Origin of the sequence: Micromonospora sp. NPDC048063 (genome assembly GCF_043202855.1) — a bacterium.
Taxonomy (GTDB): Bacteria; Actinomycetota; Actinomycetes; order Mycobacteriales; family Micromonosporaceae; genus Micromonospora.
Map to the genome: position 1 here is coordinate 150,749 of NZ_JBIDBG010000002.1, position 56,978 is coordinate 207,726.

The following is a 56,978-nucleotide window of genomic DNA, read 5'->3' on the forward strand; positions in this document are numbered from 1 at the left end:
GCGGGGGGGGGCGCCTTTAAGCAGCGGGGGGGGGGGGGGGGCCCGGGGGGGGGGGGGGCCCCCCGGCGGGGGCCCCCCCCCGCGGGGGGGCCCCCCCGGGGGGGGCGGGGGGGGCCCGCCGCTCGGGCTGGGGCCGGGTCAGTCGCGATGGTGGCGGCCGGTCGACCGCAACGACCGCCGACCGTTCTCCTGCTCGGGTTCGTTGTCCGCGATCGGACCGCTCAGGCCGGCGACCCAGTCCACGTACTCCTCGTCCTGTGCCGTCAGCGGCTCGGACTCCCGGTCCGCCGGAGCGTCCTCGGCCCGGGGCCGGTTGCGCCGGAACAGCCCCAGCCGACCACGGTTCCGTCCCCCGGGCTGCTCGGCCGGGCCGGCCGACGCCGCGCCGTCGGCCGGCGTCCCGGGTCCCTCTGCGGCAGCGGTCCCGTTCCCCGACGCGGCGTCCACCGGCGTCGGCGCGGGGCCCCCGGGCCGCGCGGTGGCGAGGGCGTCCCAGTTCGCCGCCCGGGCCAGGTCGGGCAGCGGGGCCCGGTGTCGGGGCCGGGGCGCCGGCTCGGGCGTGGGCTCCGCGGCGGCCGGGCGGGGCGCGTCGAGGGCGTCGTCGGGCCCGACCCGGGGCGCTGCCGGCCACGCCGGTGCGGGTCGCCAGGCCGGCCGGGGCGCCGGGTCCGGCTCGCCGCCCGGACCAGCCGCCGGCTCGTCGCTGGGCAGGAGTGGCACCGCGCGCGGACCGCTGTCGTCCGGATCCGGCGCGTGGGAGCCGACCCCGGACGTCGTGCCGGACACGCCGGCGGCCGGGGCGGCCTTGTCGATCCGATCCGCTCCGGCGGCCGGACGGACTTCGGCGGTCGGACGGACTTGGGTGGTGGGAACTGCCTCGGCCGCGGGACCGACTTCGGCGGTCGGGCCTACCTCGGTGGTCGGGGCCGGTTCGGCGGCACTGCTCGCCGTCTGAGCGGTTGCGGTGGCCCCGGCCGGCCGTGTCCCTGCCGCAGCGGCGGTGGCCGGTGCCGTGGCCTGAGCGCCGGCACGCGGTGCCGCCGGTGGGGTCGCCGGATCGGCGGGGGAGTCGATGACCGCGGGCGTCCGGTCGGCGCTGTTCGCCGCCGCGGCCGCCGGCTGTTTCGTCGACCGGGGCTTGCGGGTGCGGCGGGGCTTGGGGGCGGCCGGGACGGCCGGCTGCGCGGGGGGCGCGGCGGCCTCGGCCGCAGCCGGTGGGTGCTCGGCCGCAGCCGGTGGTTGCTCGGCCGCAACCGGTGGTTGCTCGCCCGCAGCCGTAGTGGCCTGGGCGCCCTCGTCGGCGCGGTCCCGCCTGGCGGCGGGCACGGCCTCCACCGGGGGCGGCGATCCGGCCGCTCCCGTCGCGTCCGTAGCCGCCGGGACCGGCGATCCCGCCGCATCCGTTGCGGCTGGCGGCTCGGCCGATCGCGCCGCATCCGTCGCCGCCGACGGCGCGGCGGAAGCCGCCGCATCCGTTGTCGTCCGCGACCTGGCCGGTTGTGCCGTGTCGGCGACCGGCGGGGCCGGCGATCGTGGCGGCGGCGCCGTATCCGTTGCCGGGTGCGCCGCATCCGAAACCGGCGGGGGTGGCGATCCGGCAGACGCCGCCCCGTCTGTGACCGGTGCTGACTCGGCGGGTTGTGCCGCGTCCGTGACCGGTGGTGATTCGGCAGAGGCCGCCGCGTCTGTGACCGGTGGGGGTGGCGATCCGGCGGAGCGCGGGGCGTCCGTCGTCGCCGCTGACCCGACCGGGTGCGCCGCGTCCGTGACCGGCGGGGGCGACGATCCGGCAGAAGCCGCAGAGGCCGCCGCGTCCGTCGTCGCCGGTGCCCCGGCCGGGTGTGCCGCGCCCGTGACCGCCGGGGGCGGCGATCCCGCGGTCCGGCCCCGGGCCACGGACGTCGAGGCCGGAGCGGCGGCGGGTGTCGTCGGGACGGTGGTGCCGTCGGCCGGCCAGTCCCAGTGCGCCGGGACGGCCCGGGGCGGCGGGGCGTCGTCGCCGGCGGTCCCGCCGGGGTCCGTACCCCCGGGCCGGTCGGCGGCCACGCGCCCGGCGTCGGTCAGGTCGACCGTCGCCGGCTCGTCGGCGCCGGCGGCCGGCTCCGGGGCGTGCGGCAGCGCGGGACCGGTGGGCAGCGGGCGCAGGATGTCGGTCGGCTCGATGGCGCCGCCGGGGGCGGTGCGCGTGACGAGCGGCCAGCGCAGCAGCGCGGCGGCGGCCGAACCGAGCGCGCCGGCGGCCACCGCGAACAACGCTCCGTAGTACGGCGTGAGCTGGTAGCGGTCGGTCGCGTCGCCCGGACCGGCGGTCAGGTAGGCGAACGCCACCAGCACCGGACCTGCCACCCCGATCGCGCCGTTGACCAGCGGCGGGTGGCCGCGCCACCGGGCCAGCCCGCCGGTCGCCGCGCCGGCGAGCAGCGCCACCAGAGGCAGGAGCACCAGGGCCAGTCGCTGGGCCGCGCCGGCGTCGAGCCAGGCCGGCTCCAGCACCCCGAGTCGTACGCTGGGCAGCGGCCCGGTCGAGGCGACCGACGGCGCCGTCGACAGCAGCGCCAGCAGCCAGACCGCGCCCGCGACCGCCGCCATGTTCCATCCCACCGGCGGCCGGAGCAGGACGGCGAGTGCGGCGCCCGCGCCGGCCAGCGCGCCGAGGACGGCGCAGATGCCGACGGCCCAGACCGGGTCCATCGCGACGAGTTCGGCGGCCCGGGCGGGCTGCATGCAGAGCGGCGCGACGACGGTCGCGCCCAGCGCGGCGCCGCTGGCGACGGCGAGGTGGCGGCCGGTGCCGGCCACCATGCCGTCCCGGCGGGCGAGGCGTTCGGTGAGCACCGCGCCGACCACGGCGGCGTTGGCGGCGAACCAGCCCGCCCAGACGAGCTGGGCCGGCCACTGGTTGACGGTGGCGCCGGTGAAGGTGCCGGCGAGCCGGACGATGCCGAAGCCGAACGCGACGCCGAGCTGACCGGCCCCGGCCAGCAGGCTCACCCCGAGCGCCGTGAGCAGCAGTCTGCCCCAGGTCCGATAGGCCATGTCCGGCACGTTACGCACCTGTTGGGCAGGCCGCCACCGGCGCGCCGCGAGCGGGGTCGGCCCGCCCGGCCAGCGGTTACTTCAGCTCGACCAGCCGCGCCAGGTACGTCGTGTCGCCGACGTTGGTCAGCATGTGCACGGCGCCCGGGTCCCGGTAGACCACCCCACCGGTCGGCTCGTCGGCGTCGATCGTGGTCCCGTCGAGCTGCGTGTCGGTCATCGGGTGCCGTCCAGCCGGGGGAGCACCTCGGCTGCGATGAGCTCCAGGTGGTCGAGGTCCGCGACGTCGATCAGCCGCAGGTGCACCCGGGTGGCGCCGATCGCGGCGAACTCCCCGATCCGGTCGACGAGCTGCGCGGGCGAGCCGACCACCGGGTCCTCCGGCGGCAGCGCGCTCTTGACGTGCAGCGGGGCGGCCCGGCGCTGCGCCTCGGCGTCGGTACGGCCGATCGCGACCACGATCCCGGCGGAGAGCGTCAGCGGGCCGCGCCCGGACTCGGCCCGGCCGACCCGGTCGCAGGCCTCCCGCACCCGGTCGTACGCCTCGGCGGTCTCCTCGACGGTCTTGAACGGCATGTTGAACTCGTCGGCGTACCGGGCGGCGAGTTCGGGGGTGCGCTTCGGGCCGCGCCCGCCGACGATGACCGGCGGGCCGGGCACCTGCACCGGCTTCGGCAGGGCCGGGGCGTCGACCAGCCGGTAGTGGTCGCCGGTGAAGCTGTACGTCTCGCCCGGCGGGGTCCGCCACAGCCCGGTGATGACCTCCAGCTGCTCGGCCAGCCGGTCGAAGCGCTCGCCGACCCGGGGGAACGGGATGCCGTACGAGGTGTGCTCCCGCTCGTACCAGCCGGCGCCGATGCCCAGCTCGACCCGGCCGCCGCTCATCTGGTCGACCTGGGCCACCATCACCGCCAGCGGGCCGGGCAGCCGGAAGGTCGCCGAGGTGACCAGGGTGCCGAGCCGGATCCGGGTGGTCTCCCGGGCCAGCGCGGCCAGGGTCAGCCAGGCGTCGGTCGGGCCGGGCAGCCCCGGCTCGTCGCCCATCGCCTGGTAGTGGTCGGCGCGGAGGAAGCCCTCGAAGCCGCCGTCCTCGGCCAGCCGGGCGAAGCGGAGCTGGTCGTCGTAGGTGGCGCCCCGGTGCGGCTCCGTGAAGACGGAAACCCGCATGCTCATCGTCCCTCCGCGCCGGCCGGCGCCGGCAGGTCCCGTTCCATGAGGAGTTCGTGCAGGTCGGCGCTGACCCGGGCGACGTCCGCCAGGTGCGCGTTGCGGCCGAGGGTGCGCGGTCGGGGGATGTCCACGTCGACCACCTTGCGGATCCGGCCGGGCCGGGGGCTGAGTACGACCACCCGGTCGGCCAGCAGCACCGCCTCGTCGATCGAGTGGGTGACGAAGACGACGGTGGCCCCGGACGTCATGTGCACGCGTTGCAGCTCTCCGGAGAGTTCCTCGCGGGTGAGCGCGTCGAGCGCGGAGAACGGCTCGTCCATCAGCATCACCCGGGGCTCGCCGATCAGCGACCGGCACAGCGACACCCGCTGTTGCATGCCACCGGAGAGCTCGTGCGGCAGCCGCTTCTCGAAGCCGCCCAGCCCGGCGAGGTCCAGCAGCTCCCGGGCACGGTCGCGGTGCTTGGCCCGCTTCCAGCCGAACATCTCGACGGGGAGCAGGACGTTGTCCAGCACCGTGCGCCAGGGGAGCAGGGCCGGCCGCTGGAACAGCATGGCGATGTCGCGGCGGGGCTTGGTGATCGGCGTGCCGGCCACGGTGATCTCGCCGTCGGACACCGGCAGGAGGCCGGCGACCAGGCGCAGCAGTGTGGACTTGCCGCACCCGGAGCGGCCGAGGACCGCCACGAACTCGCCCTCGGCGACGTGCAGGTCGATGCCGCGCAGCGCCTCCACCCGGCCACCGCGGCCGTCGAAGGTGCGGGACACCCCGGACAGGCGGATCATCTCCGGCGGCCTCCCTGATTCGACGATCAGCAGTCGCGGCACAGGGTAGCCGGCCTGCCTCCGTGTCGCACCGTCCGGGGTGGATCACCTGACCAACCGCGGTGGATGACGGCGAGCCGTCACAGGTGGACACGAGTTGTGTCCGTACCGCAACCCGATACGGCTGGCACCGCAAAGGTTGTTTTCTCGTACGCTGTGCCCGCGATGGATCCCCTCACGACGGTGGAGCCGGCAACCCCTCCGCCGGCCCGCCAGACAACCCCCACCGGGCGGCGGCGAGCCGTACCGGTCGGAAAGGACATGGTGCACTGATGAGAAGGCTGACCCGTACGGTCGCCACAGCCGCGCTGGCCACCGCCCTCGCCCTGGTCTCCGCGTGCAGCGGCTCGGACTCCGGCGACGACGCCAAGGGCGGCAACGGCGGGGCGCTGGAGAAGGTGACCTACCTCACCTCGTTCGGCAACTTCGGCCGTGACTCCTACGCCTGGGTGGCGAAGGAGAAGGGCTTCTTCAAGGAGGCCGGGTTCGACGTCGAGATCAAGCCGGGGCAGGGCACCGGCATGGTGATCCAGACGATCGTCGGCGGGCAGGCCCACTTCGGCCCGATCGACCTCACCGGTGGGCTGCTCCAGTTCGGCAACGGCCAGGCCAAGGACTTCGTCGCGGTCGCCGCCATCCAGCAGCGCACCATGGCCGCCATCGCGACCGTCGAGGGCAAGGGCATCGCGTCGCCGAAGGACCTGGAGGGCAAGAAGCTCGCCGACACCCCCACCTCCGTCGTCCGCAACCTCTTCCCGACGTACGCCCGGATGGCCGGCGTGGACGCGAGCAAGGTCACCTGGGTCAACGGCGACGCGCAGACCCTGATGGGCACGCTCGCCTCCGGCGCGGTGGACGGCATCGGCCAGTTCGTCGTCGGCCAGCCGACCATCGAGACGGTGACCAAGAAGAAGGCCGTCCTGCTGCCCTACAGCAACGTGATGCAGGACCTCTACGGCAACGTGCTGATCACCTCCTCGAAGATCGCCAAAGAGAAGCCGGAGATGGTCAAGCGATTCACCGCGGCCCTGATGAAGGGCCTGGAGTACTCGCTGGCCAACCCGCAGGAGGCGGGCAACATTCTGAAGAAGAACGTCGACGCCGCCAACCCGGCCTCCGCCGCCGCCGAGCTGCAGCTGATGGCCGGCTACGTGCGGTCCAGCAACTCCGGCACCCAGCTCGGCACCCTGGACAGCGGCCGGGTGGCCAAGAGCATCGCGATCCTGCAGGGCGCCGGCCAGCTCAAGCAGAACATCACCCCCGACCAGATCATCGACTTCAGCCTCGCGCCGAAGGCCTGACCGACGCCGACCGTGCCGCGGGGGTGCGACCCACCGGGATGACCGGAGGGCGCACCCCCGCCGCGTGCCGGCCCCGGCCGGCAGGAGAGGAGGACCCGTGACGGAGACGACAGGTACCCGGTCCGGCCCCACCGAGGCGGGGCGCGAGTCCGCCGTCCCGGCCCCGGCGAGCGCGCCCGGGGTGGCGACGCCCACCACGCCGCCGGTTTCGGCGGCTGCCCGCCGGTCCGGCGTACGCCCGGCGGCCGTCGGTCTGCCGCTGCTCGGCGCGGTGATCGCGCTGATCGTCTGGTGGCTGGTCACGTCGGTGCTGGAGCTGGTGCACCCGGCGTCCCTGCCGCCGCCGCAGGCGGTGTGGAATTCGTTGACCGCGTCGGCCGACGTGCTGCTGCCGGCGCTGGGGGTGACCACCCTGCTGACGCTGGTCGGCTTCCTGCTCTCGGCGGTCGCCGGGGTGCTGATCGGGATGGCCCTGGCCGCGTCCCGCCGCGTCGAGCGGATGTTCGCGCCGCTGCTGGTGGCGGTCAACGCGGTGCCGAAGATCGCCCTCGGCCCGCTGCTGGTGGTCTCGGTCGGCTGGGGGGAGAAGCCCATCCTGACCATGGTGTTCCTGCTGTGCTTCTTCCCGATCGTGCTCTCCACCGCGACGGGTCTCACCACCACCCCGGCGGACCTGGCCGAGCTGGCCAGGTCGCTGAACGCGTCGTGGTGGCAGGCGTTCCGCAAGGTGCGCTTCCCGGCCGCGCTGCCGCAGGTCTTCGTCGGCCTCAAGGTGGCGATGCCGCTGGCGGCGATCGGCGCGGTGATCGGCGAGTTCTACTCGGACAAGCCGGGGCTTGGCTACCAGATCCTGCAGTACAACGGCATCGGCGACACCGCGACCGCCTGGGCGGCGATCGTGCTGATCGCGCTGATGAGCATCCTGCTCTACAGCGCCCTCTCCCTGGTCGAGCGGCTCGCGCTGCCCTGGGTCCGGGCCACCACGTCGGCCCGGTGACCGTCGTCAACGGGTGACCGGTGACCCGCGTCGACCGATGGCCCGCGTCGACGGATGGCCCGCTGGACAGCCAAGGTGTGGCCCGCCGTACCCGGCGCAGGGATCAAGCCTGACCGCCCGGAGCCGGGTACGGCGGGCCACACCGCCCAACCACCCTCACCCCGCGAGGCGCCACCGGCCGTTGCGGGCGACCAGGGTGGTCAGGGCCTGGGGCATCAGGCCGGAGTGGTTGTCCGGCGTCATCCGGATCGGGCCGGACAGGCCGTCCATCTGCGACGTCTCCAGCACGTCGCGGATGCCGTCGCGGTCGACCCGGCCGGGCTCGCCGCCGGCGCGCAGTTCGGCGTCGGCGATGAGCTGCACGGCGTCGGCCGCGAACGAGGACGAGCCGTTGTAGCCGCCGAACCGGGCGGTGTAGTCCTGGAACCACTGCCGGCGGGCCGCCTTCGCCGGGGTGGTGGCGATGACGTCGTCGATCACCATGGTCTGGGTGAAGACCATGGTCGCCCGCTCGGTCGCCCGGGCGGCGGCCCCGAGGAAGAGGTCGCCGGCGGCCGCCGCGTCGAAAAAGAGTGATCCCTTGAACTTGGCCTGCTGGGCCGCGGTGGCGGCCAGCGCCGCCTGCTCCGGCGGGGTCCACACCACCAGTGCGTCCGGCTCGTCCTCGGTCAGCGCCTTGACCTGCTCGCCGACCTCGGTGTCGGTGGTCTTGACCGACTCCGCACGCGGTGGCTTGATGCCGCTCTTCGCGAACTCGCTGCGCAGCGCGGCCAGACCCTCGCGGCCGTAGTCGTCGTCGCTGTGCAGCACGCCGGCCGTCTTGACGCCGTTGCGTCGCATCTCGACGGCGAGGGCGGCGGCGCTGTCGGCCGCGTTCGGGGCGAGCTTGAACACGTACCGCCGGTCGGCGATCGGGCTGGCCACCGCGCCGGACGAGGCGAGCGCAATGGTGGGAATTCGCTTCTCGTTGATGGCCCGGACGGCGCCGACCGCGCAATCGTTGCAGCCGCCCATGATGATCGCGCTGACTTGGGAATCGGCGCTGAAGTCACCGATGTTGCGCAGCGACTCGGCCGCGTCCGACCGGTTGTCCTTCACCTTGAGTTCGATCCTCCGGCCGTTCAGCGCGCCCGAGGAGTTAAGTTGCTCGATCTTCAGTTCCAGCGCCCGCTGGTACGTCTTGCCGACGGTCGCCGCCGCGCCGGAGAGTTCGAGGTCCGCCGCGATGACGATGGGACTGGTGTCCTGCTCGTCCGCGCCGAACTGGCAGCCGGTGAGCGTGGTGGCCAGCACGGCCGATGCGAGCGCCGCGGCGGTCGCGGAGCGGATGGTGCTCAACTCAGTCCTCCAGATGCGGCCCGGGCGCTGCCCGGTCACCGCCGGTTGTTTCCGTCCTCAGTGGAGAAACGGTATCGGTCTGCCGTACGGTGTGCGCGAAGCCTGCAAAACCTTGCCAACGCCGGGCCCTGTGGTCAAGCGCGGGCGTCGGAGGCGTTTCGGGACGCGTATCCCACATGGTGGGGCTGCGAGAAGTCTGCCAGCGCTTACTAATCCGACATGGCTGACCACCCTGGAGTTACATGCCCTGTTCACGGGCGTGGAGAATTGAAGGTATTAGTTGACCGGATCACGGGATGCGTGCCCTCCGACCGTTTCCTTCCCCACTGCGACTTCCCAAACAGGATCGCTTCTGATGAAATCGCGGCCGTGCCGCGTGTGGCGCAGTCCGCTGCACCGGGCGCGAGTCGGCGGGGCAGGCGTGGAAGAAACGACGGAGGCGATGTCGTGAGCACCGGACCGACGACCCTGCCCGACGGCGGCGAGAGGGAGCAGGCGAAGCGCCGGCGCATGCCCCGGCTGCGCGACGCGCGGATCCGCTCCAAGCTCGCGCTGATCCTGGTGGTGCCGGTCGCCGCGGTGATCGCGCTGGCCGCCGTCCGGCTCATCTCCGTCGGCGAGGGCGCCTACGACGCGACCCGGGCCCGGTCCCTGACCGCGCTCTCCATCGACATTTCCGCGATGACCCAGGACCTGCACGCCGAGCGGATGGCGGCGTCCGCCTTCCTGGCCGCGCCGCAGCAGAAGGCCGACACCTACAACCTGCGGGTGCGCAGCACCGACGAGCGGATCAACGCCTACCGGGCGGAGCGCGGGCGGATCGGCGACGTCCCGGCAGCCGTCGGGGACCGGCTGGCGACCATCGACGAGCACCTGGAGACGCTGGCCGCCACCCGGCAGAAGGTGCTGGACCGCCAGCAGATGGCGGTCGCCGAGGCGGCGCTGCGCTACGGGGTCATCATCACCGACCTGGTCGCGTACGGCGACGGGCTCGCCCAGCTGCCCGGCGAGGAGCAGCTCGCCGACGCCCGGCGTGCGGTCGCCGCGTTCGCCCGCGCCAAGGCGGCCGTCGCCGAGGAGCAGTCGGTCGCCTTCACCGCGCTGAGCGCCGGCGCGCTCGACGAGGAGCAGTTCTCCTCCTTCGTCGCCACCCTGACCAGCCAGCAGGAGGCGCTGCTCGCCTTCTCCCTGGCCGCCGACCCGACCCAGCGCGCACTCGTCGACGGCACCGTCTCCGGCGACGCGGTCACCCTCGCCGACCGGGTCGCGGCCGACATCACCCGCTCGGTCGGGCAGCGCCCGCTGGTGACCGCCCAGGACGCCACCGCCGCCTTCGGCGCGGTCAACGACCTCATGCGGTGGGCCGAGATCCGGCTCCAGGACCGGCTTCTCGACCAGGCCGACCAGGCCCTCTCGGACGTCATCCGGCAGGCCGTCGTCGAGTCGGTGCTGGTGCTGCTCACGCTCGCCATCGCGGTCAGCCTCGCCGTGGTGCTGGCCCGCTCGCTCAACCGCTCGCTGCGCCGGCTGCGGGAGGGTGCCCTCTCGGTGGCCAACCACGACCTGCCGGACGCGGTGAAGCGGCTCCAGAACGTCGGCAACGTCGGCGACGGCGGCGTCGACGAGATCGTCCGGGAGGTGCGCGACCCGATCCGGCTCGACAGCCGCGACGAGGTCGGGCAGGTGGCGCTCGCCTTCAACGTCGTGCACCGCGAGGCGGTCCGCGTGGCCGCCGAGCAGGCCGCGCTGCGTACCAGCGTCTCGGCGATGTTCCTCAACCTGGCCCGCCGCAGTCAGACCCTGGTCGACCGGATGATCGGCGAGCTGGACGCGATCGAGCGCGGCGAGGAGGACCCGAAGCGGCTGGCGCAGCTCTTCGAGCTGGACCACCTCGCCACCCGGATGCGCCGCAACGACGAGAACCTGCTCGTCCTGGCCGGCGCCGACTCGGCCGTGCCGCGCCGCGACGACGCCCTCCTGGTGGACGTGCTGCGCGCCGCGCAGTCCGAGGTCGAGCTCTACAACCGGATCGAGTTCGGCACCGTCGACACCGACATCTCGGTGGCCGCGCACGCGGTCAACGACGTGGTCCGGCTGGTCGCCGAGCTGCTCGACAACGCCACCCGCTTCTCGCCGCCGACGACGACCGTGGTCGCCGACGGCCGGCGCATCCGGGACTACGTGCTGATCCAGGTGGAGGACCGGGGCCTCGGCCTGACCGACGAGCAGCTGGACTCGCTGAACCGCCGGCTGGCGGCCCCGCCGAGCGTCGACGTCGCGGCGTTCCGGCTGATGGGTCTGGCCGTGGTCAGTCGGCTCGCCTCCCGCTACGGCATCCGGGTGGAGCTGCGCCGCAACGTGGAGGGCGGCACCGTCGCCCAGGTGACGCTCCCCGCCGCGACGGTGGTGCTGCCGCAGCTTCCCAGCCGCGACCAGCAGATCACCCGGCCCCGGCAGCCGCTCGCCGTCGAGCAGACGCCGCTCACCCCCGTCGGTCTCGGCGAGCCGCTCGCCGGAACGGGGCGTACCGCCACCCTCACCGACCAGTGGCGGTCCGCGCCGGCGCCGTGGCAGGCGCCCGAGCAGGCGCGGGACGCCGCGTCCCCGGTGCAGGCCGGCGGCCTTACCGGGACGCCGTCGTCGGCCCCTCCGGCGACGCCGGCCCAGCCGACCTTCACCGGCGGCGGGGTCTCGGTCGGCACGCCGACCGTCGCCTACCCTGCCGTCGAGCCGCTGCCCAAGCGTGTCCCCGCGGCGGAGGCCGCCGCGCCGGCCGCGCCGGTGCTGCCGGCCGGCCCGGTCGCCGGCCAGCCGGCCGCCACCCCGCTGCCGGCCGGTCCCGCCGCGGCGGGCGGATTCGGAGCGGGTGCGGGCCGTGGCCTCGGGGCCAACCTGGCTGCCACCGCCCCGGCCGCACCGGTCACCCCGGCCGCGCCGATCACCCCGCGCGCCGAGCTGCCGGCCGAGGCGCCCATCTTCCGCGAGATGGAGGCGGTGTGGTTCCGTTCGCACGGCAACGACGCCACCGCCATCTTCACCCGCCCGGACTTCAGCCAGCCGCCGCAGGCCCAGCCGTCCGCCGGCCAGCCGGCTGCGGCCCAGCCGACGACGGGCGAGTCACGCCCGCCACGGCTGCCCACGCGTACGCCGGGCAGCACGGCCACCCCGCCGCCCGCGCAGCCGCCGCCGCCGTCGTACACCCCGCCGGCCCCGGCCCCGGCCCCGGCGCGGCCCGTGACGCTGGACGCGCCCCCCGCGCCGCCGGCCACGACGCCGGCCGCGGACCCGCCGCCGGCGGCGCCCGCGACGGACGCGGACGCCTGGCGGACGGCGGCCGACGAGGGCTGGTCCCGGGCCAGCCGGGCCGCGGAGCCGGCCGCCGCCGGCACCACCCGCTCCGGGCTGCCCAAGCGGGTGCCGCAGGCGCAGCTCGTGCCCGGCGGGATCGAGCCCCAGGGCGGCCGCGACCGCAGCCGGCGCACCCCCGACGAAGTACGGGGCCTGTTGTCGGCCTACCACCGCGGCGTGCAGCGCGGCCGGGCGGCCGGAACGGACCAGAACAGCACCTCGACCAAGGAGACGAGTCGATGAACAGGCCAGCGGCCATGCAGGACATGAGTTGGTTGCTCACCAACTTCGCCGACAGCGTGGCGGGCATCGCCCACGTGGTGGCGGTGTCCGCCGACGGGCTGCTGCTCGCCTCCTCGCGGGACCTGCCCGCGGACCGGGCGGACCAGCTCGCGGCGATCACCTCGGGCGTGGTCAGCCTGACCGAGGGCGCCGCCCGGATGTTCAGCGCCGGCGGTGTGCTGCAGACGGTCATCGAGATGGACAGCGGCTACCTCTTCCTGATGTCGATCAGCGACGGTTCGTCGATGGCGGTGCTGGCGGCCCGCAGCTGCGACGTCGGGCAGGTGGGTTACGAGATGGCGCTCCTGGTCGAGCGGGTCGGCGCGGCGCTGGTGCCGCTGCCCCGGGACGCCGTGCGGTCGTAGCCGGGTCGCGACGCGGGCTCCGCGTCGGCGAGGGATGAGGAGACCGGTGCCAGAAGGGCCCGGCCGGGAAGGGGAGGTGATCGCGGATGGACCAACGGCGCGCGGACCCGCGCGGCGCGCTGGTACGGCCGTACGCCGTCACCCGCGGTCGGACCGAGGCGCAGATGGACATCGCCCTGGAGGCGGTCCTGTCGGCCAGCCCCACCCAGGTCGCGGAGTCCCGCTTCGCGGGGCACGACAAGCACCGCATCGCCACCGTCTGCGAGGGGCGGGCGCAGTCGCTGGCCGAGATCGCCGCGTACACCCGGATGCCGCTGGGCGTCACCCGGGTGCTGGTCGCCGACATGGTGGCCGAGAGCCTGCTGACGCTACACACTGCCGCTCCCGCCGAGGGGTTCGAGGAGCGGATGGAAATCCTTGGAAGGGTGCTAAGTGGACTTCGCAGGCTATGACCCCGCCGGGGCCCGCCAGAGCCGGGGAATCATCTCCGCGAAGATCGTGGTCGCGGGCGGCTTCGGCGTGGGCAAGACGACCCTGGTCGGCGCGATCTCGGAGATCACCCCACTGAGAACCGAGGCGGTGATGACCGCGGCCGGGGTCGGCATCGACGACCCGTCCAAGGTGCCGGGAAAGCAGACCACCACGGTCGCCATGGACTTCGGCCGGATCACCATGGCCGAGGACCTGATCCTGTACCTCTTCGGCACGCCCGGCCAGACCCGGTTCTGGTTCATGTGGGACGAGATCATCAAGGGCGCGGTGGGCGCGGCCGTCCTCGTGGACACCCGCCGGATCACCGACGCCTTCGCGCCGCTGGACTACTTCGAGAACCGCCGGCTGCCGTACGTGGTGGCGTTGAACCGGTTCGACGGCGCGCCGCAGTACGAGCTGGAGGAGGTCCGGGAGGCGCTGGCCATCTCGCCGGACGTGCCGCTGGTGTTGACCGACGCCCGGCACCGGGAGTCGGTCAAGCAGGTGCTGGTGACCGTCGTGGAGCACGCCATGATCCGCCTCCAGTCCGAGCACGGCCGCGGCTTCCCGGCTCCGGTCGGCTGAGAACGGCCACGGCTGGGCGGTGCCCTTGGCCGCCCCGGTGCGGGCGGCAGGGGCCACCCTGCCGGGTCAGTCGACCCGGAGCCGGTAGCCGCGCTTGACGACGGTCTGCACCACCCGGGGCGCCCGCAGCCCGGCGCGCAGCCGGGCGACCGCCATCTCCACCGCGTGCTCGTCGGCGCCGCGCGGCAGCGTCCGCAGCAGCGCGGTCCGGGACAGCACCCGGCCGGGGGAGTGGGCCAGCGCCCGGAGCACGGCCATCGGCGCCGGGGCCAGCGGACGCAGCTCGCCGTCGACCAGGGCGGCGTGCCCGCGCAGGGTGAGCAGGTGGCCGGCCGCCTTCAGGGTGACCGTGCGGCGCGGCAACTCGTCCACGATGGTCCGGACCAGGGCGCCCAGCCGCGCCCGGGACGGCGCGCTGACCGGCACCCCGCGCCGCAGCAGCGGCTCCGCGGTGACCGCCCCCACGCAACTGGCCAGCACGTCGCGCCGGAACGCGTCCAGCACCGCGTCGCCGCGGTCCCCGGCGGCGCGCAGCAGCGCCTCCGCCGCCGGGGCCGAGGTGAACGTGACGGCGTCGACCAGCCGGCCGGCGACCAGGTCGATCAGGCGGTGCAGCGGGGCCGGGTCGGTCGGTGCCGCCCACCGGTAGACCGGCACCTCGATCACGGTGGCCCCGGCCGCCTCCAGCGCCATCGTGCACTCCGGCTGCCGCTCGCCGTGCAGCTGCATGGCGATCACCTGCCCGGCGACGCCGCGCCGGCACAGGTGGTCGACCACCTCGTCGCAACTCTCCGATTCCGGTGACCACTGGTCGTGCAGGCCGGCGGCGCGGATCGCCCCGCGCGCCTTGGGGCCCCGGGCCACCACGTAGGCGTCGGCGAGGACGCCGCGCAGCGGCTCGGCCAGCCCCCAGCCCTCGGCGGCCTCCAGCCAGCCGCGCATCCCGATGCCGGTGTTGGCCATCAGGATGTCGGGTGGCCGGTCCAGGCAGGCCCGGGTGGCCTCGCGCAGGTCGGTGTCGTCGGCCAGCGGCACGATCCGCAGGGCCGGGGCGATCACCACCCGGGCGCCCCGCCGCTGGAGCAGCGCGGCGAGTTCGTCCCGCCGGCGGTCGGCGGTCACCCCGATGGTGAAGCCGGCCAGTTCGTCGCGCATTCACCCCTCCTGTCGCAGCCGCACCTCGACCAGCCCGTTCCGGCAGCGCACCTCGTGCCGGGGCACGGCGACCCCGGGCAGGTCCAGACAGACCCCGGTGCGCAGGTCGTACGCCTGCTTGTGCAGCGGCGAGGCGACCGTCGGCACCCGGCCCCGGCTGCCGACGATGCCCCTCGACAGCACGTACGCCCGGCCGACCGGGTCGAGGTTGTCGAGGGCGAACAGCCCGTCGGCGGTGCGGAAGAGGGCCACCTGCACGCCGTCGACCAGCGCCGCGACGCCCCGCTCGGGCTCCAGCCGGTCGAGCGGGCAGACGGGCGTCCAGGCGCGCGTCGCGGCGGCCGGGACCGTGGCGGTCGTCGGCATCGCGGCGGTCGTCGGCATCGCGGTGGTCGTCGTGGTCATCGCCGTACCTCCGGCAGTCCGGTCGTGGTGGTGGTCATGGCCGCACCTCCGGCATCCCGAGCGCGACCGGCGGCCGGCCCTCGGCCCCGGGCACGCGGTTCGCCGGGACCGGCTGGCCGCGTTCGAGCGCGAAGGTGATCGACGGGTCGGGCACCCCGGGGGCGTTGACGAAGGAGGCGAACCGGCGCAGCCGGACCGGGTCCTCCAGCACGTCCCGCCACTCGTCGGAGTACGACTCGACGTGCCGGGCCATCGCGGCGTCGAGTTCGGCGCACAGGCCGAGCGAGTCGTCCACGACGACGGCGCGCAGGTGGTCGAGGCCGCCGTCCATCGCCTCGATCCAGGCGGCGGTGCGTTGCAGCCGGTCGGCGGTGCGGATGTAGTACATCAGGAATCTGTCGATCAGCAGGATCAGCGCTTCCGTGGACAGATCAGTGGCGAAGAGGTCGGCGTGCCGGGGCCGGAAGCCGCCGTTGCCGCCGACGTAGAGATTCCAGCCGGTGTCGGTGGCGATGATGCCGAAGTCCTTGCTGCGGGCCTCGGCGCACTCGCGGGCGCAGCCCGACACCGCCGACTTGATCTTGTGCGGGGCGCGCAGCCCCCGGTAGCGCAGCTCCAGGGCGATGGCCAGCCCGACCGAGTCCTGCACCCCGTACCGGCACCAGGTCTCGCCGACGCAGGACTTCACCGTGCGCAGCGCCTTGCCGTACGCGTGGCCGGACTCGAAGCCGGCGTCGACCAGGCGGCGCCAGATCTGCGGAAGCTGCTCGACCCGGGCCCCGAACAGGTCGATCCGCTGTCCTCCGGTGATCTTCGTGTAGAGCCGGAAGTCGCGGGCCACCTCGCCGATCACGATCAGCTTCTCCGGGGTGATCTCCCCGCCGGGGATCCGGGGCACCACCGAGTAGCTGCCGTCCCGTTGCAGGTTGGCCAGGAAGTGGTCGTTGGTGTCCTGCAACGACGCCCGCTCCCCGTCGAGCACGTGCCCGGTGCCGAGGGAGGCGAGGATGGAGGCCACCACCGGCTTGCAGATGTCGCAGCCGCGCCCCCGACCGTGCTCGGCGATGAGCTGGGAGTACGTCCGGATGTCACGCACCCGGACGATGTCGAACAGCTCCTGCCGGCTGGCGTCGAAGTGCTCGCAGAGCGCGGTGGACTGCCGCACCCCGGCCGCGTCGAGGAGCTGTTTGAGCATCGGCACGCAGGAGCCGCAACTGGTGCCCGCCCGGGTGCACGCCTTCAGCGCCGGCACGTCCGCGCAGCCGCCGGCGATCGCGTCGTCGACGTCGGCGCGGGTCACCGCGTTGCAGGAGCAGACCTGGGCGGCGGCCGGCAGCGCCCCGGCCCCCGCGCCCGCCGCGCCGGAGGGGGCGAGCAGCGCCAGTGGGGGCGCGGGCAGCGGCCCGCCGACGCTGGCCCGCAGCGTCGGGTAGGCGCTCGCATCACCGACCAGCACCCCGCCGAGCAGGGTCTTCGCATCGTCGGAGAGGACCAGTTTGGCGTACACCCGGGTGGCCGGGTCGGTGAACGTGACGTCGAGGCAGCCCTCGGAGACGCCGTGCGCGTCGCCGAACGAGGCCACGTCCACGCCGAGCAGCTTCAGCTTCGTGGCGGTGTCCGCGCCCGGGAAGGTGGCCGCCCCGCCGACCAGCCGGTCGGCGACCACCTCGGCCATCGCGTAGCCGGGGGCGACCAGGCCGTGGCAGGTGCCGTCGACCGCCGCGCACTCGCCGACCGCCCAGACCCGCTCGTCGGCCGTCCGGCACGCGCCGTCGACCAGCACCCCGCCGCGCGGGCCGAGCGCCAGCCCGGCGGCCCGGGCCAGCTCGTCGCGGGGTCGGATGCCGGCCGCCACCACCACCAGTTCGGCGTCGACCACCGTGCCGTCGGCCAGCTCCAGCCCGGCGGCGGTGCCGTCCGGGCCGGGCCGGATCGCGGTGGTGGCGACGCCCAGGTGGGTGGTCACGCCCAGCTCGTCGACGTACCGGCGGAGCATCGCGCCACCGGCCGGGTCCACCTGCACCGGCATCAGCCGCGGCGCGAACTCCACCACGCTGGTGGCCAGCCCCAGCAGCCGCAGCGCGTTCGCCGCCTCCAGCCCGAGCAGCCCGCCGCCGATCACCGCCCCGGTGCGCCGGCCGCGCGCGTGTTCCCGGATGGCCGCCAGGTCGTCCAGCGTGCGGTAGACGAAGACCCCGGGCAGGGTCGCCCCGGCCACCGGCGGTACGAAGGCGGACGAGCCGGTGGCCAGCACCAGGGCGTCGTACGGGTGCTCGCCGGCCGCCGTGCGCACCACCCGCCGCGCCCGGTCGACCGCCGTCGCCGGCTCGCCCAGGCGCAGTTCCACCCCGTCGTCGGGGGTGTGCAGGTTCAGCTCCTCGGCGCCCACACCGTCGAAGAACGCCGAGAGCCGCACCCGGTCGTACGCCGGACGGCTCTCCTCGGCGAGCACGGTGATCCGCCACCGCCGCTCGGGGTCGCGGGCGCGCAGCGCGTCGACGAAGCGCTGCCCGACCATGCCGTTGCCGACGACGACCAGCCTGCCGGCATGCGGCACCGTCGCACCGGGCCTGCTGATTCGCTCGCTCATTGCGCCACCTCCACCGAATCCACCTCGGACAGCCAGTCGACGATGCCGGCGACCGCGTCCCGGCAGCCGCCGCATCCGGTGCCGGCCCGGGTCGCGGCGACCACGGCGTCGACCGTCCGGGCCCCGGAACGCCAGCAGTCCACCAGCGCCCCCTTGCTGACGTTGTTGCACTGGCAGACGGTCGCCGCGTCCGGCATCAGGGCCGGGGACGCGGCGGGCGCCGCCGGGGCCGCGCCGAAGGCCCGGCCGAGCAGCAGCGAGCGCCGGTCGGCCGGCACCGGCTGACCGCGGTCGAAGAGCTGGACGACCGTGCCGACCGCCGGGTTGTCGCCGAGCAGGATCGCGGCGGTCAGCCGCTCGTCGCGGATGCGCAGCCGGGCGTACGTGCCCCGGGCCGGGTCGGCGAAGGTCAGCTCCTCGCCGGCCCCGCCGTCGGCCGGGTCGCCCATGGCGGCGAGGTCGATGCCGGCCGCCTTCAGTCGGGTCACCACCGGGCGGGGGCGGTAGCGGACCAGCGGGTCCTCGCCCGTGAGCACCTGCGCCACCACCCTGGCCTGCGCCCAGGCCGGGGCGACCAGCCCGGTGAGGACGCCGTCGTGCTGGGCGCAGTCGCCGATCGCCGAGATCCGCCGGTCGCTCGTGCGCAGCCGGTCGTCGACCAGCACGCCGCGATCCACGGCCAGCCCGGCCGCGGCGGCGAGGGCGATGTCGGGGCGTACCCCGCAGGAGAGGACCAGCAGGTCGGCGGTGAGCGACCGGCCGTCGGCCAGGTCGAGGCGGACCCCGTCGTCGTCCGCGGCCACCCGGGTGGCCGACACGGCCAGGTAGGTGGTCACCCCGAGGCCCGCGAGCGTGCCGGCCAGCACGGCGGCGCCGGCCGGGTCGAGCTGCCGTTCCATCAGGTACGGCACCGGGTGCACCACCCCGACGTCGAGGCCCCGGGCGGCGAGCCCGCGGGCAGCCTCCAGCCCGAGCAGCCCGCCGCCGAGCACCAGGGCGCTGCGCGCGCCCTCGGCGACGGCGAGGATCCGCCGGCAGTCGTCCAGCGTGCGGAACGGGACCACCCGCGCCGGCAGGTCGGGCCCGTCCAGGCCGGACAGCGGGGGCACCACGGCCCGGCTGCCCGTGGCGAGCACCAGATGGTCGTACGCGATGCGGTCGCCGTCGTCGGTGCGGACCGCGCCGGCGGCCGGGTCGATCGCGGTGGCGGTCACCCCGGTACGCAGGTCGACGCCCTGCCCGGCGGCCTCGGCCAGTTCCACGTCCGCCTCGCCGATCTTGCCGGCCAGCAGCGTGGAGAGCATGATCCGGTTGTACGCCCGGTGCGGCTCGGCCCCGAGCACGGTGACCTTCCGCTCCCCGCCCCGGGCGTGCAGCTCGGCGGCCAGCCGGGCGCCGGCCATCCCGTTGCCGACGATCACGACCCGCTCGGTCATGGTTCGTCCACCCTTTCCAGCCGGACGGCGCAGATCTTGAACTCCGGCATCCCGGAGACCGGGTCGACGGCGTCGTTGGTGACCGAGTTGGCCCGCGCGGCGCCGCCCCAGTGGAACGGCGCGAAGACCGTGTCCGGCCGGATGGCGGTGCTGAGCCGGGCCGGCGCGCGCAGCTCGCCCCGGCGGGAGATCACGCGCACCGGCGCGCCGTCGCCGATGCCCAGCCGGGCGGCCAGGTCCGGGTGCAGCTCGACGAAGGCGTCCGGGGCGGCCCGGCGCAGCGCGTCGACCCGGCGGGTCTGGGTGCCGGACTGGTACTGCGCGAGTACCCGGCCGGTGGTGAAGTGCAGCGGGTACTCGGCGCAGACCTCCTCGGCCGCCGGCCGGTGCTCCACCGGGTGGAACCGGGCCCGCCCGTCGGGGGTGGCGAAGCGGTCGGCGAAGAGCCGGGGCGTGTCCGGGCCGTCCTCGGCCGGGCAGGGCCAGAACACGCCGTCCCGCTCGTCGATCCGCTCCCAGCTCACCCCGGCGTAGTCGGCGATCCCGCCGGCCGAGGCCCGCCGCAGCTCCTCGAACACGGCCCGCGGGTCGCTGCCGTCCACCGCGCCGACACGACCCGGGCTGGGTGCAAGGAAGGGGCCCTTCCTATGCAGAATCCGATAAGAAGGTGCCCTTCCTTGCGCCTGGAGGCGGGCGGTGAGGGCGGCGAGGATCGCCAGGTCGGTGCGGACGCCGGCGGGCGGTGGGCGCAGGGCGCGGCGGCGCAGCACCCGGCCCTCCAGGTTGGTCATCGTGCCGTCCTCCTCGGCCCACTCGGCGGTGGGGAGCACCACGTCGGCCAGCGCGGCGGTCTCGGAGAGCAGGAGGTCGGCGACCACGAGCAGGTCGAGGTCGCGCAGTCGGCCTTCGACGCGGGCGGCCCGGGGCGCGGAGACCACCGGGTTGGAGCCGAAGACCAGCAGCGCTTTCGGCCCGGCCGGCGTGCCCAACGAGTCGAGCAGTTGGTACGCCGGCACACCCGGCCCGGGCAGCTCGTCGGCCGGCACGCCCCAGACCCCGGCGACGTGTTCGCGGGCGGCCGGGTCGTCGATCCTCCGGTAGCCGGGGAGCTGGTCGGCCTTCTGCCCGTGTTCCCGCCCGCCCTGCCCGTTGCCCTGCCCGGTGAGGCAGCCGTAGCCGGAGCCGGGGCGACCGGGCAGCCCCAGGGCGAGCGCCAGGTTGACGAAGCCGGTGACCGTGTCGACGCCCTTGGCGTGCTGTTCGGCGCCCCGCGCGGTCAGGATGATCACGCGCTCGGCGGTGCCGAGGGCCCGGGCGGTCGCCTCCAGGTCGGCCACCGGCACCCCGGAGAGCGCTTCGGCGCGGGCCGGCCACCAGCCCGCCACGCTGCGGCGGACCGTCTCGAAGCCGGTGGTGCGGGCGGACACGTAGTCCCGGTCGACCCAGCCCTCGGTGAGCGCGATGTGCAGCAGCGCGTTCGCCACCGCCAGGTCGGTGCCGGGCAGGGGTTGCAGGTGCAGGTCGGCCTGCCGGGCGGTGGCGGTGACCCGGGGGTCGACCACGATCAGCCGGCCGCCGCGCTCGCGCTGCTCGGTCAGCCAGCGCACCAGCGGGGGCATGGTCTCCGCCGGGTTCGCGCCGACCAGCAGCAGCGTGTCGGCCCGGCCCAGGTCGGCCAGCGGGAACGGCAGGCCCCGGTCGACGCCGAAGGCGCGCATCCCGGCCGCCGCCGCGGAGGACATGCAGAACCGGCCGTTGTAGTCGATGTGCCGGGTGCGCAGCGCCACCCGGGCGAACCTGCCGAGCGCGTACGCCTTCTCGTTGGTGAGCCCGCCGCCGCCGAAGACGGCCACCGCGTCCCGGCCGTGTCCGTCCTGGACGGCGCGGATGCCGGCGACGATCCGGTCGAGGGCGGCGTCCCAGCTCGCTGGGCGCAGCCGGCCGGTGTCGGGGTCGCGCAGCAGCGGGGTGGTCAGCCGTTCGGGGTGGTCGAGCAGCTCGGCGGCCGTCCAGCCCTTCTGGCAGAGGCCGCCCCGGTTGGTGGGGAACTGCCGGGGGAGCACCGCCACCCGGCCGGCCTCCTCGCGCAGCGTCATGCCGCACTGGAGGGCGCAGTACGGGCAGTGCGTCGCCACCTCCCGGGGCGTCCGCCCCGGCCGAGTCGTCGCCCGTGCACCGTCCGTCATGTCGGCAAAGCGTGCCGGCGGGCGGTTTCCGGTCCGGGTCCCGTTCGTTTCGGTCCTGTCAAGAGCCCCTCACACCGCACCGGAGCGGCGGGCCGAATCGCGGCGTTTACAATATGAGACAACTGTCCCGGGATTTGGGAGTTGCGACATGGGTGTGAGTGCGGTCTTCGACGCGGTGGCCGGCAGCTACGACGAGGCCCGCCGGCGGCTGGTGCCCTGCTTCGACGCGTTCTACGGCACGGCCGTGGAGGTGGCCGCGCCGCCGCTGCGGGCCGCGCTGGCGTCGGGGCGTACCCCCGAGGTGCTGGACCTGGGCGCGGGCACCGGGCTGCTGTCGCTGCTGCTCGCGGCGGCGGTGCCGGGGGTGCGGCTGACCCTGGTCGACGCCGCGCCGGCCATGCTCGCGGTCGCCGCCGAACACCTGCGGGCCCGGTCGGTGCCACACCGCACGGTGACGGCCGACCTGGCCGACCCGCTGCCCGCCGGTCGCTACGACGCGGTGGTCAGCGCGCTGGCCATCCACCACCTCGACGACGCCGGCAAGCGCACGCTCTACCGGCGCGCGGCGGCGGCGCTGGCGCCCGGCGGCGTGTTCGTCAACGCCGAGCAGGTGGCCGGTCCGACCCCGGAACTCGACCGGCGCTACCACGAGGTGTGGCTGGCGCAGGTCGCCGCGCTGGGCTCCGACGCCGAGGAGATCACCGCCGCCGAGGGCCGGATGGCGTACGACCGACCGGCGCCGGTCGCCGCGCAGTGCCGCTGGCTCACCGAGGCGGGACTGGCCGACGTCGACTGCTTCTTCAAGCAGTGGCGGTTTGCCGTGTTCGGCGGCCGGCGCGAATAGCGGGTCTCGACGGGATGACTGCCGGTCATACCGCTGGGTAGTCTGCCCGGCATGACTGCCAAGGTGACCCTGTCGTTCTCCGACGAGACGATCGAGGAGGCCCGGCGGTTCGCCAAGCGCGAAGGGCTCTCCCTGTCGGCGTGGATGGACCAGGCGGCCCGGGAGAAGGCGCTGCGCGAGGTCTTCACCGCGCACGCCGCCGCCGTCGGCCGGGCCGGGCTCGACCTCGAATCCGCCGCCCTCGCCGACGCCCGCGAGGTCGGCATGGTCGACGACGTGCTCTTCGGCGGGCGCCCGCGTGCTGCGTAGGGGCGAGGTCTGGCGCATCGACGGCGCCCGGGAACGGCTCGGTCTGGTGATCAGCTCCGATGTCTACAACTCCACCGACGTGCCGATCGTCATCGTGGCCGAGGTGGTCGAGGAGGCGCTGCTGCGCGACTCGCCCCTGGCGGTGCCGATGGGCGCGTACGTGGTGATGCCCGACCGGCTCTCCTCGCCGATGAAGAAGTGGTTCACGGAGTGCGTGGACGTCGCCGACACCGAGACCATGCTCCGGGTCGGCCGGGCGTTGCGCATCCTGCAACAGCTCTGACATCTCACCGGCGTGGCCCGGCCGAGGTGCGCTCCTCGTTTCCGGCCCGACCCGCGACGGGCACCGCGGGGTAATCCCCGGTTCCTAGCGTCCCTCCAGGTCACACCGACGAGGAGGAGTCGCCGTGAGCGCACTGGCCCCCACCACACCCCTGGCCGAGGCCGCCCCGGCCGCCGCCGGGCGCCGGCACCGCATCGACGACTGGCGCCCCGAGGACCCGGAGTTCTGGCGTACGACGGGGGCGCCGATCGCGCGGCGTAACCTCTGGGTCTCGATCTTCGCCGAGCACGTGGGCTTCTCGGTGTGGAGCCTCTGGTCGGTGACGGTGCTCTTCCTCGGCCCGCAGTACGGCATCGACCCGGCGGGGAAGTTCCTGCTCACCGCCGTGCCGGCCGCCCTGGGGGCGGTGCTGCGGCTGCCCTACACGCTGGCGGTGGCCCGCTTCGGCGGGCGGAACTGGACCATCGTCAGCGCGTCGCTGCTGCTCGTCCCGGCGGTGCCGATGGCCGTGCTGCTGGAGCCGGGCGTCTCCTACACCACGCTGATGGTGCTGGCCTGCCTGACCGGCGTCGGCGGCGGCAACTTCGCCTCCTCGATGGCGAACATCAACCTCTTCTACCCGCAGCGGCTCAAGGGACGGGCGCTCGGGCTCAACGCCGGCGGCGGCAACCTCGGCGTGCCGGCGGTGCAGCTCGTCGGGCTGGCGGTGCTGGCGACGGCGGGGGCCGCGTACCCCCGACTGGTGCCGGCGGTCTACCTGCCGCTGATCGTGCTGGCCGCGCTGGCTGCGGCGCGTGGGCTGGACAACATCCCCGGGGCGCGCAACGAGCCCGGCGCGCTGCGCGAGGCCGCCCGCGACCCGCACACCTGGACGATGTCGCTGCTCTACATCGGCACCTTCGGCTCCTTCATCGGCTTCGGCTTCGCCTTCGGGCAGGTGCTCCAGCTCCAGTTCGCCGACCGCTTCCCGACCCCGGTCGACGCGGCCTGGCTGACCTTCCTCGGCCCGCTGATCGGCTCGCTGGTCCGGCCCGTGGGCGGCCATCTCGCCGACCGGCTCGGCGGGGCCCGGGTGACCTTCTGGAACTTCGTGGCGATGGCGGCCGGCGCGTCGCTGGTGCTCTTCGCCGCCCGGGAGCGGTCGTTCGGGCTCTACCTGCTCGGCTTCCTGTCGCTGTTCGTGTTCTCCGGCGTCGGCAACGGCTCGACGTACAAGATGATCCCGGCGATCTTCCGGGCCCGGGCGGCCTCCGCGGTGGACGCCGGCCGGCGGGACGCGGCGGCCGCCCAGCGCTGGGCCGGGCGGATGACCGGGGCGCTGATCGGCATCGCCGGGGCGGTCGGGGCCGCCGGCGGGGTGCTGGTGAACATCGCCTTCCGGCAGTCGTTCCTCACCCTGGGCAGCGCGGACGCGGCGTACGTCGCCTTCGTCGTGGCGTACGCCGTGTGTTTCGGGGTGACCTGGTCGGTCTACCTGCGGCCGGGCCCGCGCCGGCTGGTCGGGGTGTGACCCCGGCCATGCCCTGTGGCGGGTCAGGCGGGGCGGTACCCCGTTTTGACCTGCCGACGGGGCGGCGGGTATCGTTGCCTGCTGTTGTACGACATCCAGAGGCGTGCCGCCTGAGGTACGCTTGGTCGTTCGTGCGCGCCCGGTAACCTCGGCGCGCGACCCCAGACCGACGACGAGACAAGGTATACCTGTGCGTACGTACAGCCCGAAGCCGGGTGAGATCGAGCGTCAGTGGCACGTCATCGACGCCTCTGATGTCGTGCTGGGCCGCCTGGCCACCCACGCCGCCACGCTGCTGCGCGGCAAGCACAAGCCGACTTTCGCGCCGCACGTCGACACGGGCGACTTCGTCGTCATCGTGAACGCGGGCAAGGTGGCGCTGACCGGCAACAAGCGGCAGCAGAAGATCGCCTACCGCCACTCCGGTTACCCGGGTGGTCTGAAGCAGGTCGGCTACGACGAGCTGCTGACCAAGCGTCCCGAGCGGGCCATCGAGCTCGCCGTCAAGGGGATGCTCCCGCACAACAAGCTCGGCCGTAAGCTCATCAAGAAGCTGAAGGTCTACGCCGGTGCCGAGCACCCGCACGGCGCGCAGCAGCCGGTGCCGTTCGAGATCAAGCAGATCGCGCAGTGAGCGCGGGCGAAGGAATCAGCATGACCGACATCACCGCCACCGAGGTTGCCCCCGAGGAGGCCACCGAGGCGCCGGCGCCCGTCGCCCGCGCGCCTCGTGGTGACCGGCCGATCCAGACCGTGGGTCGCCGCAAGGAGGCCATCGTCCGGGTCCGCATCGTGCCGGGCACCGGCAAGATCACCTGCAACGGTCGGGACCTCGAGGCCTACTTCCCGAGCAAGGTGCACCAGCAGCTGATCAAGGATCCGCTGGTCACCGCCGAGAAGCCGGAGGCGTTCGACGTCATCGCCAACCTGCGTGGCGGCGGCACCACCGGTCAGGCCGGCGCGCTCCGGCTGGCCATCGCCCGGGCCCTGATCGTCAGCGAGCCGGACGACCGCCCGGCGCTGAAGAAGGCCGGCTTCCTCACCCGGGACGCCCGGGTCAAGGAAAGCAAGAAGTACGGCCTCAAGAAGGCCCGTAAGGCTCCCCAGTACTCGAAGCGCTGACCTTCAGCGGCACGTTGTACTTCTGACGAACGGCCGGGTCGCCTCCCCTCGACGGGAGGCGGCCCGGCCGTTCGCCTTTCCCTGGACCGTTTCATCGGAGGTTGGCGGGTATGGGTCGGTTGTTCGGCACGGACGGCGTACGCGGGCGGGCGAATGCGGATCTCACGCCCGAGTTGGCGCTCGCGGTGGCGGTAGCCGCCGCGCACACGCTCGCCGAGTCGGACAAGAGCCATCCCCCGCTCGCCGTGGTCGGCCGGGACACCCGGGCCAGCGGCGAGATGCTGGAGGCCGCCGTCGTGGCCGGGCTCACCAGCGCCGGCGCCAACGTGGTGCGGGTGGGCGTGCTGCCGACGCCGGCCGTGGCGTTCCTCACCGCCGAGGCCAAGGCCGACCTGGGCGTCATGCTCTCCGCCTCGCACAACCCGATGCCCGACAACGGGATCAAGCTCTTCGCCGCCGGCGGGCACAAGCTGCCCGACGAGATCGAGATGCGGATCGAGTCGGCCGTCGCGGCGAACGCCACCACCGCCTGGGAGCGGCCGATCGGCGCCGGCGTCGGCCGGGTGCACGACCTGCTCGACGGCGCCGACCACTACGTGCAGCACCTGGTCGGCACCGTGCCGCACCGTCTCGACGGGATCAAGGTCGTGGTCGACTGCGCCAACGGCGCCGCCGCCGAGGTGGCGCCGGTGGCGTACCGGGAGGCCGGGGCCGAGGTCGTCGCCATCCACGCCGAGCCCGACGGCCTGAACATCAACGACGAGTGCGGCTCCAACCACATCGAGGCCCTGCGGGCCGCCGTGGTCGAGCACGGCGCGCACCTGGGCATCGCGCACGACGGCGACGCCGACCGGTGCGTCGCGGTGACCGCCGACGGCGACGAGGTCGACGGCGACCAGGTGATGGCGATCCTCGCCCTCGCCATGCGGGAGGCCGGCACGCTGACGCAGGACACGCTGGTCGCGACCGTGATGAGCAACCTGGGCCTGCGCCTGGCGATGTCCCGCGAGGGCATCCGGCTGGTCGAGACCAAGGTCGGCGACCGGTACGTGCTGGAGGAGCTGCGGGCGTCCGGGCTGGCGCTGGGCGGCGAGCAGAGCGGCCACATCGTGATGCCCGCGTACGCCACCACCGGCGACGGCGTGCTGACCGGGCTGCACCTGATGTCGCGGATGGCGGCGACCGGCAAGTCCCTGGCCGAGCTGGCCGGCGTGCTCACCCGGCTGCCGCAGGTGCTGGTCAACGTTCCCGTCGCCGACCGTACGGTCGGCGCGGCCGCGCCCGCCGTCCGGGCCGAGGTCGAGCGGGCCGAGGCGGAGCTGGGCGAGACCGGCCGGGTGCTGCTCCGCCCGTCCGGCACCGAGCCCCTGGTCCGGGTCATGGTCGAGGCCGCCACGGAGCACGTCGCCCGCGAGACGGCCGAGCGCATCGCCGGCGCGGTGCGCGTCGCCAGCCCGACCGCCTGACATCCCGCTTCGGCCCGGGCCCGCCATCGGCGGGCCCGGGCCGTCGCCTTTCCCGGACGATCGGGAACCGGCCCTGAGTCCTCCGCCAGGGGCGGCTGCCGGCGGCCGGTCTACAGGCGCAGGCCCGCGGCGCGCTGGAAGGTGGCCGCCGGGTCCTCGCCGTCCGTGAGGTCCACGTCCTCGACGATCCGCCCGTCGCCGAGGCGGACCAGCCGGTCGCACCGGGCGGCTATCGCCCGCTCGTGGGTGGCGAGCAGGATCGTCATGCCGTGCCGGTCCCGCAGGTCCAGCAGCAGGTCGAGGATCTGCCCGCCCGTGGCCGAGTCGAGGTTGCCGGTCGGCTCGTCGGCGAGCAGCAGCCCGGGGGAGCCCATCAGCGCCCGGGCGATCGCCACCCGCTGCTGCTGACCGCCGGAGAGCTGGGACGGCAGGGCCCGCTCCCGCCCGGCCAGGCCCACCGCGTCGAGCAGCTCCCGGGCCCGGGCGGCGTGGTCGGCCCGCCCCCGGCGCGGCAGCATCGGCGCGATCACGTTGTCCAGCACGGTCAGCGCGGGCAGCAGGTGGTAGCGCTGGAAGACGAAGCCCACCCGCTGCCGGTACCGGGTCAGGGCGGACCGGCCGAGCCCGGTGATCTCCAGGTCGTCCACCGTGACGGTGCCGGCGTCGACCTGTTCGATCGCGCCGATCATGTGCAGCAGCGTCGACTTGCCGGAGCCGCTGGCCCCGGTCAGCGCCACCACCGCCCCGGGCGGAATCTCCAGGGACACGTCGTCGATCGCGGTCACCTGCTGCGGGCCGGCCCCGAACCGTCGGACCAGCCCGGCGACCCGGACCGTGCTGCCCACCGTCGTCGTCTTCATCGTCACTCCTCCGCGAGCAGTCGTGCGGTCGGCAGCCGGCGCAGCAGCGCGGCCGGGACCAGGGCGGCCATCGAGGTGACCAGGACACCGGCCACCGCCACCAGCGCGGCGACCGTGACCAACGTGCCGGGCAGGGCGCCGACCAGCCAGGCGGCCCCGGCCAGCCCGAGGCCGGCGCCGGTGACCGCGCCGAGCAGTCCGAGGGCCAGCCCCTCGTACCCGATCAGGCGACCCAGCGCGCCGTCGCTCCAGCCGACCGCGCGCAGGGTGGCCAGCTCGGCGGCCCGGTCCCGGATGTTCAGGTAGAGCACGTCGGCGACCGCGGCGGCCCCGAGCAGCACGGTCGCGACGGCGGCCATGGTGTCGGCGCCGCGCACGCTCAGCGACACCGTGTCGCCGAGCAGGCTGCCGACGATGGCACCGCGGAACGCGTACCCGGCGGCGGCGACCAGGGTCAGCGCGGCCACCCCGATGGCCAGGGCGCCGGCCCCGAGCAGGGTGCGGCCGGGCGTGCGGGCCAGGTTGGCCAGGGCCAGGCCGGCCAGGGTGCGCGGCCGGCGTACCCAGTGGGCCGTCGCCACCGCCGGGCGCAGCGCGGCGGCCGGGTGGGCCCGCGCGGCCCGCAGGGCCGGCGTCAGGCCCGCGACCAGCGCCAGCAGCAGCGCCACCGGTACGGCCAACAGCGCCTGCCGCCACCCCACGTCGATGCCGAGTGCGGCCCCGAGCGGGATCGCCAGCACCAGCGCGAGCAACCCGGCGGCCAGCCCGAGGACGGCGACCTCGCCGAGGATCAGCGCGCCGAGCCGCCGGGCCGGCCAGCCCAGGCAGGCGAGCACCGCCAGTTCGGACCGGCGGTCCCGGACGGCCGCGGCGACCGCGTTGCCGAGGAAGAGCGCGCAGACCACCAGCACCAGCACGAAGAGCACGACGCTCTTGCGGTCCACCGCCTTCGTGATCACCGAGGCGACCCCGAGCGCCGACCAGTTCTCGGTCAGCCGCAGCGCCGGCCGGCCGAACGCCCCGGCGGGCAGCTCCACGGCCTGCGGGGCGGGGGACGAGCCGAGCGTGATGTCGACGTCGAGCCCGGTGACCTGGGCGATCCGCTCGGCGACCAGCCGGACCTGTTCGGCGGCGCGTTCGCTGTAACCGTCCACGTCGGCGACCCGCACCCGGATGGCGCTGATCGGGGCCTTCGCCTGTGGACTGCCACCGCCCGCCAGCAGCGTCGGCACGCTGTCCAGGCTGGTCAGCAGCAGCGGCGGGGCGGAGGAATGACCGGCGGGGTTGCCGCCCGGCTCCAGCGGACGACCGTCCAGGGCATCCCGGCTGCGGGCGTCCGCGCCCTGCGCCGACGGCGGCTCGTACGTCTCCAGCGGCACCCGCCCGAGGTCGCTGAAGCCGGTCAGCTTCTCCGGGTCGAAGACCCCCACGGCCCGCCAGCCCCGGTACAGCTCGCCCGGCGCGCCCTTCTTCAGCGGGAGCTTGCGCAGCGACCGCGCCCCCGTGTCCTCGGCGAGCCAGGGGCGCGGGAAGGGGTTGAACGTGAACTGATCGCCGTACACCTCCGGGTCGGCCGCCGGGAGCGCACCGACCCGCAGTGTGCCGTCGGGCAGCCGGTCGTACCGCGTCGGCCCCGCCTGGACCATCGCCTGGAGCTGGCCGAAGCAGCAGCCGGCCGGGGAGAGGCCCGCGTCGAGCCGGGCGCGCCACCCGGCGGCCACGTCGTGCCGGGCTTCGCCGGCGGGCAGCTCGGGGCCGCGCCGGAGGGCGCGCTCCAGCTCGTCGAGTCCGACGCCGGCCGGTCGGGCCGCGGGCAGCCGCGTGAAGCTGGCACGCAGCTCCTCGTCGACGAAGGGGGTGCTGGTCGCGAGCACCGGCACGTTGAGCATTTCCGCCGAGCCGGTCCGCTTGACGGTCGTGGTGTCGTCCGGGCCCAGCGCCCGCCCGTCGACCACCGCCCCGCCCAGGCCGACGAGACGGTCCTCAGCGGTCGGGTCCACGGCGGCGAGCAGGAGCGGCACCGTCAGGCTGACCGCGATCCGCAGCCGGTCCGAGGTGGACGAGGGGCCCGTACCGCCGTCGGGGAAGACGCCCCGGCCGGCCTCGAACCGGCCGTCGGGGAGCAGCCGCACGGCCACCAGCGACCACTCCTCGCGTTCCGAGTATGCGCCGGGGCTGCCCAGGGCGTATCGCGGGTCGCAGACGGGCCGGGTGCGGCCGTCGGGCAGCACCTCGCGCGGCGAGGGACCGCACATGTCGGCCCACGGATAGCTGCGCCCGTCGGTGTACGGCGTGGAGTCGCTGGAGTGGGACACGTCCGTGCGGGGGTAGATCAACGGGTGGGTGGTGACGTACACGTAGCGGGGCCGGCCTGGCGCGCCGGAGAGGCCGCGTTCGGCGACGAACCGGGGATCGACGCGGATGACCTGCCGGTCGAGCGACCGGTCCACCGCCCCGGTCAGGTCCAGCGGGGTCGGCACGGGGGCGGTGGAGTAGCCGAGCATGGCGATGGGGGCGGCGACGTCCACCCCGGTGACCGCCTTCACCTGCTCGTACTGGGCCATCGTGATGCCGCCGAAGAGGCCGGAGAGGTAGTTGGGCTGGACCAGCCGGCGTTCGGCCTCCAGCGGGGTGCGCGCCCCCTTCGGACGGACCAGGATGTCGTAGGCGGCGCGGGTCTCCCGCTCGACGGTGCCGGTGACGTCGAGTCGGGAGGTGGTGGTGGCGCCGGTCAGGACGACGAAGCCGGTGGTCGCCACCAGCACGCCGACCAGCAGCGCCACCGACCGTCCCGCATGGCCACGAAGCTGCTTCCAGATGATGTTGAGCATGTCGCGCCTCCCCGTGTGCTGAACACACTGTGCGCGATACATTGTGACAATGCAAGGCCCGTCGGGGCGGGCCAGTCCGGATCGGATCGGAGGAGACGGTGGCGATACAGCACGCGGTCCTGGCCCTGCTCGCTGGCGGCGCCAGCTACGGCTACGAGCTGAAGGGCGCCTTCGAGGAGGCGGTCGGCCCGCAGTGGGGGCCGCTCAACATCGGGCACCTCTACCAGATCCTCGACCGGCTCTCCCGGGACGGCCTGGTGGTGGCCGAGCGGCATCCGCAGCCGGTCAAGCCCGACCGGGTGGTCTACGAGATCACCCCGGACGGCCGGGCCGAGCTGGACCGTTGGCTCGCCGAGCCCAGCCCGCGCAGCGGCGGGTTCCGGGACGACTTCTTCCTCAAGGTGACCGCCGCGGCCCGGTCCGGCGACCCGGCCACCGTGCGGACGGTGCTCGGCAACCAACGCGGCCACCTGATGCGGGAGCTGCGCAACCTCGACGGACTGCGCCGCCGGGCCGACGATCCGGTGGTCGGCCTGCTGCTCGCGGCGGCGAGTCGACACGTCGAGGCCGACCTGGCCTTCGTCGACGACGCCGAGGGGGTGCTGCTCGCCGACGGCGGCGCGGTGGTCGCCGGGCTCCGGGCACCCCGCTCGGAGGGGACGACGGCGGAACGGGGGAGCGGCCCGGCCCGCGCCGCCGGCTGACGGTCAGGCGTACGTGCCGGTCACCGCGTGTCGGTGAGCCGGCGCAGCCGGGCGACGGCCTCGGTCAGGACCTCCGGGCGCTTGCAGAAGGCGAAGCGGACCAGCCGGCGACCGGCGTCGGCGTCGTCGTAGAAGACCTGGGTCGGGACGGCGACCACCCCGCACCGCTCGGGCAGGGACCGGCAGAACTCCACGCCGTCGCGCCCGCCCAGCGCGGTGACGTCGGCGGTGACGAAGTACGTGCCCTCCGGCGCCAGCACCTCGAACCCGGCGTCGGTCAGCCCGCCGACGAGCTGGTCCCGGCGGGCCTGCATGCCGGCCCGGAAGCCGGTGAAGTAGTCGTCCGGCAGGGCCAGCGCCACCGCGACCGCCGGCTGCAACGGCGCGGCGTTGACGAAGGTGAGGAACTGCTTCACCCGCAGCACCGCCGAGACCAGCGCCGCCGGCCCGCTCACCCAGCCGACCTTCCAGCCCGTGCAGGAGAACGTCTTGCCGGCCGAGGAGATGCGCAGCGTCCGCTCGCGCATGCCGGGCAGGGTCGCCAGCGGCACGTGGCCGGCGGCGGCATCGGTGAAGACGAGATGCTCGTACACCTCGTCGGTCACCGCGTACGCGCCGTGCTCCCGGCACAGCTCGGCGACCAGGGCCAGCTCGTCGGGGGTGAACACCTTGCCGGTCGGGTTGTGCGGCGAGTTCAACAGCACCAGCCGGGTGCGCGGGCCGAACGCGGCGCGCAGGGCCGCCGGGTCGAAGGCGTACCGGCCGTCGGCGGCGGGACGCAGCGTGACCGGGCGCCGGACCGCCCCGGCCAGCGCGATCGAGGCGGCGTACGAGTCGTAGTACGGCTCGAAGCAGATCACCTCGTCGCCCGGCTCGCAGAGCCCGAGGATCGCCGCCGCGATCGCCTCGGTGGCGCCCGCCGTCACCACGATCTCGCCGTCCGGGTCGTACTCCAGCCCCCAGAACCGGCGCTGGTGCGCGGCCACCGCCGCGCGCAACGCCGGGACGCCCGGCCCCGGCGGGTACTGGTTCTGCCCGGTGCGCAGCGCCTCGGCCGCCGCGGCGAGCATCTCCGCCGGCCCGTCGGTGTCCGGGAAGCCCTGGCCGAGGTTGACCGCGCCGGTGCGCACGGCCAGGGCGGACATCTCGGCGAAGACGGTCGTCCCGAACGCGCGCATCCGCGCCACCAGCGGGTCGACATCGGCGGTGGTCGTCACGCCCGCCAGCCTACGGACTCCCGGCCCGGGTTCAACCCGTCGTCCCCTTGTTGCAGGTGACCTGCCACCGGTCGCCGTCCTCGGCTACGGCCCGGCCGTCGACGGTGATGCGGCAGCCGATCGTGCGGTTCCGGTCGGGGCCGGTGGCCAGCACCATCACCCGCTCGGCGTCGTGTGCGCGCAACCGCATCCGCCAGGGCAGGGTGACTCCTTCGGTCTGGACGAAGTCACCGTTGGCGTCGTAGTACTCCACGTCGGCTGGCCCGCGGCCGGTCACCTCGTAGACGACGGTGACCGTGCCCGGCCCGTCGGAGGGCGTCCGTGCCGGTGCGACAGTCCGTGCCGGCACGGCTGGCGGAGTCGTCGGGGCCGGCTCCGCCGTCGGCCACCCGCCGCCTGCCGGTTGCTGGTACGGGTGGGGCAGGTGGGCGAGCGGACGTTCCGGGTTGCGCTCGTCGGCGGGGCTGACGAGGCGGTCGGCGAGGCCGAGGCAGGCGCAGATGCCGAAGACGACGACGGCGCCGGCGGCGACGCCGAGGTCCACGGCGGGAGGGCGCTTGCCCGACGCGCGCGGGCCGGAGGGGGCCGCTTCGGGTGCGGACGGGCCTGCCGGCGGGGTCGGCTCGGGCGGCGGCGTGGCGTGGGACATGGCTGTGCTCCGATAAGGCGGGCGGGGCGGCCGCGAAAGGGGTCCAGGTTGGTCGTCGGGGAAACGGGCGCGCGGCCGTCAGGGTGCCGTACGCGGCCGACGCGGGCAAGCCACTCCCCGTGCCGGTTTCGCCCCCGGCGTACGGGGGTGGCTGTTTGTCCTCCCGGATCCCGCCCGTTACCTGATCGCTCAAATTCAGTGATCGTTTACCCGGCTTTCGCGCACATGCGATGAGCGAAACTGGGTTAGGCTGCGGGACATGTGTGGAATCGTGGGTTACGCCGGCGCGCGCCCGGCGCTCGGAATCGTGCTCGACGGACTGCGGCGGCTGGAGTATCGCGGCTACGACTCGGCCGGCGTCGCCATCGTCTGCGACGGCGAGCTGCTGACCGAGAAGAAGGCCGGCAAGCTGGCCAACCTGGAGAAGGTGCTCTCCGAGCGGGCCGCCGAGGACCCGACGTCCTGCGCGGCCAGCCCCATCGGCATCGGGGACGGCACCACCGGCATCGGGCACACCCGGTGGGCCACCCACGGCGGCCCGACCGACCGCAACGCCCACCCACACCTCGCCCCCGACGGCCGCGTCGCCGTGATCCACAACGGCATCATCGAGAACTTCGCGAAGCTCCGCGCCGAGCTGGAGGCCGACGGCGTCCAGTTCGCCAGCGACACCGACACCGAGTGCGCGGCGCACCTGCTCTCCGCCGCACTGGCCGACCTGCGCGCCGCCGGCCACCCCGAGGGCCCGCAGCTGCTCGCCGCCGGCATGCGGGTGGTCTGCCAGCGCCTGGAGGGCGCGTTCACCCTGCTCGCCGTCGACGCCGCGGTGCCCGGCGCCGTCGTCGGCGCCCGCCGCAACTCGCCGCTGGTCGTCGGCCGGGGCGACGGGGAGAACTACCTGGCCAGCGACGTGGCCGCGTTCATCGAGCACACCCGGGACGCGGTGGAGCTGGGCCAGGACCAGATCGTCCTCATCACCGGCGACACCATCGAGATCACCGACTTCTCGGGCCAGCCCGCCAGCGGCAAGGACTTCCACATCGACTGGGACTCCTCGGCCGCCGAGAAGGGCGGCTACGACTGGTTCATGCTCAAGGAGATCGAGGAGCAGCCCCAGGCCATCGCCGACACCCTGCTCGGCCGGCTCACCGAGACCGGCGAGATCATGCTCGACGAGGTCCGCCTCAGCGACCAGGACCTGCGCGACGTCGACAAGATCTTCATCGTCGCCTGCGGCACCGCCTACCACTCCGGCCTGGTCGCCAAGTACGCCATCGAGCACTGGACCCGGATCCCCTGTGAGGTGGAGCTGGCCAGCGAGTTCCGCTACCGCGACCCGGTTCTCGACCGGTCCACGCTGATCGTCGTGATCTCGCAGTCCGGCGAGACGATGGACACGCTGATGGCGCTGCGGCACGCCAAGGAACAGAAGGCCCGCGTCCTGGCCATCTGCAACACCAACGGCTCCACCATCCCCCGCGAGTCCGACGCCGTCCTCTACACCCACGGCGGCCCCGAGATCGCCGTCGCCTCGACCAAGGCGTTCCTGACCCAGCTCGTCGCGTGTTACCTGATCGGCCTGCACCTGGCCCAGGTGCGGGGGATCAAGTTCGCCGACGAGGTGGCCGCCGTGGTCGAGCAGCTCCACCGGATGCCGGGCAAGCTGCGCGAGCTGCTGGACCGCATCGAGCCGGTCCGCGAGCTGGCCCGCGACCTCAAGACCGAGCCGACCGTGCTGTTCATCGGCCGGCACGTCGGCTACCCGGTGGCACTGGAGGGCGCGCTCAAGCTCAAGGAGCTGGCGTACATGCACGCCGAGGGCTTCGCCGCCGGCGAGCTGAAGCACGGCCCCATCGCCCTGATCGACAAGGGCACCCCGGTGATCTGCATCGTGCCGTCGCCCGTCGGCCGGGGCATGCTGCACGACAAGGTGGTCTCCAACATCCAGGAGGTGCGGGCGCGCGGCGCCCGGACCATCGTGATCGCGGAGGAGGGCGACGAGGCGGTCGTCCGCTACGCCGACCACCTGATCTACGTGCCGCGTACGCCGACGCTGCTCGCGCCGCTGGTCACCACCGTGCCGTTGCAGGTCCTCGCCGCCGAGATCGCCGCCGCCCGGGGGCACGACGTGGACCAGCCCCGCAACCTGGCCAAGTCGGTGACGGTCGAGTGACGCCGGCCGGCGGCGGGGCGCCCGCCGCGCCGCCGGCCGATCCCGGGATCCTGGGGACCCGCTGCGCGCCCGGGGGCCGTTCGTCGCCGAGGTCTCGCCTGGCGCCGCCACGTCAACGGCCGAGCACCACGCGGGCCATGCCGTCCAGCGCCGGGTTGTCGGCCGCCCAGTAGCCGGTGTGCCCGCGCCGGCCGCTCGGGAAGGTGCGCCCGCCGAAGCCCGGGTGGGCCGGGTCCTGGCCGAACCACAGCTCGCGTTCCGGCCAGCCGGCCAGCCGGGCGGCCCCACCGAGCGGCGACGCGGCGAGCAGGGCCTGCCGGGCCAGCTCGTCCGGCGGCCGGGCGAGCCGGATCACGTCGTCCGGCGCGGTGCTCGCCCAGACCTGCCCGGGTGGCAGGCCCAGCTCGGCGGCGTGCGCGACGCCCACCCCGGGCGAGCCGACGAAGACCAGCGCGTCGGCGGCCAGCCCGTGGTCGCGGGCGGCCGTGCCGACCACCAGCGAGCCGTAGCTGTGGCCCAGCACGGTCTGCCGGCCCGGAGGCCCGTCGTGGGTCGCCCGCAGCCCATCCTGGAACCGGTGCAGCGCCGGGCCCGCGTCCCGGGCCTGCCCCGGCCAGGCCGCCTCGTGCAGGAAGTCGGGGGCGTCGTAGTCCAGCCAGAGCACCGCGGCGGTCTCCTCCTCCGGCGCGAGGTCGGCGCAGCGGGACAGCACCCTCGCCGCCCGGCCCAGCTCGCCGGGCGCGTCGTCCAGGCCGGCGGTCATCCCCGGCACGTACGTCAGCGTCCGCGCCGCCCGGTCCGGGTTGCCCAGCGCCACGACCGCGCGGCCCTCGCCGGCGGTGTCCAGCCCCAGCAGGTACGCCCGGGGCGCCTCGCCGGCGGCCAGGCGCCCGGTCAGCGCGTCCAGCCCCGCCAGTGCCCGTTCGACCCGCAGCAGCCCGGCCAGCTCGACCGGCCCGCGCGGCACCCGCTCCAGCAGCCGGCGCCGCGCGGCGAGCAACTCCTCCCGCCGTGCTCCGAGCAGCAGGCGGTTGGCCTGGTCGCGGGCGGCCACCGGCACCCCGTCGAGGCGCCCGACGAGCGCCGCCTCGTGCGCCACCAGCCACCGCCGCTGCGCGGGGGTGAGCCCCGCCCACCACGCCCGCACCGCGGCCGGGGTGGCGCCGGGCGGGGGCCGGCCGGGTGGCGGCGGGGCGACCCACGTCGACCGGGCGGCGGCGGACAGGGCGTCCAGCCGGTCGGCCGCCTCCCGGTCGGCCGCCCCGGCCAGCGCCAGCGCCTCCCGGATCGCCGCGCCCACCCCGGCCGCGACCTGCCCCGACCGTGGGGAGGTCGGCGCGCGGGCGGGATCGGCGGCGACCCGCCCCTGCCGGTCGACCAGCAGTCCGGCGCCGTCCGCGCGCGTCACCGCGGCGGAGAGCCGGGCCTTCGCCGCCGCCAGCCGACCCGCGAACTCGGCCAGCACCTGGTCGGCCTCGATCAGGGCGGGGGAGACCGTGGTCAGCTCGGTGCGCAGCGCCACGAGCCGGGCGTCGGCGGCCCCGCCAGCGCCGCCCGACCAGTCGGCGCGCAGCGCCGCCGCCCCGGCGGACAACTCGTCGGCCCGGCGCCCGACCCGGTCGGTCACCCCCCGCCAGGCCGACCCGGCGGCCCGCCAGGCACCCGGGTCGGCCGCCCAGAGCTGCCGGTATCCCACGGCCGGCGCCCGCTCGGCGGGGTGCGCCGGCCGCCCGGACGGCCCGGCTCGGCCCGTTGCGGGTGGTGCCGGCGCGGCTCCGGCCACCGGTGGTGCCGACCCGGCTCCGCCCGCCGCCGGTCGTGCCAGCGCGCTCACCGGGGGAGGGCGGCGAGCCGGCCGGCCGCCCGGTCGTCCACCGACTCGTACGCCTCGGCCGCCGCCCGCACCGCACCGGCCGTCTCGGCCACCCGGGCGCCGAGCCCGCCGAACCAGGCGTGCACGGCCGACTCCAGCCCGGTCAGGGCCGCCCCGGCCGCCCACTCCGGGGCCGGCACCACCAGCCCGGCCACCCCGGCCAGCCCGTGCCCCAGCCGGTACGCGTCGTCGCCGAGCGCGCTCGCCACCCGGCGCAGCGCGTCGGGTCGTACGGTGATCGGCTCCTCGGTCATCCTCGCCCCCGTGCCTCGCGGAACATCGACGACCGGAACGCTAGGCGGCGTCCACACCCGCGCAGGCACCCTGTGGACGACGGCCCCGGCGGACGGACAGCCGTCGTCCACAGGCGTTGCCCGGCCCCGAGCCGGCGGCTAATGTGCGGCCGCCCGCGCCGGTAGGGTGAGCCCGTGATCGTCGCTGTCGGCATCGACGTCGTCCTGGTCGAGCGGTTCGCCCGGGCCCTGGCGCGGACGCCGCTGCTCGCCGACCGGCTCTTCACGGAGGCCGAGCGCTACACCAGCTCCGGCAACCCGCGTTCGCCGGAGTCGCTGGCCGCCCGGTTCGCGGCCAAGGAGGCGGTCGCCAAGGCGCTCGGCGCGCCGGCCGGGCTGAGCTGGCACGACTGCGAGATCGTGCCGGACCCGGACGGCCGCCCCTGGCTGACCGTCTCCGGCACGGTCGCGGCGGCGGCCACCGAGCGCGGGGTCAACCGCTGGCATCTCTCGTTGTCCCACGACGGCGGGATCGCCTCGGCGATGGTGGTCGCGGAACGGTGATCGGTGCGCGCCGACCTGGCGCGCCGGGAAGCTCGGACGGGGGCGGTGGCGTGAGACCGGTGTGGCGGGTCGCGGACGTACGCGCGGCGGAGGCGGCGCTGATGGCCACCCTTCCCCCCGGGACGCTGATGAAGCGGGCCGCCGCCGGGCTGGCCCGCCGCTGCGCGCTGCTGCTCGCCGACCGGGGCGGGGTCTACGCCGCCCGGGTGCTGCTGCTCGTCGGCTCCGGCGACAACGGCGGCGACACGCTCCTGGCCGGCGCGCACCTGGCCCGTCGCGGTGCGGCCGTGTCGGCGCTGCTGCTCAGTCCCGGCCGGGCGCACGCCGAGGGGCTGGCCGTGCTGCGGGCCGCCGGCGGCAGGATCGTGGACCGGCCGCCGGCGACGGTCGACATGGTGCTGGACGGCATCGTCGGGATCGGCGGGCGGGGCGGGCTCCGGGACACCGCCGACCAGCTCGCCGCCAGCCTGGTGCGGCACTGCGGGCGCGACGGAGCCCCCGCCACCGTGGTCGCGGTGGACGTGCCCAGCGGCGTCGCCGTCGACACCGGGGACGTGCCGCTGACCGCCACCGGGCGGCCGAGCGCCGTCCGCGCCGACGTGACGGTCGCGTTCGGCGCGCTGAAGCCCGCGTTGGTGGTGGGCCCGGCCGCCGCGCTCGCCGGTCAGGTGGAACTGGTCGACATCGGGCTGGAGCCGTGGCTGCGCGGCAGCCCCGCGCTGCGCGTGACCGAGTGGTCGGACGTCGTGGACTGGTGGCCCCGGCTCGGCCCGGCGTCGGAGAAGTACACCCGGGGCGTGGTGGGCCTGGCCACCGGCTCGGCCACCTACCCCGGCGCGGCGGTGCTCTCGGTCGCCGGGGCGCTGGCCGGCCCGACCGGCATGGTCCGCTACGCCGGCTCCGCCCGGGCCGACGTGCTGCACCGGCACCCCTCGGTGATCGCGGCCGGCCGGGTCGCCGACGCGGGGCGGGTGCAGGCCTGGGTCTGCGGCTCCGGGCTGGGCACCGGCGAGGAGGCGGCCCGGGAACTGCGCGCGGTGCTCTCCGCCCCGGTGCCCGTGGTGCTCGACGCCGACGCGCTGACCCTGCTGGTGGACGGCTCGCTCGCCGACCGGCTGCGCAAGCGGGACGCCCCGATCGTGGTCACCCCGCACGACCGCGAGTTCACCCGGCTCTGCGGGGAGACGCCGGGCGCCGACCGGGTGGCGGCCACGCTGCGGCTGGCCGCCTGGATGAACGCCGTGGTGCTGCTCAAGGGCGACCGCACGGTGATCGGCACGCCGGACGGCCGGGCGTACGTCAACCCGACCGGCACCCCGGCGCTGGCCACCGGGGGCACCGGCGACGTGCTGGCCGGGCTGCTCGGCTCGCTGCTCGCGGCCGGGCTGGCGCCGGAGCGCGCGGCGGCCTCGGCCGCGTACCTGCACGGGCTGGCCGGTCGGGAGGCGGCCCGGGGCGGGCCGGTGACCGCGCCCGACGTGGCCGACGCCCTCCGCCCGGTCCTCGCCCGTCTCGGCTGATCGCAGCGGCTCCGCTCTCGGCCGACCGCAGCGGCTCCGCCGGCCTGGGCCGGGGAGATCAGCGCGGAAAGTAGGCTGGGGGCATGTGGCAGGCCGAGGTGCGGGTGGATCTGGACGCGATCCGCGAGAACGTGAGCCGGCTGCGGGCCGGCACCGCCGCCGAGCTGATGGCGGTGGTCAAGGGCGACGGCTACGGCCACGGCATGGTTCCGGCGGCCCGCGCCGCGCTGGACGCCGGGGCGGACTGGCTGGGCGTCTGCACGCTGGACGAGGCGCTGACGCTGCGCCGGGCCGGGATCACCGTGCCGGTGCTGGCCTGGCTCCTCGCGCCCGGGCTGCCGCTGCACGAGGGGGTCGCCGCCGGGGTCGACCTCGGCGCCGCCAGCCTGCCCCAGCTCGACGAGATGGTCGAGGCGGGCCGCGCGGCCGGGCGACCGGCCCGGCTGCACCTCAAGATCGACACCGGGCTGTCCCGGGGTGGCGCGACCGTCGCCGACTGGCCGGCCCTGCTCGACGCCGCCGCCAAGGCGCAGGCCGACGGCCTGGTCGAGGTGGTCGGGGTGTGGAGCCACTTCGTCTACGCGGACTCGCCCGGGCACCCGACCATCGACCGCCAGCTCGCCGTCTTCCACGAGGGCATCGGCATGGCCGAGCAGGCCGGCCTGCGGCCCCGCTACCGGCACCTGGCCAACTCCGCCGCCACGCTGACCCGACCGGACGCGCACTTCGACCTGGTCCGGCCCGGGCTCGCCGTCTACGGGCTCTCCCCGGTGGCCGGCGAGAGCTACGGGCTGCGCCCGGCGATGACCGCGCGGGCCCGGGTGATGCTCGCCAAGCGCGTCCCCGCCGGCTCCGGCGTCTCGTACGGGCACACCTACACCACCGAGCGGGAGGCGAACCTGGCCGTGGTGCCGCTCGGCTACGCCGACGGGGTGCCCCGGCACACCTCCAACAGCGGACCGGTGCAGCTCGGCGGCCGGCGGCGGCAGATCTCGGGCCGGGTCTGCATGGACCAGTTCGTGCTCGACTGCGGCGACGACCCGGTGGCCGCCGGCGACGTGGCCACGCTCTTCGGCAGCGGCGCCGACGGCGAGCCCACGGCCGACGACTGGGCCGAGGCGGCCGGCACCATCAACTACGAGATCGTCACCCGGTTCGGCAGCAGCCGGGTGCCCCGCGTCTACGACGGCGAGCGCCCGTGACGTCCCGTTCCCGGATTCCGCTGCCCCGCTCCGGGCACGCCCGGGCCGCCGTGGGCGCGCTGGCCGCCGTCGGCGTCGCCGCCGCCGGGCTCGCGGCCGGCGTCGCCACCGAACGCGCCCTGGTCCGCAAGCTCAAGTCCGACCCCACCGACCGGTACGCCGACGAGGTCTTCGGCGAGCAGCGGTACGACGAGGCGTTCCGGCTGGAGATGCCCGACGGCACCGACATCCACGTCGAGGTGGTGGAGCCGACCCGGCCGACGCCCGGCAACCCGACCGTGGTGCTGGTGCACGGCTTCTGCCTGGACATGGGCACCTTCCACTTCCAGCGCAAGCTGCTCGCCGAGCGGGGTGAGCACCGGATCGTCGCGTACGACCAGCCGGGGCACGGCCGGTCCGGGCGGCTGGAGACGGGCGAGTACGACCTCACCGCGCTCGGCCGGACGCTGCGCGAGGTGATCGACCGCGTCGCCCCGGAGGGGCCGCTGGTGCTCGTCGGCCACTCGATGGGCGGCATGACCATCATGGCCTTCGCCGAGCTGTTCCCGGAGCTGTTCGGCGACCGGGTCGTGGGCACCGTGCTGATGGCCACCTCCGGCGGCCTGCTCGCCGAGACCAAGCTGGTGGCGCCGGCCCTGCTCGGCCGGGTCGGGGCGCCGGTGCTCTACATGGTCGGCAACGTCACCCGCTACGGCGGCACGGTGATCGACCGCGCCCGCAGGTCCACCACCAACGTGGCCTGGCTGCTCACCCGCAGGTACGGCTTCGGCACCCGCCACCCCAGCCCGGCCCTGGTGTCGTACGTCGAGACGATGAACTCGCGCACGTCCGCCGACACGGTGACGCGCTACCTGCGGACGCTGGCGACGCACTCCCGGTATCCGGCGCTCGCCGCGTTGGCGGGCACCCCCGTGCTGGTGGTCGTCGGCGACAAGGACATGATCACCCCGGTGACCCACTCGGAGGAGATCGTCCGGCGGCTGCCGCACGCCGAGTTCGTCAAGATCTCCGACAGCGGGCACGTGGTGATGCTGGAGCACGCCGACGAGGTCAACGCGGCACTGACGCGCTTCCTGGAGGAGCTGTGACGCAGGTCGTCGAGCTGCCGACGGTCGACGACACCCACGGGTTCGGGCGGCGGCTGGCCGGGCTGCTGCGCGCCGGCGACCTGCTGCTGCTCACCGGGCCGCTGGGCGCCGGCAAGACCGCGTTGACCCAGGGCATCGGGGCCGGGCTCGGGGTGCTCGGCGACATCACCTCGCCCACCTTCGTGATCGCCAGGGTGCACCGGCCGGACCCGGCCCGGGGCGGCACGGTGGCGCTGGTGCACGCCGACGCGTACCGGCTGGGCGACGCGGCCGATCCGCGCGCCGAGATCGACGACCTCGACCTGGACGCCTCGGTGGACGAGTCGGTGACCGTGGTCGAGTGGGGCGAGGGCCTGGTCGAGCAGCTGGTGGAGGCGCACCTGCGGGTGCGCGTCGACCGGCGCGACGACGACACCCGGGTGGTCGAGCTGGAGCCGGTCGGCGGCGACTGGGCGCAGCGGCTCGCCGCCCTCGGGTGAGCGCTGTCGTACCGTCTGCCTAGAGTGCGCGGGACGGATTCGACAGGCGAAAGGTTGCCGATGCCCGACGACGCCCCCACCCTGGACCTGCTGGCGCTGCTGCCGGAGGACTGGCGTGCCGTGCTCACCCCGCTCCTCGACCCGGCCCGCACCGCCGAGCTGGCCGCGTTCGTCGCCGGGGAATACGCGACCCGCACCGTCTTCCCGCCGGTCGACGACCTCTTCTCGGCCTACCGGCTCTGCGCGCCGGCCGACTGCCGGGTGCTGATCCTCGGGCAGGATCCCTACCACAAGGCGGGGCAGGCGCACGGGCTCAGCTTCAGCGTCCGCGAGGGCGTGAGCGTGCCGCCGTCGCTGCGCAACGTCTTCAAGGAGCTCGGCGAGGACGTCGGCGTGCCGAAGCCGCGCAGCGGCAACCTGAGCGGCTGGGCCGCGCAGGGCGTCCTGCTGCTCAACTCGGTGCTCACCGTCCGCGAGGCCACGCCCGGCTCGCACGCGAACCGCGGCTGGGAGGAGTTCACCGACGCCACCATCCGGGCGCTCGACGCGCTGGACTCCCGGGTGGTCTTCCTGCTCTGGGGCGGCTACGCGCGCAAGAAGGCCGCGCTGGTCACCAACCCGCAGCACGTGGTGCTGGAGGCCGGGCACCCCAGCCCGATGAACCCGCGCGGCTTCCTGGGCAGCCGGCCGTTCAGCGCGGCCAACAAGGCCCTCGCCGACGCGGGCCTGCCCACGGTCGACTGGGAACGTTCGGCCGGCTGACGAAGTCCGCAAGCTGCGCGTCACCGGGCGGTGACCGTGCGCTGTAGCCTGTTGCCTCCAGCGGTCGGCGAGCCGGGAGGCGGCGGATGACGGCGACGGTCAGCGACGAACGGTGGCGGGTGGCGCGGACGGCCCTGGCGGACCAGACCGACCGCTTCGTCGATCTGGTCCGCGCCGCCCCGCCGCAGGCCATGGCCACGGCCCACTGGTCGGTGGCGGACACGCTCGCCCACGTCGGCACCATCGCCTGGTTGTACGTCTGCCTGGTGGATCCGGAGCGCCCGCTCCCGCCGGTGCCGGGCTTCGACGGGCTGCTCCCCGAGACCAGCGTCGACACGGTGGCGGGCTTCAACGACGTGCTGCTCGGCCACCTCACCGAGCGCGACCCGCAGTTCCTGCTCGACCGGTTCCAGGCCGACGTGAAGCAGTTCCTGGCCGACTGCGAGGAGCGGCGCCCCGACGAGACGGTGTCGTGGCTCGGCGGGGCGCAGGTCCCCCTCGCCGGGCTCTGCGCACACCTGGTCAACGAGGTGCTCATCCATGGCCACGACATCGCCCGCGCCACCGGACTGCCGTGGGAGGTGCCCAGCCCGCACGCCGCGCTCTTCCTGGAGCTGTTCCTGGCCGGCGTGGTCCGGCACGGCTACGGGCGGCTGATCGACGGCGGCCCGCCGCCGAGCGAGCGCCGGGTCGTGGTCGAGTTCCGCTCGGCGTACGCGGCCCCGGTCCGGCTGCTGCTGCACCGGGGCCGGGTGTCGTTCGCCGAGCCGGACGCCCGGCCCGACGCCGTGGTCGACCACGACCCCGCCACGCTCAACCTGATGATGTTCGGCCGGATCAGCCGGGCCCGGGCGGTGCTCACCGGCAAGGTGCGCGTGAGCGGGCGGCGCCCCTGGCTCCTGCCCGCCTTCCTGCGCAAGTTCCGTACCCCGAGCTGACCCGCGTCGCCGGGGCCGACGAGGGGGCCGGCTAGGCTGGCATACCGTGCTCGTACTGGTGGTGGACAGCTCGACGCCCGCGGTGACGGCGGCGCTGGTGGAGGTCACGGCGGACGGCGTCGCGACCCGGGCGCACCGCTGCACGGTCGACGCCCGCGCCCACGGCGAACTGCTCGCCCTGCAGGTCGACGCGGTGCTCGCCGACGTCGACGCCCGCCCGGCCGACCTGGGCGCGATCGTCGCCGGGCTCGGCCCCGGCCCGTTCACCGGGCTCCGGGTGGGGCTGGTCACCGCCGCCACCATGGGCCAGGTGCTGGGCGTGCCGACGTACGGCGTCTGCTCGCTGGACGCCGTCGGCCACCCGGCGGCCGCCGGCGAGCCGGTGCTGGCGGCGAGCGACGCGCGGCGCCGGGAGATCTACTGGGCGGTCTACGACGGCGCGGGCCAGCGGATCGTCGGGCCGGAGGTGTCGGCCCCGGCGGTCGCCGCCGAGCGCGCCCGCGGCCTGGCCGTCACGGTCGCGGTCGGCGACGGCGCGCACCGGTACGCGGACACCCTCGGCCTGCCCGTGCGGGCCGAGCCGCGCTACCCGGACGCCGGCGTCCTGGCGACCCTGGCCGCCGAGCGGATCCGGGCCGGCGCCCCCAGCGAGGCGCTCACCCCGCTCTACCTGCGCCGGCCGGACGCCGTGGCGGCGACGGCCCGCAAGCCGGTCCTGCCATGACCGGCGTGCGCCTGCAACGGTTCCGGTGGTGGCACATCGACGAGGTGCTGCCGATCGAGGCGGACCTGTTCGGCGCCGAGCAGTGGTCGGCGGCGATGTTCTGGAACGAGCTGGCCAACGGGCACTTCTACCTGGTCGCCACCGACGACGACGGCGCCGTGCTGGGCTACGCCGGGCTCACCGCGGCCCCGCCCGACGAGGCGTGGGTGCAGAACATCGCGGTGCGCCGGGACGCCCAGCGGCGCGGGGTCGGCCGGCTGCTGCTGGAGGCGCTGCTCGCCGAGGCGGCCCGGCTCGGGTCCCGCAGCACCCTGCTGGAGGTCGCGGCGGACAACGCCCCGGCCCAACTGCTCTACGCGGCGTACGGCTTCGAGCCGATCGGCGTGCGGCGCGGCTACTACCAACCGAGCAACACCGACGCGCTGGTCATGCGGCGCACCCGGGAGGTGGGCGATGACTGACGAACCCCTGGTCCTCGGCATCGAGACGTCCTGCGACGAGACCGGCGTCGGCATCGTGCGGGGGCACACGCTGCTGGCCGACGCGCTCGCCTCCAGCGTCGAGCAGCACGCCCGGTTCGGCGGGGTGGTGCCCGAGGTGGCCAGCCGGGCGCACCTGGAGGCCATCGTGCCGACCATGGACCGGGCGCTGAAGGAGGCGGGGGTGACCCTCGCCGACATCGACGCGATCGCGGTCACCTCCGGCCCGGGGCTGGCCGGCGCGCTGCTGGTCGGGGTGGCCGCCGCCAAGGGCTACGCGCTCGCCGCCGAGAAGCCGGTCTACGGCGTCAACCACCTGGCCGCGCACGTCGCCGTGGACACCCTGGAGCACGGCCCGCTGCCCGAGCCGGCGATCGCCCTGCTGGTCTCCGGCGGGCACTCCTCCCTGCTCCTCGTCGACGACCTGGCGCGGGGCGTCACCCCGCTCGGCGCCACCATCGACGACGCGGCCGGCGAGGCGTTCGACAAGGTGGCCCGGCTGCTGGGCCTGCCGTTCCCCGGCGGGCCGTACATCGACCGGGAGGCGCGGGCCGGCGACCCGGCGTCCATCGGCTTCCCGCGCGGCCTGACCGCCGCCAAGGACCTCGCCGCCCACCGCTACGACTTCTCCTTCTCGGGACTGAAGACGGCGGTGGCCCGCTGGGTCGAGGCGCGGCAGCGGGCGGGCGAGCCGGTGCCGGTCGCCGACGTGGCCGCGTCCTTCCAGGAGGCGGTCTGTGACGTGCTGGTGCGCAAGGCGCTGGACGCCTGCCGGGCCAACGGCGTCGAGACGCTGGTGATCGGCGGCGGCGTGGCGGCCAACTCGCGGCTGCGGGCGATGGCCGAGCACCGCGCCGCCAAGGACGGCATCCGGGTCCGGGTGCCTCGACCGAAGCTCTGCACGGACAACGGCGCGATGGTCGCCGCCCTCGGCTCGCACCTGGTCGCCTCGGGTGTCGCGCCGAGCCGGCTGGACCTGCCCGCCGACTCGGCCATGCCGCTGACCACCGTCAGCGTCTGAAACTCGGGGACGGATGACGTGATCGTGCGGATGTGGGAGGCGCGGGCCGAGCCGTACGGCGTCGCCGACCTGATCACCTGGGTGTGCGACACGGCGCTGCCGGAGTTCGAGCACGACCCGATGCACCTGTCCAGCGAGGTGTTCTCCTCCACGGACCACCGGGTGGTGGTCATCTCCAAGTGGCGCAGCAATCCCCGCCCGCTGCCGGAGCCGCCGGCGATGCTGCTCGCCCGCCCGGCACACTCGTGGGACTTCACCCAGGTCGACCGCTGACCGGCGGGCGCCGCCGTCCGACGTGGATCGGGGCGCGCCGCCGCCCTTCGACGTGAGCCGAAGCACGTCGCAGCGGTAATTGGTTGGCGGCGCTGCCCGTGGCCCGCCTAGCGTCGGTGGGTCATGCGTTTCTCACCGGCCGGTGACCCCGGCGTACCCGACACCCGCTCGGCGACCCGCTACCTGGTGTGGCTGGCCGGGCGGCACAAGGTGCTGTTCACCGTCGGCATCCTGCTCGGCGTCGTCTGGATGGTCGCCCAGGCGCTGGTGCCGGCGGCCGTCGGCCGGGCCGTCGACGGGCTCACCCGCGGGGACGAGGACGCGCTGCTCACCTGGGGGCTGGTGCTGCTGGGCCTGGGCGTGCTCCAGGCGGTCGCGGGGATCCTGCGGCACCGCTGCGCGGTGCACAACTTCCTCGCCGGGGCGTACCGGACGGTGCAGTTGACCGTGGGCGCGGCGAACCGGCTCGGCGCCGCGCTGCCGCGCCGGGTGGCCGCCGGCGAGGTGGTGAGCATCGGCACGGCCGACATCAACCAGATCGGCTCGGCGATCGACATCACCGCCCGGGGCACCGGCGCCGTCGTCGCGATCGTGACCGTCGGGGTGATCCTGCTCGGCGCCTCCCTGCCGCTCGGGCTGGTCGTGGTGCTCGGCGTGCCGCTGCTGATGGCGGTGGTCGGGCTGCTCATCCGGCCCCTGCACCGGCAGCAGCAGGCCTACCGGGACTCCGAGGGGGCGCTGACCACCCGGGCCGGCGACATCGTCTCCGGGCTGCGGGTGCTGCGTGGCGTCGGCGGCGAGCCGATGCTCTCCGCCCGCTACCGCGCGCGGTCCCAGGCGCTGCGCGCCGACGGCCTCCGGGTGGCCCGGGTCGAGTCGCTGCTGGAGGCGGCGCAGGTGCTGCTTCCCGGCGCGTTTCTGGTGCTGGTCACCTGGCTCGGCGCCCGGTTCGCGCTGCGTGGCGAGATCAGCGCCGGCCAGCTCGTGGCGTTCTACGGCTACACCGCGTTCCTGGTCAGCCCGCTGCGGCAGCTCACCGAGGCGGTGGACAAGCTGACCCGGGGGCACGTCGCCGCCCGGCGCGTGGTGCGGCTGCTGCGGCTCGACCCGGAGCTGGTGGACCCGCCCCGCCCGGCGGCGCTGCCCGACGGCCCCGGTGAGTTGGTCGACGTGGAGTCGGGCGTGACCCTGCGGGCCGGCCGGTTCACCGCGCTCGCCGCGACCGCGCCCGAGGACGCGGCGGCGATCGTGGACCGCCTCGGCCGGTACGTCGACTCGGACGCGATGCTGCACGGCGTACCGCTGCGGGCGCTGCCGCTGGCGACGGTGCGGGAGCGGATCCTGGTGGCCGACAACAACGCGCACCTGTTCACCGGCCCGCTGCGCGCGGAGCTGGACCCGCACGACCGGGCCGACGAGGCGGCGATCGCGGCGGCGCTGGCGGCGGCGAGCGCGACGGACATCGTGGAGGCCCTGCCCGACGGGCTGGCCAGCGCCGTGGCCGAGCGGGGGCGGGAGTTCTCCGGCGGCCAGCAGCAGCGGCTGCGGCTGGCCCGGGCGCTCGTCGCCGACCCGGAGACCCTGCTGCTGGTCGAGCCGACCAGCGCCGTGGACGCGCACACCGAGGCCCGCATCGCCGAGCGGCTCGGCGCGGCCCGGGCCGGCCGGACCACCCTGGTCTGCACCACCAGCCCGCTCGTGCTGAGCCGCGCCGACCATGTGATCTTCGTGGAGGACGGCAAGGTGGTGGCCGAGGGGGCGCACACCGCACTGCTCGACGGCGAACCGCGCTACCGGGCGACGGTCAGCCGGGGGGAGGACTGATGGCCACCGCACTGCCGGTCGCCGACGCGCGCCAGGTGCGCCGCTACGCCCGTGCGCTGGTGCGCCGGCACCCGCGCGCGCTCGGCGTGGCGCTCGGCCTGCACGCGCTGGCCGCGGCGGCCGGCCTGGTCGCGCCGTGGCTGCTCGGCGACCTGGTCGAGGGGATCTCCCGGGGCACGACGGGCGTCACCGTCGACCGGATCGCGCTGCTGATCGCCGGCTTCGTGGTGGCGCAGTCGGTGCTGGTGCGGTTCGCCCACCTGGCGTCGGCGCGGCTCGGCGAGCGGGTGCTGGCCGAGCTGCGCGAGGAGTTCGTCGACCGGATCCTGGCGCTGCCGCTGGCCACCGTGGAGCGGGCGGGGACGGGCGACCTGCTCACCCGGACGTCCCGGGACGTCTCCGCGCTGTCCCGGACGGTCCGGTTCGCGGTGCCCGAGACGCTGATCGCGGTCGTCACCGGCTGCTTCATCGTCGGCGCGCTGCTCCTGGTCAACCCGCTGCTCGCGGTGCCCTGCCTGGTCGCGGTGCCGCTGCTGTGGGCCGGCACCCGGTGGTACCTGCGCCGCGCCCCGGACGGCTACCTGCGGGAGAACGCCGCCTACTCCGACATCACCGACGGGATCAGCGAGACCGTCGAGGGCTCGCGCACCACCGAGGCGTTGCGGCAGGAGGCGCGCCGCCGGGCCCGCACCGACGCCGACATCCGCCGGTCGTACGCGGCCGAGCGCTACACCCTGCGGCTGCGCACGGTGTTCTTCCCGGTCACCGAGATCGGCTACGTGGTGCCGGTGGTCGCCACGCTGATCATCGGCGGCTGGTTCCACCTGAAGGGTTGGGTGAGCCTCGGCGAGGTCACCGCCGCCACGCTCTACGTTCAACAACTGATCGACCCGGTCGACCGGCTGCTCTCCTGGCTGGACGAGCTGCAGGTCGGCGGCGCCTCGCTGGCGCGCCTGCTCGGGGTGGCCGACGCCGACGCCCCGACCACGTCCCCGGCCGGGTCGTCGACGCGAGCCGGCGTCAACGTGCCGACGGGCGACCGGCGGCTCGCCGCCCGGGACGTCCGGTACGCGTACCGGACGGGGCGGGACGTGCTGCACGGGGTGACCCTGGTGCCGGAGCCGGGGGAGAAGCTGGCGATGGTCGGCCCCTCGGGCGCCGGAAAGTCCACCCTCGGCCGGCTGCTCGCCGGGGTGCACGCGCCCCGTTCCGGCTCGGTCACCGTGGCGGGACGTCGGCTCGACGAGCTGCCCCTGGCCGAACTGCGGACGCACGTCGCGCTGGTCACCCAGGAGCACCACGTCTTCATCGGCACGCTGCGGGACAACGTGGCGATGGTCCGGCCGGGCGCCGACGAGGCGGCCGTCCGGTCGGCGCTGGCCGCCGTCGACGCGCTGGACTGGGCCGACGCGCTGCCGGACGGGCTCGACACGGTGGTCGGGGCCGGTGGGCACCCGCTGTCGCCCGCGCAGGCGCAGCAGTTGGCGCTGGCCCGGCTGGTGCTGGCCGACCCGCACACGCTGGTGCTGGACGAGGCCACCTCGCTGATCGACCCCCGGGCCGCCCGGCATCTGGAGCGCTCCCTCGCGGCCGTGCTCCAGGGCCGGACGGTGATCGCCATCGCGCACCGCCTCTTCTCGGCGCACGACGCCGACCGGGTCGCGGTGGTCGAGGACGGCCGGATCATCGAGATCGGCCCGCACGACGAGCTGGTCGCCGCAGGCGGTTCCTACGCGGCCCTCTGGCGCTCCTGGCACGGCACCCGCTCCTGACGCCGACCGGCCGCCACCGGCCCTGACGTCGCGCCGCCCGCCACCCGCTCCCGACGTCGCCGTCCGGTCACGCGGTCTTGACGTCGCCGTCCGCCACCCGCTCCTGACATCGCCGTCCGTCACCCGTTCGACGGTTCGGCCGTGCCGCGTCCGCGTGCCGTACCACGATGTTGCCAATGGCAGGCGACCGCGCGCCCGCCACTGCGGCGCGGCCGGCGGGTGACGGGGGAGCGACGTGGGCGGTCTCGAACTCATCGTGGTGCTGGGCGTCACGGTGCTGGTCGGCACCACCCTCGGCGGGCGGTACAGCGTGGCGCCCCCGGTCCTGCTCATCACGGCGGGCGCGCTGTTGGCGCTCCTGCCGCCGCTGTCGCACGTGGTGCTGGAGCCCGAGGTGGTGCTGCTGCTGTTCCTGCCGGCGATCCTCTACCGGGAGAGCATCACCACCAGCCTGCGCGAGATCCGCACCAACCTGCTGGCGATCACGCTGCTGGCGGTGGGGCTGGTGGCGGCGACGATGGTCGCCGTGTCGCTCGTCGCGCAGCGGCTCGGCATCGACCCGGCCGCGGCCTGGGTGCTCGGCGCGGTGCTCGCGCCTACCGACGCCGCGGCGGTCTCCGGCCTGGCCAAGCGGATGCCGCGCCGCATCCTCACCACCCTGCACGCGGAGAGCCTGATCAACGACGGCACCGCGCTGGTGCTCTTCACCGTCGCGGTGGGCCTGATCGTCGGGGGCACCGAGCCGAGCGCGCTCGGGCTGGCCGAGCGGTTCGTCGGCGCGTCGGCCGGGGGCGTCGTCGCCGGCCTGCTGGTCGGCTGGGCGGTGATCGTCGTCCGGCGACGCCTCGACGATCCGCTGCGCGAGGGCGCGCTGAGCGTTCTCACGCCGTTCGTCGCGTTCCTCCTCGCCGAACTCGTCCACGCCAGCGGGGTGCTGGCCGTGGTGGTCGCCGGCCTCGTGCTCTCCTACGCGGCCCCCCGGGTCGTCCGGGCCCGGTCCCGAGTGCTGGCGTACGCCTTCTGGGACCTCGCCACGTTCCTGGTCAACGGGGGGCTCTTCGTGCTCCTCGGGATGCAGATCCCGCGCGCGCTGCGCGGCCTCACCAGCCTGTCGACGGCGCGGGCGCTGGCCATCGCGGTCGTGGTGACCTGCGTCGTCGTGGCGACGCGGATGCTCTGGATCCACCTGGCGGCGTTCGGTTTCCGGGCCGCCAACCGCCGCCCGTCGCTGGCGGGCGAGCAGGTCGACTGGCGGGTGCGTACGGCGGCCGGGTGGGCGGGGTTCCGGGGCGCGGTGTCCCTCGCGGCGGCCCTCGCGGTGCCGGTGACGACCCCCACCGGCACGCCCGTCCACGGGCGTGACCTGATCATCTTCACGACCGCCGTCGTCATCCTGACGACGATGCTGATCCAGGGCACCACGCTGCCGGCCGTCGTCGGGTGGGCGGGCCTGGTCGGCGACACCCGGCGCGTCGACGAACGGCGCCTGGCCCGGACGCGGGCCACCGAGGCCGCCCTGGCGGCGCTGCCCGAGGTCGCCGACCGGCTCGGCGCCGGGCCGGACGCGGTCGACCGGATCAGGGCCGACTACGAGCAGCACCTCGACGACGTCCGCTCCGCCGACCGGGGCCGGTCGGCGGAGCAGGCCCGGGACCTCGACCGGCGGCTGCGGCTCGCCGTACTGGAACACAAGCGCCGCGAGATCACCAGGTTGCGGGACACGAACCAGATCGACGACATCGTGCTCCGGGACGTGCAGGCCGTCCTCGACATCGAGGAGATCCGGCTGCTGGGACCGGAGCCGAACGAGTAGCGGGCAGTGGTACGGACCGGGCATCCCATCAGTTCACGGAACCGGTCCTCGGCCTTCCTGGTGACGCTGCGTCTTCCCGGCCTGGCGTGACCCTGGGCGTGCCGGCGGCCGGCCGACCGGTCAGCCGACGTCGAGCGGGTCGGCGAGCAGCCGTTCGAAGGCCAGCTCGGCGGCGCCGATCAGCGCCGCGTCGTCGCCCAGCTTCGGGGTGCGCAGCCGGACGTGCTCCAGGCAGGCCGGCAGGGCGATCGAGTTGAGCCGGCTGCGCACCTGGGCGGCGGCGGCGAGGTAGAGGTCCCGCATCGTGCCGCCGAAGATGACCATCTCCGGGTTGAAGATGTTGACCAGGTTGGCCACCCCGAAACCGAGCCAGTCGCCGGCCTGGCGGACCGCCGTCTGCGCCCGGGCGTCACCGCGGTCGGCGGCGTCGAAGACGGCCAGCAGCGCGTCCCGGCCCCGCGCGTCGGTGCGTCCGGCCGCGCGGAGCAGCCCGTGCTCGCCGATCTGGGTCTCCCAGCAGCCTCGCGAGCCGCACTCGCAGGGCGGGCCGTCGCGGACGACCACCATGTGTCCGACCTCGCCGCTGTAGCCGCCGTGCCCGGTCAGCCGCCGCCCGCCGGCGATGATGCCGGCGCCCACGCCCACGTCCCCGTACAGGTAGATGACGTTGTCGCAGCCGGCCGCCACGCCGCGCGCGTGCTCGGCGAACGCCGCCACGTCGGCCACGTTGCCGACCGTGACCGGCACCTCGCAGCCCAGCTCGGCGGCGAGCGCCGCGCCGATCGGCTCGTCCACCCAGCCGGTGGTCGGTCCCAGCCGGACCAGGCCGTCGTCGCGGCGGACCATGCCGCAGACCGCGACGCCCGCGCCGACGCAGACCGAGTCCGCCGGCACCGTCTGCTGCATCTCCTTGACCGCGCCGGCCAGCAGCGGGGCGGCCTCCGCGGCGGTCAGACCCCGGGGGCGGGCCAGCTCCCGGCGGTCGAGCACCGCGCCGCCGAGGCCGACCCGCGCCGCCCGCAGCCGGTCCACCTCGATGCTGTACGCGTACGCGTGCACCCGCTCCGACTCGGGCCGGACGACCAGCGACGGTCGCCCGGCCCGGCCGGTCTCCTTCGGCGCCCCCTCGCTGACCAGCCCGGCACCGGCCAGGTCGGCGGTCAGCGCACCGATGGTGCTGCGGTTGAGCCCGAGCGTGGTGGTGAGTTCCGCACGGGTGGTCGCCCCGTGCACGTGCACGTACCGCAGCAACGCGCCCAGGTTCTGCCGGCGGATCTCGTCCTGGCTGGGGCCTGCGCGCATCGCTGTCGTCACTTCCGGTGCCGCGCGTCAGCGGTTGCCGGTGGCGGCGGAGCGCCGGCGGGAGAACGCGTCCACGCTCGCGGCGAGCAGCAGCACCACGCCGGTGACCACGTACTTCACCCCCGAGCTGTATCCCATCAGGCCCATCCCGTTGTCGATGACCGCGACGACCGCGCCACCCAGGACGGCGTCGAGCACCCGGCCCTTGCCGCCGAAGAGGCTGGTGCCTCCGATGACCGCCGCGCCGACCGCGTAGAGCAGTACGTTACTGCCACCCGTGTTCGGGTCCACCGAGTTGGCCCGGCTGGCGGCGACGATGCCCCCGACGGCCGCCATCGAGGAGCAGATCACGAAGACCGAGATGCGGATCCGGTCCACGTCGATGCCCGCCCGGCGCGCCGCCTCCTTGTTGCCGCCCACCGCGTAGACGTGCCGGCCGTAGCTGGTGCGCTGGAGCACGAACGTCCAGAAGACCAGCAGCACCGCGATGATCGGCACCACGATCGGCACGCCCTTGAGTGAGCTGATCACGACGTTGCGGCTGCGCTCCAGGTTGAGGATGAAGACCGCCGCCCCGAGGACGAGCGCCAGCCCGCCGATCCGGGCGAACACCACCGCGATCGGGTCGGTGACCAGCCGCCGGGAGGCCCGCGTACGGTGCCGGAGCAGCTGCACGGCCGCGTAGCCGGCGACCGCCACGGCGGCCAGCAGCCAGCCGAGGACGGGGGAGAGGTTGCGGTTGGCGATGGCCACCAGCACCTCGTCGCGGACGGAGATGTTGGTGCCCTCCTCCATCAGCATCAGCACGATGCCCTGGAAGGCGAGGAACCCGGCGAGGGTCACCACGAAGGACGGGATGCCGATCTTCGCGACCAGGAAGCCGAGGACGGTGCCGATCACCACGCCGGTGACGATCGCGGCGAGCACGGCCACGTACCACGGGTGGCCGAGCACGGTGACGACGTTGGCGAGGATGGCGGCGCAGACCCCGCTGGCGAAGCCGGCGGAGAGGTCGATCTCGCCGAGCAGCAGGACGAAGACCAGGCCCATCGCGATCAGCGTGACCGCGGCGCCCTGGGTGAACAGGTTGGCGAAGTTGCCGGCGGTGAGGAACGACGGCCGCATGATCGAGAAGACCGTGCAGAGCACGACCAGGCCGAGCACGGCGGGCAGTGCGCCGATGTCGCCGCCGCGGACCCGGCTGACGTAGCTGCGGACGTGGCTGCGGAGGGTGGGCGGTGCGGTGACGGCCGCCCGGCCGTCCTTCCGCACGACGGTCGTGATCATCGGAGGCCTCCTGCGTTGCTGCCGGCCGGCCCCGCGCCGTGGCCGTTGCCGCCGTTGGCCGGGTCGGCGGCGAGCCCGTGCCCGCCGGAGCGGCCGGCGGTGATCAGCTCGACCACCTGCGCGTGGGTGATGTCGGTGGTCTTCACCTGGGCGACCATCTGGCCGAGGTAGAGCGCGGCGATCCGGTCGGAGACGGCGAAGACGTCGTTCATGTTGTGCGAGATGAGCACCACGGCCAGGCCGTTGTCGGCGAGCCGGCGGACCAGTTCGAGCACCTGGGCGGTCTGCGCGACGCCGAGCGCGGCGGTCGGCTCGTCGAGGATGACGAGCCTGCTGTTCCAGAGCACGGCCTTGGCGATCGCGACGGTCTGGCGCTGGCCTCCCGAGAGGCTGGAGACGTGCTGCCGCAGCGACTTCACGGTCCGTACGCTCAGCCCGGCGAGGGTGTCGGCGGCCATCTGCTCCATGGTCGGCTCGTCGAGCACGATGCCGTTGCGCTTCTCCCGGCCGAGGAACATGTTCTGCACGATGTCGAGGTTGTCGCAGAGCGCGAGGTCCTGGTAGACCACCTCGATGCCGAGCGCGGCGGCGTCGCGGGGGCTGTTGATGGTCACCGGCCGGCCGTCGAAGAGGAACTGGCCGGCGTCGGTGGGATGGATGCCGCTGATGCACTTGACGAGGGTCGACTTGCCGGCGCCGTTGTCGCCGACCAGCGCGGTCACCTCGCCGGGGTGGGCGGCGAAGGCGACGTCGCGCAGGACCTGGACGGGACCGAATCTCTTGTCGATCCCGCGTAGTTCCAGCAGGGGGGGTGCGGACACGGGGGTCTCCTTCAGACGGAGGGGAGGTCTCGGGTCCCGTCGGCGCGAGCCGCCGCCCGGCACAGGGGGTCCGTGCCGGGCGGCGTGCGCGTGGATCGGGTACGGGTCAGCTGATGCCGGCGTCGGCGCAGAGCTTGGCGTACGTCCCGGCGCAGACCTCGTCCTTGGTGACGTAGCCGTCGGCGATGACGTCCTTGACGTTCTCCTTGTAGATCGCCTTCGGGGTCAGCAGCACCGCCGGGACGTCCCGGCCGCCCTCCGGGTCCTTGACCGTCTGCGGGGTGTCCTTCTTCACACCCTTGGCCACCGCGATGGCCAGCTCCGCGGCGGCGTCGGCCTCCTGCTTGACCGCCTTGTACACGGTCATGCACTGGTCGCCGGCGAGGATGTGTTGCAGGCCCTGCGGGGTGGCGTCCTGGCCGGTCACCGGGACCTTGCCGTTGAGCTTGTTCTTCTTCAGCACCGAGATGGCCGCGTTGCCGAGGCCGTCGTTGGCCGCGAGCACGCCGTCGATCTTGCCGCCGGTCTGGGTGAGCATCTGCTCGAAGATGGTGGCGGCCTGGGCGTTGTCCCACTCCGGGACGTTCTGGTCCGGGCCCTTGGTGTATTCCTTCGAGTCGAACTTCGGCTTGAGCACCGAGTCGTACCCGTTCTTGAACAGGGTCGCGTTGTTGTCGGTCGGGGCGCCGTTGAGGTAGGCCACGACCGGGTTCTTGGCGCCCTTGTCGGTGAGGCACTTGCTGAGGCCCTCGCCCTGGAGCTTGCCGACGGCCTCGTTGTCGAAGCTGACGTAGTAGGTGGCCGAGCCGCCCAGGGTGAGCCGGTCGTAGTCGATCGTCGCCACGCCCTGGGACTTGGCCTTGTCGAGCACGGCCTTGCCGGTGCCGGAGTCCAGGTTGACGATCATCAGGGCGGTCACGCCGTTGGTGATCATCTGGTCGGCGATGGTCTGGAACGCGTTCTTGTCGCCCTGGGCGTTCTGGATGTCGTACTCGACGCCGGCGGCCTTGAACGCCTCCTCCAGGAACTTGCGGTCCGCGCCCTCCCACCGGGCGGAGGACTTGCTGTCCGGCAGGATCACGCCGATCTTCGGGGCCTTGTCGCTGCCGCCAGCCTGGTCACCGCTGCCGGAGTCGTCGCCGCAGGCGGTCATGCCGCCGGTGGCGAGCAGGCCCACGGCGGCGAGGGTGAGGAAGCCCTTGCGCATGTGCAGGGTCCTTTCGGGGGTGGGGGATGATGCTGGTTTGTTGTGTCCGGCAACGTATTCCGCGTCACACTGTGGGCACAAGAGTGCCGAGGTGGCGAGTTTGTTGTTGGCAGTAACAATTCAGCAACGTCCCTGTCACCCGGCCGTCGCCCCACGCGGGAGCGCTCTCCCGCCGGCTCGGGGAGCGGCGCAGCTCAGCGGGCGGACAGCGGGGCCGTGGCCGCCCCGGTGAGGGCGACCAGATCCTGCGGGGCGAGTTGGAGCTGGAGGCCGCGCCGGCCCGCCGAGACGTAGACGGTGGGGTGGTCGAGCGCCGACGAGTCGAGCACCGTGGGCAGC

General features: G+C 74.8%; 49 protein-coding genes and 1 pseudogene (1 of these 50 cut by a window edge). 29 read left to right on the plus strand and 21 right to left on the minus strand.

Annotated features, from left to right (window positions below; genetic code table 11):
- Positions 1-138: 138 nt before the first annotated feature.
- The 4 genes and pseudogenes from ACGFZ2_RS05500 to ACGFZ2_RS05515 form a co-directional block, all read right to left on the minus strand.
- The gene (locus ACGFZ2_RS05500) at positions 139-3,036 is read right to left on the minus strand and encodes a hypothetical protein (RefSeq protein WP_393450510.1); all 2,898 of its coding nucleotides are present in this window, start codon (positions 3,034-3,036) and stop codon (positions 139-141) included.
- 76 nt (positions 3,037-3,112) lie between these two features.
- A pseudogene (locus ACGFZ2_RS05505) lies at positions 3,113-3,241 on the minus strand (cupin); the annotation flags it as partial.
- 11 nt (positions 3,242-3,252) lie between these two features.
- Positions 3,253-4,203, minus strand: coding sequence for an LLM class F420-dependent oxidoreductase (locus tag ACGFZ2_RS05510; RefSeq protein ID WP_393261705.1), 951 nt, complete (start codon positions 4,201-4,203; stop codon positions 3,253-3,255).
- A gap of 2 nt (positions 4,204-4,205) precedes the next feature.
- Positions 4,206-4,991, minus strand: a complete 786-nt coding sequence (locus ACGFZ2_RS05515; RefSeq protein ID WP_393261630.1) for an ABC transporter ATP-binding protein — start codon at positions 4,989-4,991, stop codon at positions 4,206-4,208.
- A 311-nt stretch (positions 4,992-5,302) separates the two neighbouring features.
- Between ACGFZ2_RS05515 and ACGFZ2_RS05520 the strand changes: the two genes are divergently transcribed.
- Together ACGFZ2_RS05520 and ACGFZ2_RS05525 are read left to right on the plus strand one after the other, a co-directional pair.
- Positions 5,303-6,331 (plus strand): ABC transporter substrate-binding protein, encoded by a 1,029-nt coding sequence (locus tag ACGFZ2_RS05520; RefSeq protein ID WP_393261627.1) that lies wholly within the window; start codon positions 5,303-5,305, stop codon positions 6,329-6,331.
- Between the two features lie 97 nt (positions 6,332-6,428).
- A complete protein-coding gene (locus ACGFZ2_RS05525; RefSeq protein ID WP_393450513.1) occupies positions 6,429-7,328 on the plus strand; it encodes an ABC transporter permease in 900 nt (299 codons plus the stop codon).
- Positions 7,329-7,484: 156 nt separating this feature from the next.
- Here the strand turns inward: ACGFZ2_RS05525 and ACGFZ2_RS05530 are convergent, their stop codons facing one another.
- On the minus strand, positions 7,485-8,666 hold the full coding sequence (locus ACGFZ2_RS05530; RefSeq protein WP_393261622.1) for an ABC transporter substrate-binding protein: 1,182 nt from the start codon (positions 8,664-8,666) through the stop codon (positions 7,485-7,487).
- A gap of 447 nt (positions 8,667-9,113) precedes the next feature.
- Here ACGFZ2_RS05530 and ACGFZ2_RS05535 point away from each other — a divergent pair, with 447 nt between their 5' ends.
- The 4 genes from ACGFZ2_RS05535 (at position 9,114) to ACGFZ2_RS05550 (ending at position 13,717) form a co-directional block, all read left to right on the plus strand.
- A complete protein-coding gene (locus ACGFZ2_RS05535) occupies positions 9,114-12,257 on the plus strand; it encodes a nitrate- and nitrite sensing domain-containing protein (RefSeq protein ID WP_393261620.1) in 3,144 nt (1,047 codons plus the stop codon).
- The gene (locus tag ACGFZ2_RS05540; protein WP_067359650.1) at positions 12,254-12,661 is read left to right on the plus strand and encodes a roadblock/LC7 domain-containing protein; all 408 of its coding nucleotides are present in this window, start codon (positions 12,254-12,256) and stop codon (positions 12,659-12,661) included. Before ACGFZ2_RS05535 ends, ACGFZ2_RS05540 begins: the two co-directional genes overlap by 4 nt.
- An 86-nt stretch (positions 12,662-12,747) precedes the next feature.
- Complete coding sequence (locus tag ACGFZ2_RS05545; protein WP_393450516.1) at positions 12,748-13,113, plus strand: DUF742 domain-containing protein; 366 nt, start codon at positions 12,748-12,750, stop codon at positions 13,111-13,113.
- Complete coding sequence (locus ACGFZ2_RS05550; protein ID WP_357455296.1) at positions 13,094-13,717, plus strand: ATP/GTP-binding protein; 624 nt, start codon at positions 13,094-13,096, stop codon at positions 13,715-13,717. Before ACGFZ2_RS05545 ends, ACGFZ2_RS05550 begins: the two co-directional genes overlap by 20 nt.
- Positions 13,718-13,783: 66 nt before the next feature.
- Here ACGFZ2_RS05550 and ACGFZ2_RS05555 read toward each other — a convergent pair whose 3' ends face one another.
- The 5 genes from ACGFZ2_RS05555 to ACGFZ2_RS05575 form a co-directional block, all read right to left on the minus strand.
- Positions 13,784-14,872: a uroporphyrinogen-III synthase gene (locus ACGFZ2_RS05555; protein WP_393261616.1), complete on the minus strand. Its 1,089-nt coding sequence runs from the start codon at positions 14,870-14,872 to the stop codon at positions 13,784-13,786.
- Positions 14,873-15,238, minus strand: a complete 366-nt coding sequence (gene nirD, locus ACGFZ2_RS05560) for a nitrite reductase small subunit NirD (RefSeq protein ID WP_393451435.1) — start codon at positions 15,236-15,238, stop codon at positions 14,873-14,875.
- Positions 15,239-15,311: 73 nt separating this feature from the next.
- Positions 15,312-17,867, minus strand: coding sequence for a nitrite reductase large subunit NirB (nirB, locus tag ACGFZ2_RS05565; RefSeq protein WP_393450519.1), 2,556 nt, complete (start codon positions 17,865-17,867; stop codon positions 15,312-15,314).
- Positions 17,864-19,303, minus strand: coding sequence for an FAD-dependent oxidoreductase (locus ACGFZ2_RS05570; RefSeq protein ID WP_393450522.1), 1,440 nt, complete (start codon positions 19,301-19,303; stop codon positions 17,864-17,866). Before ACGFZ2_RS05570 ends, nirB begins: the two co-directional genes overlap by 4 nt.
- Positions 19,300-21,489, minus strand: coding sequence for a molybdopterin oxidoreductase family protein (locus tag ACGFZ2_RS05575; RefSeq protein WP_393450525.1), 2,190 nt, complete (start codon positions 21,487-21,489; stop codon positions 19,300-19,302). The genes ACGFZ2_RS05570 and ACGFZ2_RS05575 overlap by 4 nt, the downstream gene beginning before the upstream one ends.
- A gap of 148 nt (positions 21,490-21,637) precedes the next feature.
- Between ACGFZ2_RS05575 and ACGFZ2_RS05580 the strand changes: the two genes are divergently transcribed.
- The 7 genes from ACGFZ2_RS05580 (at position 21,638) to glmM (ending at position 27,023) form a co-directional block, all read left to right on the plus strand.
- A complete protein-coding gene (locus ACGFZ2_RS05580; RefSeq protein ID WP_393450528.1) occupies positions 21,638-22,333 on the plus strand; it encodes a class I SAM-dependent methyltransferase in 696 nt (231 codons plus the stop codon).
- A 51-nt stretch (positions 22,334-22,384) separates the two neighbouring features.
- Entirely contained in the window at positions 22,385-22,642 is a 258-nt protein-coding gene (locus ACGFZ2_RS05585; RefSeq protein ID WP_208417965.1) for a DUF6364 family protein, read from the plus strand.
- On the plus strand, positions 22,632-22,925 hold the full coding sequence (locus ACGFZ2_RS05590; RefSeq protein ID WP_350680954.1) for a type II toxin-antitoxin system PemK/MazF family toxin: 294 nt from the start codon (positions 22,632-22,634) through the stop codon (positions 22,923-22,925). The genes ACGFZ2_RS05585 and ACGFZ2_RS05590 overlap by 11 nt, the downstream gene beginning before the upstream one ends.
- Positions 22,926-23,058: 133 nt before the next feature.
- Positions 23,059-24,435, plus strand: a complete 1,377-nt coding sequence (locus tag ACGFZ2_RS05595; RefSeq protein ID WP_393451438.1) for an MFS transporter — start codon at positions 23,059-23,061, stop codon at positions 24,433-24,435.
- A gap of 190 nt (positions 24,436-24,625) precedes the next feature.
- Positions 24,626-25,069 carry a 50S ribosomal protein L13 gene (rplM, locus tag ACGFZ2_RS05600; RefSeq protein WP_018720634.1) on the plus strand — a complete coding sequence of 148 codons (444 nt, stop codon included), beginning with the start codon at positions 24,626-24,628 and terminating at the stop codon, positions 25,067-25,069.
- A 20-nt stretch (positions 25,070-25,089) separates the two neighbouring features.
- The gene (gene rpsI / locus ACGFZ2_RS05605) at positions 25,090-25,557 is read left to right on the plus strand and encodes a 30S ribosomal protein S9 (RefSeq protein ID WP_350680952.1); all 468 of its coding nucleotides are present in this window, start codon (positions 25,090-25,092) and stop codon (positions 25,555-25,557) included.
- Between the two features lie 110 nt (positions 25,558-25,667).
- The gene (gene glmM, locus ACGFZ2_RS05610) at positions 25,668-27,023 is read left to right on the plus strand and encodes a phosphoglucosamine mutase (protein WP_393261603.1); all 1,356 of its coding nucleotides are present in this window, start codon (positions 25,668-25,670) and stop codon (positions 27,021-27,023) included.
- 110 nt (positions 27,024-27,133) lie between these two features.
- Here the strand turns inward: glmM and ACGFZ2_RS05615 are convergent, their stop codons facing one another.
- The gene (locus ACGFZ2_RS05615; RefSeq protein ID WP_393261600.1) at positions 27,134-27,883 is read right to left on the minus strand and encodes an ABC transporter ATP-binding protein; all 750 of its coding nucleotides are present in this window, start codon (positions 27,881-27,883) and stop codon (positions 27,134-27,136) included.
- A 2-nt stretch (positions 27,884-27,885) separates the two neighbouring features.
- Positions 27,886-30,714, minus strand: a complete 2,829-nt coding sequence (locus ACGFZ2_RS05620) for an FtsX-like permease family protein (RefSeq protein WP_393450531.1) — start codon at positions 30,712-30,714, stop codon at positions 27,886-27,888.
- Between the two features lie 98 nt (positions 30,715-30,812).
- Here ACGFZ2_RS05620 and ACGFZ2_RS05625 point away from each other — a divergent pair, with 98 nt between their 5' ends.
- Entirely contained in the window at positions 30,813-31,418 is a 606-nt protein-coding gene (locus tag ACGFZ2_RS05625) for a PadR family transcriptional regulator (protein WP_393450534.1), read from the plus strand.
- A 20-nt stretch (positions 31,419-31,438) separates the two neighbouring features.
- Here the strand turns inward: ACGFZ2_RS05625 and ACGFZ2_RS05630 are convergent, their stop codons facing one another.
- Positions 31,439-32,635, minus strand: coding sequence for a pyridoxal phosphate-dependent aminotransferase (locus ACGFZ2_RS05630; protein WP_393450537.1), 1,197 nt, complete (start codon positions 32,633-32,635; stop codon positions 31,439-31,441).
- A gap of 31 nt (positions 32,636-32,666) precedes the next feature.
- Entirely contained in the window at positions 32,667-33,284 is a 618-nt protein-coding gene (locus ACGFZ2_RS05635) for an MmpS family transport accessory protein (protein ID WP_393450540.1), read from the minus strand.
- A 259-nt stretch (positions 33,285-33,543) separates the two neighbouring features.
- Here ACGFZ2_RS05635 and glmS point away from each other — a divergent pair, with 259 nt between their 5' ends.
- The gene (glmS, locus tag ACGFZ2_RS05640) at positions 33,544-35,457 is read left to right on the plus strand and encodes a glutamine--fructose-6-phosphate transaminase (isomerizing) (protein WP_393261585.1); all 1,914 of its coding nucleotides are present in this window, start codon (positions 33,544-33,546) and stop codon (positions 35,455-35,457) included.
- Between the two features lie 112 nt (positions 35,458-35,569).
- Here glmS and ACGFZ2_RS05645 read toward each other — a convergent pair whose 3' ends face one another.
- Positions 35,570-37,153, minus strand: a complete 1,584-nt coding sequence (locus tag ACGFZ2_RS05645) for an alpha/beta hydrolase (RefSeq protein WP_393450543.1) — start codon at positions 37,151-37,153, stop codon at positions 35,570-35,572.
- Between the two features lie 134 nt (positions 37,154-37,287).
- Positions 37,288-37,584: a hypothetical protein gene (locus ACGFZ2_RS05650; RefSeq protein WP_393450546.1), complete on the minus strand. Its 297-nt coding sequence runs from the start codon at positions 37,582-37,584 to the stop codon at positions 37,288-37,290.
- 174 nt (positions 37,585-37,758) lie between these two features.
- Between ACGFZ2_RS05650 and ACGFZ2_RS05655 the strand changes: the two genes are divergently transcribed.
- The 14 genes from ACGFZ2_RS05655 to ACGFZ2_RS05720 all read left to right on the plus strand — a co-directional run bounded on the left by ACGFZ2_RS05655 (position 37,759) and on the right by ACGFZ2_RS05720 (position 52,022).
- The gene (locus tag ACGFZ2_RS05655; protein ID WP_350704088.1) at positions 37,759-38,127 is read left to right on the plus strand and encodes a holo-ACP synthase; all 369 of its coding nucleotides are present in this window, start codon (positions 37,759-37,761) and stop codon (positions 38,125-38,127) included.
- Positions 38,128-38,177: 50 nt separating this feature from the next.
- Entirely contained in the window at positions 38,178-39,647 is a 1,470-nt protein-coding gene (locus ACGFZ2_RS05660; RefSeq protein WP_393450549.1) for an NAD(P)H-hydrate dehydratase, read from the plus strand.
- An 83-nt stretch (positions 39,648-39,730) separates the two neighbouring features.
- A complete protein-coding gene (gene alr / locus ACGFZ2_RS05665; protein WP_393450552.1) occupies positions 39,731-40,849 on the plus strand; it encodes an alanine racemase in 1,119 nt (372 codons plus the stop codon).
- Complete coding sequence (locus ACGFZ2_RS05670) at positions 40,846-41,937, plus strand: alpha/beta fold hydrolase (RefSeq protein ID WP_393450555.1); 1,092 nt, start codon at positions 40,846-40,848, stop codon at positions 41,935-41,937. Before alr ends, ACGFZ2_RS05670 begins: the two co-directional genes overlap by 4 nt.
- On the plus strand, positions 41,934-42,416 hold the full coding sequence (gene tsaE, locus ACGFZ2_RS05675; RefSeq protein WP_393261568.1) for a tRNA (adenosine(37)-N6)-threonylcarbamoyltransferase complex ATPase subunit type 1 TsaE: 483 nt from the start codon (positions 41,934-41,936) through the stop codon (positions 42,414-42,416). The genes ACGFZ2_RS05670 and tsaE overlap by 4 nt, the downstream gene beginning before the upstream one ends.
- Before the next feature lie 60 nt (positions 42,417-42,476).
- A complete protein-coding gene (ung, locus tag ACGFZ2_RS05680; protein WP_393450558.1) occupies positions 42,477-43,178 on the plus strand; it encodes a uracil-DNA glycosylase in 702 nt (233 codons plus the stop codon).
- A gap of 86 nt (positions 43,179-43,264) precedes the next feature.
- Entirely contained in the window at positions 43,265-44,116 is an 852-nt protein-coding gene (locus ACGFZ2_RS05685) for a maleylpyruvate isomerase family mycothiol-dependent enzyme (RefSeq protein ID WP_393450560.1), read from the plus strand.
- Positions 44,117-44,162: 46 nt separating this feature from the next.
- Positions 44,163-44,840 (plus strand): tRNA (adenosine(37)-N6)-threonylcarbamoyltransferase complex dimerization subunit type 1 TsaB, encoded by a 678-nt coding sequence (tsaB, locus tag ACGFZ2_RS05690; RefSeq protein ID WP_393450563.1) that lies wholly within the window; start codon positions 44,163-44,165, stop codon positions 44,838-44,840.
- Entirely contained in the window at positions 44,837-45,301 is a 465-nt protein-coding gene (rimI, locus tag ACGFZ2_RS05695) for a ribosomal protein S18-alanine N-acetyltransferase (protein ID WP_393450566.1), read from the plus strand. Before tsaB ends, rimI begins: the two co-directional genes overlap by 4 nt.
- A complete protein-coding gene (tsaD, locus tag ACGFZ2_RS05700) occupies positions 45,294-46,340 on the plus strand; it encodes a tRNA (adenosine(37)-N6)-threonylcarbamoyltransferase complex transferase subunit TsaD (protein WP_393450569.1) in 1,047 nt (348 codons plus the stop codon). The genes rimI and tsaD overlap by 8 nt, the downstream gene beginning before the upstream one ends.
- Before the next feature lie 18 nt (positions 46,341-46,358).
- Positions 46,359-46,613 (plus strand): hypothetical protein, encoded by a 255-nt coding sequence (locus ACGFZ2_RS05705; protein ID WP_393261555.1) that lies wholly within the window; start codon positions 46,359-46,361, stop codon positions 46,611-46,613.
- A 123-nt stretch (positions 46,614-46,736) separates the two neighbouring features.
- Complete coding sequence (locus ACGFZ2_RS05710; RefSeq protein ID WP_393450572.1) at positions 46,737-48,437, plus strand: ABC transporter transmembrane domain-containing protein; 1,701 nt, start codon at positions 46,737-46,739, stop codon at positions 48,435-48,437.
- Entirely contained in the window at positions 48,437-50,209 is a 1,773-nt protein-coding gene (locus ACGFZ2_RS05715) for an ABC transporter ATP-binding protein (RefSeq protein ID WP_393450575.1), read from the plus strand. The genes ACGFZ2_RS05710 and ACGFZ2_RS05715 overlap by 1 nt, the downstream gene beginning before the upstream one ends.
- 235 nt (positions 50,210-50,444) lie before the next feature.
- Positions 50,445-52,022 carry a Na+/H+ antiporter gene (locus ACGFZ2_RS05720; RefSeq protein ID WP_393261546.1) on the plus strand — a complete coding sequence of 526 codons (1,578 nt, stop codon included), beginning with the start codon at positions 50,445-50,447 and terminating at the stop codon, positions 52,020-52,022.
- A gap of 120 nt (positions 52,023-52,142) precedes the next feature.
- Here ACGFZ2_RS05720 and ACGFZ2_RS05725 read toward each other — a convergent pair whose 3' ends face one another.
- The 5 genes from ACGFZ2_RS05725 to ybaK form a co-directional block, all read right to left on the minus strand.
- Positions 52,143-53,324 (minus strand): ROK family protein, encoded by a 1,182-nt coding sequence (locus tag ACGFZ2_RS05725; RefSeq protein WP_393261544.1) that lies wholly within the window; start codon positions 53,322-53,324, stop codon positions 52,143-52,145.
- Positions 53,325-53,351: 27 nt separating this feature from the next.
- Entirely contained in the window at positions 53,352-54,611 is a 1,260-nt protein-coding gene (locus ACGFZ2_RS05730) for a sugar ABC transporter permease (protein WP_393450578.1), read from the minus strand.
- Positions 54,608-55,432 carry an ATP-binding cassette domain-containing protein gene (locus ACGFZ2_RS05735; protein ID WP_393261539.1) on the minus strand — a complete coding sequence of 275 codons (825 nt, stop codon included), beginning with the start codon at positions 55,430-55,432 and terminating at the stop codon, positions 54,608-54,610. The genes ACGFZ2_RS05730 and ACGFZ2_RS05735 overlap by 4 nt, the downstream gene beginning before the upstream one ends.
- Positions 55,433-55,538: 106 nt before the next feature.
- A complete protein-coding gene (locus ACGFZ2_RS05740) occupies positions 55,539-56,639 on the minus strand; it encodes a sugar ABC transporter substrate-binding protein (RefSeq protein ID WP_393450581.1) in 1,101 nt (366 codons plus the stop codon).
- Between the two features lie 194 nt (positions 56,640-56,833).
- A protein-coding gene (ybaK, locus tag ACGFZ2_RS05745) for a Cys-tRNA(Pro) deacylase (RefSeq protein WP_350704052.1) crosses the window boundary here: on the minus strand, positions 56,834-56,978 show its end. The gene runs 335 nt beyond the window's last position; 145 of the gene's 480 nt are visible here — the last part of the coding sequence; its start codon lies beyond the right edge, outside the window; its stop codon occupies positions 56,834-56,836.

Bases quoted from the DNA above. Each gene is read 5' to 3' on its own strand.
- ACGFZ2_RS05500 (WP_393450510.1), bottom strand. From the start codon at position 3,036: ATGGCCTATCGGACCTGGGGCAGACTGCTGCTCACGGCGCTCGGGGTG.
- rpsI (WP_350680952.1), top strand. From the start codon at position 25,090: ATGACCGACATCACCGCCACCGAGGTTGCCCCCGAGGAGGCCACCGAG.
- ACGFZ2_RS05620 (WP_393450531.1), bottom strand. From the start codon at position 30,714: ATGCTCAACATCATCTGGAAGCAGCTTCGTGGCCATGCGGGACGGTCG.
- ACGFZ2_RS05540 (WP_067359650.1), top strand. From the start codon at position 12,254: ATGAACAGGCCAGCGGCCATGCAGGACATGAGTTGGTTGCTCACCAAC.
- ACGFZ2_RS05515 (WP_393261630.1), bottom strand. From the start codon at position 4,991: ATGATCCGCCTGTCCGGGGTGTCCCGCACCTTCGACGGCCGCGGTGGC.
- ACGFZ2_RS05545 (WP_393450516.1), top strand. From the start codon at position 12,748: ATGGACCAACGGCGCGCGGACCCGCGCGGCGCGCTGGTACGGCCGTAC.
- ACGFZ2_RS05555 (WP_393261616.1), bottom strand. From the start codon at position 14,872: ATGCGCGACGAACTGGCCGGCTTCACCATCGGGGTGACCGCCGACCGC.
- ACGFZ2_RS05650 (WP_393450546.1), bottom strand. From the start codon at position 37,584: ATGACCGAGGAGCCGATCACCGTACGACCCGACGCGCTGCGCCGGGTG.
- ACGFZ2_RS05570 (WP_393450522.1), bottom strand. From the start codon at position 19,303: ATGACCGAGCGGGTCGTGATCGTCGGCAACGGGATGGCCGGCGCCCGG.
- ACGFZ2_RS05585 (WP_208417965.1), top strand. From the start codon at position 22,385: ATGACTGCCAAGGTGACCCTGTCGTTCTCCGACGAGACGATCGAGGAG.
- tsaD (WP_393450569.1), top strand. From the start codon at position 45,294: ATGACTGACGAACCCCTGGTCCTCGGCATCGAGACGTCCTGCGACGAG.
- ACGFZ2_RS05730 (WP_393450578.1), bottom strand. From the start codon at position 54,611: ATGATCACGACCGTCGTGCGGAAGGACGGCCGGGCGGCCGTCACCGCA.
- ACGFZ2_RS05715 (WP_393450575.1), top strand. From the start codon at position 48,437: ATGGCCACCGCACTGCCGGTCGCCGACGCGCGCCAGGTGCGCCGCTAC.
- nirD (WP_393451435.1), bottom strand. From the start codon at position 15,238: ATGCCGACGACCGCCACGGTCCCGGCCGCCGCGACGCGCGCCTGGACG.
- ung (WP_393450558.1), top strand. From the start codon at position 42,477: ATGCCCGACGACGCCCCCACCCTGGACCTGCTGGCGCTGCTGCCGGAG.
- ACGFZ2_RS05710 (WP_393450572.1), top strand. From the start codon at position 46,737: ATGCGTTTCTCACCGGCCGGTGACCCCGGCGTACCCGACACCCGCTCG.
- ACGFZ2_RS05615 (WP_393261600.1), bottom strand. From the start codon at position 27,883: ATGAAGACGACGACGGTGGGCAGCACGGTCCGGGTCGCCGGGCTGGTC.
- ACGFZ2_RS05575 (WP_393450525.1), bottom strand. From the start codon at position 21,489: ATGACGGACGGTGCACGGGCGACGACTCGGCCGGGGCGGACGCCCCGG.
- ACGFZ2_RS05740 (WP_393450581.1), bottom strand. From the start codon at position 56,639: ATGCGCAAGGGCTTCCTCACCCTCGCCGCCGTGGGCCTGCTCGCCACC.
- ACGFZ2_RS05685 (WP_393450560.1), top strand. From the start codon at position 43,265: ATGACGGCGACGGTCAGCGACGAACGGTGGCGGGTGGCGCGGACGGCC.
- ACGFZ2_RS05580 (WP_393450528.1), top strand. From the start codon at position 21,638: ATGGGTGTGAGTGCGGTCTTCGACGCGGTGGCCGGCAGCTACGACGAG.
- ACGFZ2_RS05510 (WP_393261705.1), bottom strand. From the start codon at position 4,203: ATGCGGGTTTCCGTCTTCACGGAGCCGCACCGGGGCGCCACCTACGAC.
- ACGFZ2_RS05520 (WP_393261627.1), top strand. From the start codon at position 5,303: ATGAGAAGGCTGACCCGTACGGTCGCCACAGCCGCGCTGGCCACCGCC.
- glmS (WP_393261585.1), top strand. From the start codon at position 33,544: ATGTGTGGAATCGTGGGTTACGCCGGCGCGCGCCCGGCGCTCGGAATC.
- nirB (WP_393450519.1), bottom strand. From the start codon at position 17,867: ATGAGCGAGCGAATCAGCAGGCCCGGTGCGACGGTGCCGCATGCCGGC.
- ACGFZ2_RS05725 (WP_393261544.1), bottom strand. From the start codon at position 53,324: ATGCGCGCAGGCCCCAGCCAGGACGAGATCCGCCGGCAGAACCTGGGC.
- rimI (WP_393450566.1), top strand. From the start codon at position 44,837: ATGACCGGCGTGCGCCTGCAACGGTTCCGGTGGTGGCACATCGACGAG.
- alr (WP_393450552.1), top strand. From the start codon at position 39,731: ATGTGGCAGGCCGAGGTGCGGGTGGATCTGGACGCGATCCGCGAGAAC.
- ACGFZ2_RS05635 (WP_393450540.1), bottom strand. From the start codon at position 33,284: ATGTCCCACGCCACGCCGCCGCCCGAGCCGACCCCGCCGGCAGGCCCG.
- glmM (WP_393261603.1), top strand. From the start codon at position 25,668: ATGGGTCGGTTGTTCGGCACGGACGGCGTACGCGGGCGGGCGAATGCG.